Here is a 57,482-nt window from a genome sequence, read left to right on the forward strand (position 1 = left end):
AAAATATCGAGTTCGCACATCTTGTTGTCTGGTTATTGATTTTTGGCGAAACCATTTGATCATACGACAAGATGTGTATCTACCTTAACTTGATGATTTTTATCAAAATCATTAGGGGATTCCTCAGTGCTACGTATTACCATAGCCAGTGTTAAGTCAAAGGGATACCTTGGATTTGACGTTAACTCATTACTTTAAAATTCTCAGGGCGGGGCGAAATTCCCCACCGGTGGTATGCCTATTAGGGCCAGCCCACGAGCGCTCGATTCGTCGAGGTCAGCAGATCTGGTGAGAAGCCAGAGCCGACGGTTATAGTCCGGATGAGAGAGAATGACAAATACGCCAATAGTGTCTAGCGAGGATTTACTGAGCTTGCCATTATGGTGCCTTTCGTTTTGCCTCATAAAACTGCCCTGATTCTGGTCATTATTAGGAGTAAACCATGAATCAGTTGTCACTACTTGCCGAATTTGGCGATTCAATCACTCGAGTAGAAAATGCGTTACACGCTTTACGTGAAGGGCGTGGTGTTTTATTGCTTGATGATGAAGATCGTGAAAATGAAGGCGATATTATCTATTCTGCAGAAAAGTTGACCAGCCAACAAATGGCGTTGATGATCCGCGAATGCAGCGGGATTGTCTGTCTATGCTTAACCGATGAGCAGGCCAATAAACTCGAACTGCCGCCGATGGTCTCTGTCAATGACAGCAAAAACCAAACCGCGTTTACCGTATCGATAGAAGCACGTCATGGTGTGACGACGGGAGTGTCCGCTCAAGATCGTGTGACCACGATTAAAACGGCGATCAATCCACAAGCTAAACCGGATGATTTAGCTCGCCCAGGTCATGTTTTTCCTTTACGTGCTCGTAAAGGAGGCGTAATGACGCGACGTGGCCACACCGAAGGCACGGTAGATTTAATGCAAATGGCAGGATTATTACCCGCTGGCGTGTTATGTGAGGTAACCAATCCGGATGGCACGATGGCAAAAACCCCAGAGATTGTTGCTTTTGGCCGTTTACACAATATGCCCGTTTTAACCATTGAAGACATCGTTCAGTATCGTCTTATCGCACAGCAAAAACTGGCGTAATCGTACGATGTCATTTCAGGTTTAATAAGGGATGACGCAAGTGTAAAGCCTTTATACTGAGGCGCTGTTGAGAGTTTGAAACCGCTAGTCTCGAAATCTCAACAGCGCCTCATTGTTCATGTTAGAATGAACAATATTGTAGTACGTTTTGTTCTACATCATCTTATTTAGAGTCTGCTATGTCATTTACACAACTTGGGCTAAACGAAGCACTGATCAAATCAGTCGCTGAGCTTGGTTATCAAACTCCAACCACCATTCAAAAACAAGCCATTCCGGTTATTTTAAAAGGCCAAGATCTGATTGCCGCTGCGCAAACCGGGACCGGTAAAACGGCCAGTTTTGTGCTACCAATTTTAGATAGATTAATCCAAGGGCAGACTCAGCGTAAAAAACGTATTCGCGCGCTGATTTTAGTCCCGACTCGTGAGCTTGCCATCCAAGTTGCGGATAATGTCAAACAGTATGCTCAATACACGCCGTTAACCAGTTTGGCGATGTATGGTGGTGTTGATGAGCAGGCACAAAAACAGCAACTGATTGAAGGCGTAGATGTTCTGGTTGCTACCCCCGGACGACTGCTTGATATGTACGCTCAACGAGCGGTACATTTTGATGAAATTGAAGTGGTTGTGCTGGATGAAGCGGATCGAATGCTCGACATGGGCTTTATTGAAGCGATTAATAAAATCATTCAACGTTTACCAACTGAAGCACAATTTTTACTTTTTTCCGCAACCTTATCGAATAAGGTTCGTGAACTGGCTAAAACTGCGGTCGGTGAAGCTCATGAGATCAGCATTGCAGCGAACCAAGCGTCGAAGTCGAATATTACCCAGTGGCTTATTACGGTAGATAAAGATAAAAAGTCTGCATTATTGAGCCACTTAATTCATGAGTATCAATGGGATCAAGCGCTTATTTTTATCGAAACCAAACACGGCGCTGCCAAATTGGCTTCACAATTAGAAAAAAGAGGGATTGCCGCTGAAGCGTTTCATAGTGGTCGCAGCCAAGTGGTACGCGAGCAGCTGTTAGCAGATTTTAAAACTGGTAAGATCAAATATTTAATTGCGACCGGTGTTGCCGCGCGTGGTATCGATATCGATGAATTATCCCGAGTTATCAATTACGATTTACCTTTCCCTGCTGATGAATATGTTCATCGTATCGGACGTACTGGTCGAGCTGAGGCGAAAGGTGAGGCGATCTCTTTAGTATCGAAAGATAATTTTAAAAATTTATGCATGATAGAGAGCCGTTTAGGGCATTTGATTGAACGACGAGAAATTGCAGGATTTGAGCCTAAACATCCTGTGCCGATATCGATTCTAAATTACGTGCCGAAGCACAAACGCACTCAATAAAAAATGCGGCTGGTGGATTGTTTCTACCAGCCGCATTTTACTCATATCCGCTCTCTGTTTTTTTAATGCCTTAGACGCAGGTCCATAGACTGATTAATCGAGAGCGATCCCATACTTAAGCAGTATTTCGTTAAAAGTACCATTGGCTTTGATTTGTGCTAACCCTCGATTAAAGGCTTCGATGTACTCGAGAGCATTGGGATTGGCTAGCCCAGAGGTAACATGAAGTGAGTTAGCGGATAAACCACTCGTGGTAAATCGATAGTTATTGGCATCCAAACCATTGTCACTCATTAAAGAGCGAGCGACTAATTCATCTTCTAAAGTGACGTCGATCCGGCCTGCTTCTAAACGGCGTAAATTAGAAATTAAATCATTGGCTTCTGAGCGATTAAATAGCGTTGAATTTAAAAAATCGTCGCCATATCCATAACCTCGAACAGTACCTACGCGTTTACCTGCGAGACTATCAAGACCGCTATATTCAAAGGCATTCGTGGGTAGGGTAATAAACTTTATTTGGTTGTAGAGATAATGATCGCTATAAGCCAGAACGCTGGTTCGCTGTTCGGTAAACCACGTTGCTGGTAGCAAATCAATATTGCCTGCTTGAACCTCTGCCAGTGCCCTTGCCCAAGGCATAATTTGAAACTCCAGTTGATAGCCTTGCGTTTCTAGAGCGGCGCTGACTAATTCAATAGAAAGTCCATGAGGAGCCTCTGAGGTGACAAACGGTGGCCATGGATCTTGCGCTGCTGTGAGAGTTTTCGCCCAGCTTGTCCAGCTCAGAAAAGTAAGTAATACGGTTAAACAAAGTGATGTAACTTTCATACGAAGACCTCATTATCCTAATAAAACACTGGTGTCGTTTGAGTAGGGAAAACGCCACTTTGTATCCAAGGTGATCACTTGAAGAGATTGAAGAAGTATTCTCTTCAAGTGATGAAGTACGGATTGATAGTATTAACGATAACCGGCAATAATTTCATCGAGCTTACCGCTCTCTTTGATGAGATTAATTCCGTTTTGCAGTTTTTCGACATACTGATCATTGGTATTGTTATGGAACGCGAAGTAGGTTTGCGATTCATGTAATACGTAGACGATTTCGTAGAGACTGGGATCGATATTTTGTTCACGCATAATAAATACACCGACATTATCGCCATAAGCCCACAGATCGATGCGATTAGCATCCAATTGTCTGGCGACCATTTCTGGTGATGCGGAAGGTCTTAACGCATTAGGATTGACCTCTAGATTGCGTAGCAGTTGCTCACCGATATCTTCTCTGACTACACCCACGCGATAATTATTAAGATCGCTCGGTGTGGAAATTTTGATACCTTTGGCTTTTGGTGCCCAGAGCACGACTCGACTTTCAACAATCGGTCCAGCCCATTTAAAGAGGTTGTCTCGAGCTTCAGTACGTGTCATAGAAAAGAGAACGGTATTTGGCGTTTCTAGCGCTGCAGCGTAACCTCTCGCCCATGGTTGAAGTTGTACGCTTTCGCGCTTGACAGGGTCATTGACGGCTTCTGAGGCTGATTCAAGCACATCAATAGCGATTCCCGTTAATCTCCCTTGTTCTTCATAGTTAAAGGGAGGGTAGATTTCAGTAATAAAATTTAGATCGTTTAAGCTTGATGCAAAACTGTAAGAAGATACGGCCAATAAACTGGCGGTGATAATTGACTTCATGGTGTTCCCTCTTGATGACGATTGAAGTGGTATCCCTAGAGGAGGCAATGAACCATTACCTCCTCTCACCGGAAATTAATGGGTTTTAAATTTAGCAACTTGTTGTTTGATTTCTTCTCCAATATTGATCACCTCCACCGACATACTTAAGTTGGTTTGAGCACCATCAGCCACCGCTTTAGATGCGTCAACGACGTCAAGTAAGGAGCGACTAATTGAGGCAATCGATACATTTTGTCTTTCGGCAAGATCGGCCACGTGCTGGTTTTTTTCTTTGATGGTTTTTGCCATCAGGTTCATTTTTTCGATAACGGAGTGAGACTCACCAAAACGTTCAGAAGTTTTTTCCAGAGTTAGTGCGATGTCATGCAACTCTTTTTCAACCATTGAGGTGGCTTCATTGAGCGCATTAATATTGGTTTTAATTTGCTCAGTAGAATGGCTCGTTTTCACGGCTAGGTTACGGACCTCATCGGCGACCACCGCAAATCCTCGGCCTTGTTCACCAGCTCGAGCGGCTTCGATGGCAGCGTTGAGTGCCAGTAGGTTGGTTTGTTCTGAAATATCATTAATCACATTTAAAATGGTGTTAATTTTTTCACCTTCTTGAGAAAGCGTAGTCATTTTGCTGTTAAGCAGTAACATTTTCTCCTGCATTTTCTTCATTTCGTGCGAGGTGGTTTCAATTGTACTGTGCATTGAGTCTGTTAACGTACTAGATGAACTGGCGTGCTGGGCACTGTCTAACGCTGATTCATTAACTTGTTGAATCGAGTGTTGAATCTCAACCGCAGCATGTGAGATAGAATCTAACGTGTGTTGCTGTTGATTGAGTTTTACGGCATTGTCGCTCGCGATATCTTTACTGGCGAGTGAGGATTGATGCAGATGCTCCGTCGATTGGATGATTTTTTGAACAATGGTTTCTAAAGACTCGGTGAATCGATTGATCCCTAAGGTAATATCTTTAAATTCGTTGAGTTTGGCTGGCTCAATCCGTTGCGTGAGATCACCATCTCCAGAAGAAAGATCCATGACACGTTCTGTTAGATTAGATAATGGTTTTAAGACGGTCATCCTTAAAAGTAGGAAAGAGATTAGCGTGATTAATATATCCAGAGTTAGAATTTCAATAATGACCGTTTTCATTAATTCAGATAATTGTTCAGCAATGGAAAAGTCATTGTAATATAAGACAATCGAACCCACTTTTTTGATATTACCAAAATCATCAATAAAAAATTCCTGCTCTTTTTTCCCCATATACGATTTGGGGTCAATATTGGTGATCTCGGGGTATTCAGGATGATTGAGATAAAAGATTATCGATTTATCATTATTGTCTTTTATCTGTATCGCACTAATCGCAGGCTCATTGAGCTCTGATAATACAATCGCTTTCGCTGAGTCAAAATCGAAGTCCCAAATCGGTTTAGGTAGGCTGATCGATAAACGATGAGTGGCATGTTCAACATTTGCACTGAGGCTTTGATAAAGCTGTTTTTGAAAAACATTATATTTTACTGCGCCCATTCCCAACAGAATCAGAGTAATAGCCAATACAATTTGGCTAAAAAAGATCACTTTGATACTTTTAAACATAATTAATCCTCATCTACTCCGTTACCTATTGAGTATAGTCGGCGCTCAATTTAGTGCTAACTGAAGCGAAAAATTATGTTTTTTTACAGGGAAGAGAAATTAATTGGATGAAATTTCCTCATCTATCAGTTTGATTATATTGGATTTTTCAAGGAATGGTCATATCTAGATGATCCCATTGTGTACTGACAAAATCGATAAACTGCCGCACGAGTGGTGACTGATAGCTGCGCGATAAATACACCGCCCACAATGCGCTGGTTGCTAAGTGGTAGTCGGGTAATATCTGGATTAGAGCGCGATCTTTTAAGTAGCGATTGGCTAAATCACAAGGAAGCAGGGCAATGCCTTTACCATGTAATGTTGCTCGGCAGATTAGGCTCATATCGTTGGCTCGAATCGTACCATTGACATTAACACTGTAGGTTTGGTTATGGCGAAGAAACTCCCATTTATGATGTGAAAGATGGACAAAACAGTTGTGCTTAGCTAGGTCACTCGGCTGTACAATCGGTTGATGTTGAGCAAGATAAGTCGGTGCAGCACAAGCAACCGTATCGACTTGAAAAAGACGTCGAGCAATTAATTGTTCGTCAGGCTGATTAGTGAAACGCAGCGCAATATCTACTCGTTCATCAACCAGTTGAGCTAAGCGATCAGAAGCAAGAATATCAATCGTCACTTGTGGATGTAGATCAGTAAACGCTTCTACCGCATCAAGCAGAAGATAACGTGCCAAGCCAATCGGTACCGAAATTCGAATGCGTCCAGACAGTGACTGCGATTGCTCTAGGGCTCGCATTTCTAATTCTGCTGTTTGATGGAGGATTTTCTCACACTGTCTAAGCGCTTCTTCACCGGATGCTGTTAGGCTCACTTTACGTGTGGTTCGATGCAGCAAACGCTGTTTTAGCCAATCTTCAATTTCTTGTACATGACGGGAGACTTGTAAGCGGCTTAAGTTAAGATTTTCTGCCGCTTGAGTGAAACTGCCAATATTGGCAACTTCTACAAAGCTGCGCATCGCGGTCAATTTATCCATGGTTATCTCTCATTAGTATCTTAGTTAGATACAATCTACATCCTTTCTTACTATTTATCACTCGTTCAGGGGCGACTACACTAGCATCTGTTGATAAATTAAACATTAGGGTGTTAAAGAATGAAAGTTGCTATTGTTGGAGCTTCGGGTTGGATCGGTAGTCATTTAGTGCAAGAAGCACTATCTCGTGGGCATGATGTCGTCGCTATGGTGCGCGATCCTGCGAAAATGACCGATGCGAATGTTGAGGTGCGTCAGTTTGACGTGGATAACCAAGCCAATTTTGCTCAATTATTTGCCGATATTGATGTTGTCATGGTGTCGATTGGCGGTCGAGCAAACGGGGAACATGGTATTGTGGCTAAGACGGCAGAGCTATTATTAAGCCAATTACCTCAAGTAGGCGTCAAGCGTTTACTTTGGGTTGGGGGAGCCGGTTCGTTAGAAGTTTCACCGGGGGTTGCACTGGTCTCTTTACCGGACTTTCCAAGCGAATATAAACCAGAAGCATTAGCACAAGGCGAAGCCTTGGCGATTTTTAGAAGTAGCGATAGTTCACTGAATTGGACTTTCGTTAGTCCTGCGGCTGAGATTTTCCCGGGGGAAAAACAAGGGGCTTATCGAATCGGTGGCGATCAGCTGCTCGTGGATAGCGATGGAAATAGCCGTATTTCTGTCAATGACTATGCGTTGGCCATGTTAGATCTGTTAGATACAGAGTCGTTTGCCCAGCAACGAGTGGGGGTTGCTTACTAACGGATTGTTTATTCACTGATATCATGATCGTCGCTAAGCGAATAGACGCTGAGCGACGATCCATATCATCTACTGATGAAGCTTATTATTCTACTTTCACGCTATTTAAAATAAATTGGCTTTCATAAACCATCGGATAAGCATCTGAAGGTTGATGGAGCCCTTTACTGATTGCCATGATGGTCGTTTCACTGGTGATCTGTGTGGTTGAATACAACCACTTTTGCTTATTTTCAGCCTGTGAAATTTGGTTTTTAGCAACAGAATCAACATTGATTTCCTCATCTAAGAGGGTGAAGTAAGCATATCCAGCTTGATTCGCCAACTCCGCACTTTTGCGCAATATATACTTACGTGCAATGGCCCTGTCTGTGTAATCATTACCAATAAAACTGATTTGCCAAGTGTCTTGAGCAAGGGCCTGTACATCAAATCCTTTGCCAAAAGACCAAAAGTTTTTTTCTGTTTGATAAGGTGTTGCACAACCTGAAAGTAGTAATAACCCTGCTATGATCATCGCGATGTTTTTTTTCATTAATTTTTACTCTATAAACGTTGTTGATAAAGGTGTAAGACCTTGGTTAACTGAAGTTTACCTAAGATTGACATCGATGATTGTCTGGGAATGTCGTGCAATGTCTGTTGACGTCTTTTCTCTTTGAAAACTGATGATCCATTACTTACATTTATAGTAGGGATTAATGAGTAATTGATTTAGAAAAGAGTTGGATAACGATGATGCCAGTAACAATGAAAGTAATACCGATTAATGCCGGAATATCTAAACTTTGTTTATAAATAAAAAATGACATTATAGAAACCAGTAAAATACCCATTCCTGCCCATATTGAATAAGCAATACCGATGTTCATGGATTGTACAACCTGAGACAAACCATAAAATGAGATGCAATATCCGATAATTACAAAGCAACTCGGTAGGAAACGAGTAAAACCATAGGAGGCTTTCATCATGGTTGTTGCTATAGTTTCGGCGAGGATAGAAATCATTAATATAATATATACTTTTTGCATAAAATTGATGCCTGTCTAAATTAATAAATCGAATGAATAGAATCTATTTTGTGGATAAGTTTAAGTTTGGTTTTCTCATTTTCCACAAGATTCTTTTATACCATGGAACAGCGGTGACATGCACCATACGATGTAGTACACGAGAGTAATCCATAACTAAACCCGGAGTCCATGCCATCATTAATGCTCGTCTTCTTATTTGTGCTGCAATCCATAGTTCTGGAGTGCACATTATTTTTAATAAAGATAAAAAGTTATTATTTGGCCGAGAAAGAATACCCTCTAAGGCTGCTTCTAAAGCATAAGCTACAGTACTAGAACAATTCTGATGTGTTATATTATAAATTGGATATTGACGGTAACTTTGCCAAAAATGTAGTAAAGCATCTCTATTGTAATGTTCAAAGATAATTTTTTGATCAGATTCACACCAGTCAGCAGCTTCAGTTTGATAATCTGATAAAAATCGTCCAGGTACATTATTATCTGGGGTTGCTCGTAATAAACGGAAAAAATCCTCGGCTTGACGATCAATATCTTCTTCTGGGTATAAGCTTATATAGAGTTCAGAAGGTAACTCTAATGAGGCGTGACCCGTTGAAATAGTACCATCTTTATCGACTGCGGCAATATAACGATTAATAATTGGACGAGGCAACGTTGGTGCACTTGCTGAGCCTACAGGTGTCCATATATGAATAGTCAGAGGCTGTTGAATCGGTTGAGTTGGTTGATATGTGACATTGGATACACTTTTAGTCTGAATAGGGTCGAGAGATAATTTAGGGTTAATAATCTGAAATATAGTACTACCTTGTTTTATATAACGAGATCGAATCGCGATCGATAGAGAACTTACGCCTGTGCCAATCATAATTAGCCCTATGAAAAAGGACAATGTTGATTGATGATGAGTTAAAATAAAAAATGAAAACAACATCTGGAATACTCCCCAGACCAGAGTGATTTTCCAGCGATAAAATCTGACTATCCAAGCTGAAGCCATAGCAAAGGAGCCGGTAATAAAATAAGCGAAAACAAAAATCGCTGAGATAATTTCGTTACTGTATCCATTGTTCATTAAAAAAATATAAGAGAAAAATAAAAATAATATTCCTTTACATAATAGTAAATGGTTTTTATTTTTTATACTGCATAGGGCAATGCTTAATGTCATTAAACTTTCAAATAATAAAATAAGACCAAAGGTATTCTTAGGAAATAACAGTTGTTGATTCAGTCCATCAAAAAAAATAAATGCCCCAGTCGCCACCCATAAAATACCGAAAAACCAGAGGTGAAGTGAGTATTTTTTAACAAAATCAGAACCTAAAAGTAGTAAAGCAATCTGTAACATGTTGAGCCTATTCTTATTCTTTAACTACAGCGATGAAATTAAGATAAAAATATCTTATGAATGGAGTCTACCTAAAATCTGAACCAATGATTGTCTGCATATGTCGCCTTCTGTCTTGGTCATTTTGATTAACATGAGGATTAGGTCACTTTTCGTCTTTCTGATGAGTTTTTATTGAGTGATTTAATTTAAGTTGTTGATATATAATCGCTATTTTTCCATACAAACCCATACATTAGTCAACGAGTACTAAGTAATAAAACGCTGTATAATTGCTCTCTATGTCTATTTGCTCAGGTGAGATGATTCATCTCACCACTGACGAAGTGTGAGTAATTAATTCTATGTTGACTAATATCCAACACGATCTACCTGAATGGGCGGCAAAAATTTATCCAGAAAGTAAAGGCTGGGATCGTATTCGTAAAAACTGGCGTTTTCGTTGGTGGGCGTTGCTGCATCCCCAAGCTGTACGTCGGATGTTATCACTCGTTGAACAACCTATTCTCGCTAAGGTACTGAATGACAATCCACAGCTATTAGAACGACCTCTAAAACCTTACTTATGTGTTAATTTATCGTTAATGCAAAGAGTGGACTATCTTGAGCAGCATTTTTTATTTTTAGCTCAGCGATTTGGAGAGCATTGTACGGTGATCATGTCTGACCAAGGCGTCAGTTTATGGTGCATCGAAGATAAAAATGGCGAAGCCTATGATATTCGTTTAAACCGAGGAGCCAGTCGTGAGGGATCGATTGGGTTAAGCTTGGTGAATCAAGCTGGTGCTACTATCTATTCGATCAGTTTTCATTTTTCTGATCAGGGTAAAACGATGCATATCGGAGCTTTGCAAGGCCCAAGTGATAAAATTGAAAATCGTCAGCAAATCATTAAAGATTTAACACGTACAGTGCACGGCTTACGGACAAAAGCATTGATGGTCGAACTGGCCTTATTAGTCTCTCGTCAGTTGGGTGTTGAACGTTGTTATGCGATTTCTAATCGAGGTCATATTTATCAAGCGCTACGTTATATCGGTTCTAAGCGTAATAAAGTCAGTTTTGATTACGATGAGCTATGGACGGAATATGAGGCGGAAAAAATCGATCGTTATACATACCGTATTGCGATGATGCCGGTGCGAAAGGATATAGAGAGCTTAAATCGTAATAAACGTCGTTTGTATAGTAAACGCTATCAATGGTTAGATGAGTTAGAGTTAGCTATCGGTGAGCGACTCAAGCAATTGAGCTGCTAATTGTTGGCACATACCGACTATGTGATTGGGGTGAACGAAACGTAACCAACACCCCTATAGCTTCTATAGCCCTTTATTTGATTTATTATTTAATGAAAGGTCTCAATATAGAGATCTTCCACCTTACTTCTTGCCCATTCTGTGCGCCGTAAAAATTTCAAAGAAGATTTAATGGATGGATCGCTTTTAAAACAGTTGATGCTAATTCGTTGCGCTAATCCTTGCCAGCCATAATGTTCGACCAATCTAGTCAGAATTTTTTCTAACGTCAGGCCATGTAAAGGGTTATGCGGCTGCGCATGGGAATCGTTGGTTGGCATAAAAATAGAGTCAGTAATGATTGGGTTAGCCAGTATAGCGCGCTTGGCGATAAATGTGCACTAGCGCTGATCTTTACCTCATCAAGATGCTAAGTTGTTGGTTATTTGTTAGCTTATGGTTTGTTTTTATGGCTACTTTCCATTGATGCAAGTTGGCATCGGTTATATCGAACCATCATAGCTGACCGGTCAAATCAACTTATGAGTCTACCAATCGATGAGCAGAATAAACATGACATGGCTGAATGAGCATTAATATGCGATTAACAAATACCTTATTAGTATTGATGGTTGGCATGAGTTCGACGCTGATTGGCATCGGTTTATCTCGTTTTGCTTTTACCCCCTTAATTCCGATGTTATCAAGCGAGGGATGGTTTTCGGTAGCGCAAACCAGTTACCTCGGTAGTTTGAACTTACTGGGTTATTTGATTGGCGCTTTAAGTGCTCATTGCTTAGCGCAGCAGGTCGGTGATCGCTTACTCCTGATCATCGCCACTGTACTGGTCAGTGTCAGTTATCTTGCTTGTTTTTTGCCTATGCATTATTGGTGGGTGGCGGGATGGCGTGTCATCGCTGGCGCCGCGGGGGGGGTACTTAATGGTGATTGGCCCAGCCTTGGCTTTACAGCATAGTGATAAGCCTCATCGTAATACCGTCATGACGATGATCTTCATGGGGATTGGTTTAGGCGTGGTGTTTTCTGCTGTTATCATGCCACTCTTGCTGCAGTTCAGTCTTTCAGTCACTTGGTTGGCGATTGGTAGCCTATCTTTGGCGATCAGTGGGCTGATGATCATCGCTTTAAAACGACTGCCCGTTATTCCTCGTGCCATTGTATCTTCTGATGCTTCAGCGCCTGTTGCGACGGGCGCGGTTTGGTTAGTGATTTCCGCTTACGCCCTTGATGCCGCAGGTTTTATTCCGCACACTATTTTTTGGGTTGATTATCTGGTTCGTGAGCTGTATTTCACACCACCGCAAGCGTTATGGTTTTGGTTTGCCTTTGGCGGCGGCTGTCTTAGTGGACCATTAATGGCTAAATGGCTAGTATCACGATTCTCTTGGCACAGAGCACTTTGGGTTGCTTACGCACTAAAAGCGGCAGCGATTCTTTTACCTGTGCTGACCGCGCAGCCATTGTGGCTTTTTTGCTCCGCGTTTATCGTTGGGGCGATGACGCCTGGCATTGTCGCATTAACCGCTGGGCGAATTGCTGAATTGGTTGGCACCACGTTGCACTCCTATTATTGGGGAAAAGCAACCGCAGGCTTTGCATTATTACAAGCCATTGCGGGGGGAGTGATGGCTTATTATTATCAGCATGTCGCTGAGTACATACCGCTCTTTATCACGGCTACGCTATTGATGCTCTTCGCTTTGCTCTGTATTTCGCTAAGTCCATTCTTCCACTCAAAATCGGTGAAACAGTCATGTTAACGCTTTATTTAAATGCCACTTCGCCTTATGCGCGCTTAGTACGTATATGTGCACTAGAAAAACAAATCCCGTTAAATGTAGCCATGGTCGATCCGTGGGCGTCACCGGATGTACTTTTGCAGGTTAACCCAGCGGCAAAAGTTCCGGTGTTAATCACGGACGCAGGTGTTGCCTTGAGTGAAACCTTACTTATCCTACAATACTTGGATATTCACTCCCCTTGTGCGCCGAGAATGGATGACGACGAGCAAGTGATGCAATAGTTAGGTCTAGGTCAAGCATTAATGGATAGTGCTTTTCAGACGGTGATCGCCAATAAATATGGTGAGCCCGATAAGGGTGAATTGGCTTTACGTCGTCAGCATGCCATACAGAGAATCTTGACTCAGCTTGAAAGTGAATGCTTACTGTTTGCTAACAAACCATTCACCACTGCCCATTGTTCGATTGCGGTTGGATTAGCTTATCTCGATTTTCGTTTGAGTCAGCTAAATTGGCAACGCTCGTATCCACAGTTGGCAAGCTGGTATGCACAAATCACACAGCGCACCAGTTTTCAACAAACGCAATTTTCCCAGTGAGTATACCGATTTCTCCTCGCTATCTCAGTTAATGCTCAGTAGGATAACGCTTTGTTTTGTATCAAGGTGATATAGCCATGACTCGTACCCGAATTCTTATCTCTGAATCGACCAATCCTTGGTTCAACTTAGCGGTTGAAGATACGATTTTCCGTTCGATGCCCGCCAATCAGCGGATTTTGTTTTTATGGCGTAATGCCGATACCGTCGTTATTGGCCGAGCGCAAAATCCATGGCGAGAGTGTAGAACTGAGCGCATGGAACACGATGGGGTGAAACTGGCTCGCCGACAAACCGGTGGCGGCGCGGTTTTTCACGATTTGGGCAATACTAATTTTACTTTTATGGCTGGCAAACCTGAGTATGATAAACAGGTGTCGACACAGATTGTATTAGCTGGATTACAACAACTGGGTATTCACGGTGTGGCTAATGGACGTAATGATTTGGTGTTGCAAGATGAGGAGGGGGGGCGCAAGTTCTCTGGCTCAGCTTATCGAGAAACGCTTGATCGCGGCTTTCATCACGGCACTTTACTGTTGAGCGCGGATATGAGCCGCTTAGCGGATTACCTTAATCCTGATCCCAAAAAACTGCAGGCGAAAGGGATTACTTCGGTTAAATCTCGCGTGATTAACCTCAATAGCGTTAAAGCGGATATTGACCATCAGCAAGTATGCGATGCGATCATCCACGCTTATTTACAGCATTACCAACAAGATGCCCAAGTTGAGTACATTTCTCCTGAACAGTTTACCGATTTACCCGGTTTTGAAGACAAGTTTGCAAAACAAAGCAGCTGGGAATGGAACTTTGGCCAAACTCCACCTTTTACTCACCATTTGGATGAGCGTTTCACGTGGGGAGGAGTAGAAATTTTTCTCGATGTTGAGCAAGGAGTGATTCAGCAAGCGACGATTTTCAGTGATATGCTCGATCCTTATCCGATGGAGTTATTAGCGAAAAAACTGGCTCAGGTCCCTTATGATCGCTGTGCTATTGCTTTGTGCATTGAGCAATTAGCGCAGCAACACTCAGAGTATGCAAAGGAGCTGCAAGAGTTGTCAGCATGGATAGTGACCGCTTGTTGAGTATTGACTGAGTGAGCTATCCCCCCTTGTGCCAAAACCAAACATAGCCAAGCCACACTTACTGAGCGGCTTGTAGATAATAACCCATGCCGCGTTTGGTTTTGAGCAGCGGTGCGGTAAAAGGGTCATCAATTTTTTTGCGTAATCGGCGCATGTAAACATCGACCACATTGGTTAACGGATCTTGATGAATTCCCCAAACGTTAGCCAGAATGCGCTCGCGACTAAAAATATGCCCAGGCTTGTTCATCAATAATTCTAAAATGGACAGCTCTTTGGCGGTTAACTCAATGGATTGATTGGCACGGGTGACACGCATGGTCGATAAGCAGAGGACTAAATCTGCGACTTGTAGTGTGGCTAAGGGACTGGATTCAGAGTGACGCCGTTGTAGGGCATCTAAACGAGCCAGTAACTCTTCAAAATGGAATGGCTTAGCAAGATAATCGTCTGCGCCAGTGCGCAAGCCTTTGACTCGTTCATCAACATCACCTAACGCTGACAGCATCAAGATCCGGACATCAATGCCCGCTGAGCGGATTTGTTGACAAATGGTCAGTCCATCACAATGAGGCAGCATGCGATCTAAAATCAGCACATCAGGTTCATAGCTGATAACGGTTTCTAGTGCGTATTGGCCATCATTCAGGTGTTGGATCTGATGACCTTCAGCTTTTAAGCCTCGTTCGATAAAACTTGCGATTCTAGGATCATCTTCAATTAATAAAATGCGCATGCTAAACCTCTTCCAGTGGAAAGCTAAGGGTCACTTGGCTACCTTGATTAAGCTGGCTAGCGATCTTTATCTCGCCATTTAATTGTTTAGCCATGCTCTGAGCTAAGGTTAAGCCTATGCCGAGTCCGTCAGGACGATATTGTTTACCATTGTTAGCACGAAAATAGCGTTCAAAAATACGCTCAAGGTCATCGCTAGCGATTCCAATACCTTGATCATTAAGTTGAAACGATACTTGGTTGGGTTCGAGCGTTAACGTTAGTGTAAGTGGCTGTTTTTTCGGGTCATAACGTAATGCATTATCAACAATAATACGGATAATCATTAATAGTTTATCTAAGTCGGTATAGCAAATCAGAGCCTGCCAATTGGCTTGTGTTGGCTCTGTGGCTGCAACGGTGACTTGCTGAGAGCTGGCAAGCAGGTTGGTTTGTCGCACAATGGCTTGCCAAATCGCCTCAAGTGTCATCGCGGTGAGAGTCGGCTTAAATAGCTGTTCATCTTGGCGGATCAGCATTAATAGATCATCAATACGATAAGATAAGTGCATCGCTGACTCGTTAATACGTTGTAAGGTTTGTCGATACTCGTCATCACTATTGTGGCGGCTACGCAGGGTGATTTGCGCTTCGCCTAAAATGGCCGTTGCTGGGGTGCGTAGCTCGTGGCTAACGTTGGCAAAAAACTCTTTTTGTTGATGTTTGGCTTTTTCTAGGGTTTGCAAGGCTTGAGCGAGCTCTTGGGTGCGAGCCGTCACTTCGCGCTCAATCAACTGGCGGGAAACCATTTCTTGTTGCTGAGCTTGCTCTAAGCTTTGCGCCATATAGTTGAAATGGCGAGCGAGAGTTTTCAGCTCCAAGGGGCCACTAACGACAATTCGATGATCCAGTTGGCCTTGCTCTAATGCAGTAGTGCTTTTGACCAATTCCGCCAATGGTTTGGATAAGGTTCTCAGCAGCCAGCCACCGAGTAATCCACCTAAAATCACGCCAATCACCGCGAGACTGATGATCACGCTTCTCACATTCGATAGCGCGTTCATTGCTGCACTTTCATAACGAGTGGTACGTTGTTGTTGCACACTAATTGCTTGATTGAGTAACTGGCGCAGGTCAGTATTATCGACCTGATCAAACGACTGACTAAGCAGCAGCCAGCGCTCATCATCATCGGTAATTTTAGCGATTTCCCATGAGCGTAGTGCTTGTTTTAAACTGGCGAAGTTGGTTTCAAATAAAGAGATGACTTTAATTTGCTGAGTAATTTCCGCAAAGTCTTGCTGAGTTAAACTCTGTTGCTGGGCTTGTTCGGTGAGCTGGTTGAGCTTTTCTAGTAAATCTTCAATTTTGGCAAAGCGTAGGTCGCGTTTTAAAGTACTGCCATCTTTAACCAACAGATATTCGGCAAGCCAAATTTTCAACTGTTGTTTTTCGGTGCTCAGTTGCATGAAGTTTTGTAAAATTTGGTTAGACACTTGCCCACGCTGCAGGTGCTCATTGGCGACTTGATTCGACCAATAAGCCGCCCCCGCCTGAGCTAAAATCAGCGACAGTAAAAGTGCCAACACAAACGATAGTTGATAGCGAAACACAGCCATTTCCTCAGAGCATAGCGTTAATAACAGCAGAGTAAGCGATTTATGTACTGACGGTAAACCATGTTCATCTTAGGTTAATCTTCGCGCAGGGTTTAGGTTCATCAAAGCGCGCTACAGTAGTCACTCAAATCACTTAAATGAGTAAGGCAGGGACTATGCAACGCATCCATAAAACATTTTCTATTTCAGCACTATTATTATCCAGCGTGTTACCGTGGGCAGCTCAGGCTTCTTCGCCAGTTGTGAATAATAATATTACCCATCAAGAAGTGCTGAATGCTCAACAGGCTTGGGGTGAGGCATTAATCAATATCAGCCAAACGTATGAAAAGCAAGGCCACGCAGCGGCAAAAACGTTAGCCAGCCAAGTGTTGGAACAAGCTTATGGTTACCAACAAGGTACGGTGCTGTTTAAACCGACGCTCGCCAGTGGTCAGCAAACGTTTCGTACCGATGTGGCTGGAGCATTAGCCTATTTTGTCGGTGGTAATAGCCATTATGCACAAGACTCTGGCTTTGCTTTAAAAGGTTGGAAGGAATACCGCTTTGAGAATGCTGCGATTTACATTAATGGCGATTTAGCCTTGACCATGGGTAATGTCATATTAGTTGATAAGCAAGGGCAAACCACGATGGTTGATAAAAGCTGGGCCTTTAAGAAAGATGAGCAGGGGCAACTACGCATTGTCTTGCATCACTCTTCTTTACCTTATCAACCTTAAGGTTTAATACCGTTAAGCTTCGATACAGAGCCGGTGGCGATGCGACCGGCTCTTTTCTATTTGGGCCATTTAATACGCTATTATCGGTGTTTATCATGACTATGGTGCAGATGGTGTTTTTCCTTTAACTGCTGACGAAACCGAGCGAGATGAAATTGGGAGCGAGGTTGCTGACCGTGTTTTCTATGACTATGTTGATGCTGTGAATCTAGGCGCTGCTGTTGATTATCATCGACAAAGAAAGAGGCCACGCTCGCGGTTAATAAACCAAAAAGGGTAATGCCCGTTAACATGAGAAACACCGCAACGCCGCGGCCAAAAGCGGTCACTGGATACATATCGCCATAGCCTACGGTAGTAATGGTGGTCATTGCCCACCAGAGCGCATCACTATAATCTTCAATTGGACTGTCGCTGCCTCTCTCCACCAAATAGACAAACGCTGAACTTAACATCACGGTTAATAAGCTGGTTAAGCCAATAAAACTGAGGGTTTTTTGCCGTAAGACCGCTTTGGTTTGCCGCCAGGTTCTCGGTAAAATAAACAGAATACGTATAAAACGTAATGGTCTTAGGAATGGCATCGCAACAATCAAGACATCAGGCCAATTTTGCATTAAATAGCGGCCACGCTGTTGGCTGAGCAAAACTTTAATCGCCAATTCAGTAGCGAAAACGCCCCACACTAACCAAATCAATTGATTGATAAAGTGGCGTTCTTCTTGGTCTAGCTGAGCGACATCGGGTATTAAAGCCAATAGTACATAGATAAGCGATAAGATAAGCATTGGCACTTCGGTTTTGCTCTCGAAGGCGGCCAGTAATTTTGCGCGTTGTTTCGGGTTCATAATTCTAATGTCATTGTGCGTGGTTTGATAAAAGGTTGTCTGCGTTTAGATGCTATCGGTTAATTGAGTGATACGCACGCAGAGTGCTTCGGCTAATTGGTGGCTAGCGAGGTTGCGCTCAATGATTGAGTGGGCGAGCTTTCCTTGTTGTATCACCCTGAGCCATTCATCGATCATCGCGCTAAATCCTTTGTTGGTCAGCATCGGTGTCCAATCTGGTGAAGCCAGTAGTTGCTGCTGATTATTCTGCCAGTGTATGCCTTCAGAAAAAGAGTGAAACTGATAACTTTGATTAACGAACTGCGCACTGACAGATTCACTCGTAATACCAAATTGTCGATTCATTGAAGCATGCAACAAAGTGGCTCCATGTTGCCATTGAATATCGATACGCGCTAACTGTTTGCCGGCCATTTGATGGGTGATGTAAGCGTCTTGCAAATCGGCTTTAGCGTAGAGATTGATACTGTCTAATGGATGGATGAAGTCATCAAACAAGAAGGTACGAATATCACCAGGTAAAGCATGGCGATTTTTCTCCCAGCGTAAGCCGAGTAAGTCGTCTCGTAAGCCTTGCTGTACTCCGACCAAATGTTGATTTAATAGCGGAAGGTGGCGACGATTAAACCCGACATAAAGCGGTTGTTGGTACTGTTCAGCTAATGCGTACAATTGTTCGCAATCAGCCGTGCTGTTTGCTAATGGTTTATCGACAAATGTGGCGATGCCATGACGTAAGAAAAAAGCCGCAATCTCAGGATGAGCGGCCGTTGCCGCGTGGATCATCACGGCATCGACTTGGAATTTGAGCAGATCTTGATATTGGGTACAGGTTTCAGTGATCCGATATTGAGCGGCTAAATGCGCAAGAGTGTGCTGATTTCGAGTGCAAAAGACCAGTTCAACCTCGGGACGTTGGGTTATCACGGGTAAGTAAGCTTTTTGGGCGATATCCCCCAAGCCAATAATGCCTATTTTGATCATCGTTATCTAAACTGGTTCGCTTCACAATGAGGACAAGACTAACACTCGCTCTAAAAATCGGTAAGTGTATTGCCGAGAAATTGGGAAGACGATCTTTGTCATTTCTAATGATCAGTTCGAGAACGAGTCATACAATAGGCCATGATGATTTAAAACGGGCTCTCTTTATTGAGTTCATTACAAACCTCAATAATCGCTAAGGAAAGTCCAGAGCGGATCACTTGCTGTTGGCGCTGTAGTTGTAAGTGATAAAAGTCGAGATCGATGTCGCCATCTGGATCAACCATCGTCACAGGTAACAATCCTCTGTTTTGGACAAGATTTAATGCTTTTATGGCGTGAATTACTTTAGGATCGGTAAAGCTGTACTCCATAGCATCACTATTCAATTGATTACGCAGTTTGATGATGGCTTCGATATCGTGATAAGTGTCATCGGTCACCACGCCTAGACCATATAACAGTTTTAAGCGAACAGAAAGGTTACCAAGTGGTCCTGTATCGTCTAATAATGGTCCAACAACCGATTGCACCGCAAAATTATCTTTACGAAAAATACGCTGCATCAGTGCATCAACCGCCTGGGTCAATATGTCAACGGTTGTGATAAAAAAGCCACGCACAGAGGGGGCGTTGTTCAGTTGTTCTAAAATATCGATTTCGTCAATTTTCTGTGCCATATACTATCTAATTTAAGGTTGAGATAGGAAGGCGGTGGCCTTCCTATCTTAGTGTCACGTTAAAGCTGATGATAAATTGCTTCAATTTTTTGTACTTCGACACTGTTTTCTTTTAAGCCTGAATAATGTGCCAGCGTTTTTGAGATCCCGCGTTCTTTGAGTGAAGCTTGCAATTCAATGGATTGCGGATCGTTAAGGTTGGTATATTTTAGGGCGGCGGCAATCCCTTTCAGTAAGGTTGTATTGTCTGTGCCGTACTCTATTGTACCGAGTAATGGCTTGATTAATCTATCATTCGGCCCTAATTTTCGTAGAGGTTGACGTCCAACGCGATCCACTTCATCGACTAAGTAAGGATTTGCAAAACGCGATAAGATTTTTTCGATGTACGCATGATGCATTGTGCGATCAAACCCATAACGTTGGATGAGTACTTCGCCACTCTCTAGCATCGCTTGTTTGACCTCGGCGCGTATCTCTGGGTCTTCAATGGCTTGACGAATGGTATGGTGCCCTTTCAAACAGCCCAAGTAAGCAGTAATACAGTGTCCGGTATTGAGGGTAAACAGTTTTCTTTCGATAAAGGCCATCAGATTTTGGGTGGTTTCCATGCCCTTGATACAAGGAACTTCGCCTTTAAACTGCTGCTCATCGACAATCCATTCACTAAAGCTTTCTACTGTGACGTCAAGTGGATCGTCGTTGGCGGCTTCGACGGGAGGGACAATTCGATCGACGGCTGAGTCAACAAATCCAATGTATTGTTCTGCTTTGGCTTGGAGATCAGAGGATAAATACTTAAACACCTCAGTTTTTAAATGGCTAGTGCCTCGTACCATGTTTTCACAAGCGATAATATTGAGAGGTTGTTGATTACCGGCCGCAAAACGCGCTTCAATCCCTTTGGCGATGGTTTTTGCAATCATATCCAATACGGCGGGGCCGACAGCCGTGGTGACTAAATCGGTGTTAATCATTCGTTCAATGAGCTCGTGGCTGGCGGAGTTAACGGCGGTTACCTTAGTAACGGTATCGATCTGACAGTCATGACCGACAATCTTAACTTTATACTGTTGTTGATGACTAAGTTGATCCACTAAGGGGTCATTAACATCGGCGAATGTGACTTGAATGTGCGCATCGGCGAGTAGTTTTCCAATAAAACCACGGCCAATATTACCGGCACCAAAATGTACTGCATTTTTCATAATTCATTACCTACCAAATAGTGACTGACAAAAATTAGGGTGAGGTCAGCATAAATTTCGGGGGATGCTGACCTCGTTTGCCTCAAGAGCAAAGGCAATTAGGCCGCTTGGGCATTGTTCAAAATTGCCAATATCTCTTTGATGTTATTGGTCGAGGTCAGGGTGTTGATGGCCTCTGGATCATCAAGGGCATTGGTAATGGCAGTAATGACTTGAATATGGTCATCATTTTTGGCGGCAATACCGATCACTAATTTGGCGATATCGTTTTCATCGTCGCTAAATTGGACGCCGGATGGGTACTGACAAATGACAATACCCGTTTTGATGACTCGATCTTTGGCTTCAATTGTGCCGTGAGGAACCGCGATCGATTCACCTAAGTAGGTCGAGACTAATTGTTCTCTCGCAAGCATCGCATCAACATATTCCGGGTGCACGTAGCCAAGTTCTACGAGCTTATTACCAGCAAAGCGAATGGCTTCCTCTTTATGGCTGGCGGTTAAACCCAGGTAGATATTGTCTTTCTGTAAGCTAAAAATGGAAGGTTGCTGAGGGTCAAAATACTCATCATTAGCGGCGACTAACGGTGCTTTAATGAGACAACTGTCATTGGCTGCTTTGGGATGTGTGGCGGCCAGCAGTTGGATGACTAATTGATTATACATATCGCTATCAAGAAAATTGGTGAGTGATAGATGCTGGGCATTAGGAGCGTGTTTACGCGCTCTGTCGGTGAGATCTTTATGGGTGATCACAATATCCACATCTTGTGGCAAGTTATTGATCGCCAGATTTGTGATGGTGACGTTTAAGCCTGCTGCTTGCGCTTTCTTACGTAATAAACTGGCTCCCATAGCGCTTGATCCCATCCCCGCATCACAGGCCACAATGATGCTTTTGACATGGTTTAGTTTGAGATCATGCTTAGCTGGTGACGGTTTAGCCTGTTCTGCTGTTGTGGATTTTAACGTGTTCATTTGCGCAGTAGCTTTGGCGAGTGAACCTTGATCGCCCTCTTCATCGGTTGAATGCTGAGCTTTCATGAGAATGGCTGCAACAATGAAGGAGACGGCTGCGGCGGCAAAAATAGAACAGATCACACCAAGCATGGAGGCTTTATTGGTCATTAATAAAATGGCAAAAATAGAACCTGGTGAGGCAGGAGAGACAATGCCTGCATTGAATAGGGTTAAGGTAAAGATTCCAGTCATTCCGCCAGCAATCGCGGCTAAGATTAGGCGAGGATTCATCAGTATGTAAGGGAAGTAGATCTCATGAATACCACCGAAAAAGTGAATAATCGTTGCTCCACCAGCGGTTTGACGAGCGGTCCCTTTACCAAACACCATATAGGCTAATAAGATACCTAATCCCGGTCCTGGGTTAGCCTCAATCAGGAAGAAAATGGATTGCCCTGTTTCGCTGGCTTGTTGAATGCCAAGTGGGGAGAAAATACCGTGATTAATGGCATTGTTGAGAAATAGAATTTTCGCAGGTTCGACGAAAATGGATGTTAATGGAAGTAGGTGTGCTGCGACCAAAAAGTTTACGCCAGCCGCTAAAACATCCGAGAGTACTTTGACAAAAGGGCCGATTAAATAAAAGGCGATGACGGCGCAGATCATACCGATAATACCAGCAGAGAAATTGTTCACTAACATTTCGAAGCCGCTTTTAATCTTGCCATCAACACGTTTATCAAAGTATTTGATGGCCCAGCCGCCCATTGGTCCGACGATCATTGCGCCCATAAACATAGGAATATCCGTACCGACGATAACCCCCATGGTGGTTATTGCACCGACAACGGCACCTCGTTCACCACCGATTAACTTACCCCCGGTATAACCGATCAGTAGAGGCAGCAAGTAGGTGATCATCGGGCCAACTAAAGAAGCTAATGTTTCATTGGGTAACCAACCTGTAGGAATAAAAAGTGCGGTAATAAAGCCCCAAGCGATAAACGCACCAATATTGGGCATAACCATGTTTGATAAGAAACGGCCAAAATTTTGTATCTTGACCTTAGCATCTGGTGATAACATATCCGTTCCCCGTTCGATGTTCTAAAGAAGTAGTGTGATAACGGTTCGTCTAAAACCGTTGGTTGCTTAGTACCCAATCAATCTATCACACAATTTTACGTTAGAGCTGACAACGGGTTTTTTGTGATCTATCACGCGATAACTGTCTTTCAACTGCGCTCATTACGTGATTCTCTTCACCATTTTGCTGTGTAATTAATTTACATTTCATTTGTTTTAATTTTGTCAATTTATTTTAGTTGCGCTATGTATCAAATTTGGTAATTATCATTTATCTCATATGGTGATCAAGATCTCAATTAAGTGACAATGATTGATTCGTTTGAATAATTGTGTGATCTAAGTACCGTGCTAATTTTGCCTATTATTAAAAAACTAAATAATTGACGATGTTTAAATGATTTCTGTAATTTAAGTACAGTTCGACGAAATGGTGTGAGGATGCGTTATCAGAATATTCCTTCACCCATTGTTTTCTCATCTGATGTTACTGAGTGATGAAGAGGGGTAGTATGATCCGCCACCTTTGCACACAGTTACAACGACACTTATTGTCTCTTTATCTATGCTTATGGTGGATGGAATCGCTTGATGTTGATTGGCAATCTCAAGTTGTTTTGGGATATCAGTGTCAGGTAGAGAGGCTATTTATCGCAACTTATTATAAAAATAAAAAAGAGATCCATGTCAGAAGCTGCTTAACCTAGTGTAGTCCAATCAAGCAAAACGTTTAGTCATTGCGGGTTACCTGCTAGAATCAAATAATTCCACCTTAGTATTAATAGAATCAATGAAAGAAAAGGTTATCGTTTCTGTTTCATCTATCCACGGCACGCGACACTTTCATCTCGGCAAGTGGTATCGGCATGTTTTAAAAACAGTGGGTTATACTCTGCTAGTTGCATTACTGACCATTGGTGGGGTGATCTATTATTTGTCCAGCGAAGTGGATTTTGCCAAATTAAAGCAGCAAGAACTAGAGAGCCAATCCTCTTCATTACTGGGTGAGCTATCTTCACTGCAAGAACTAAAAAATAATTTAGAGCATGATTTACAAGAGCGTGAAGAAAAAATGCAGTTGGTTGCCGATCGACTAGGCGATCTCGAAAAAGTTTTAGGTATGGAAGACAGTGGTGCGGAATTAGAGTCTCGCTTGGATACAGCAGCGATAACTTCTTCGGTGAGAATGGTGATGTTAACCCAAATTCCCAGTGGCGCACCTGTGCATGAGGCAAGAATTTCGTCAGGATATGGTCAGCGAACTCATCCTGTAACAGGTAAGGTGCTTTTTCATCGCGGGCAAGACTTTGCGGTCAATATCGGTACTCCTGTCTACGCGCCAGCCGATGGCGTGGTGGAAGTCACTCGGGCGAGTAACCAAGGTTCAGGTAACTTTTTGCGCTTACAACATGCTTATGGTTTCTCAAGCTCTTATTCGCACTTACAAAAGTTTGCGGTTAAGAGTGGTGATTTTGTACAAAAGGGCGATCTGATTGCTTATTCGGGTAATACCGGTCTCTCTTCTGGGCCTCATCTACATTATGAAGTGCGTTTTGTTGGTCGACCATTAGATCCCAAACCTTTTGTCGATTGGGGCATTAATGATTTTGAAAGTTTATTTAGTCAAGTAAGAGGTATTCGATGGGAATCTTTAGTAAACAAAGTCGAACTCAGAGTCAGCGCGCAGCTACAACTCTCATCGCAAAAGGCTGTTCAATTAGCGGACAACTCCGGTTAGAAGACAATATTCAAATCGATGGTCTTGTCGATGGACAACTGCATGTTATTAAGACCATTGTGGTTAGTGAAAGTGGCGCGGTAAATGGTGATATTTTTGCGCAACATGTGATCATTAACGGCGCATTTGAAGGCACTTGTCACGCCGACAAAATCGAGATTTTAAGTAAAGGGGTGGTTAATGGCACTCTGTATACTGACGATCTGAGTATTGAACAAGGTGGACGTTTTAATGGCATGACTCACCCTGCTGCAGGTGAAAACGTTACTCAATTAGTCGACGCGGTTGACGCCAAGGAAACCAAGAACACTAAAATCCATAAAGAGATAAAACCCGCGACTAAAGGCTCAAGTCTGTAATTAAAAGTCTGCTGGCACTTCAAAGGTCATTTTTTGATGATGATAGGGGTGAGAAAAGCTTAACTTCTGAGCATGTAAACACAGTCTTTCAGCAGCTTGCCCATACAGATCATCGCCAACGATAGGAAAACCCAATCCATCAGGATGAGCGCAGTGGACGCGCAATTGGTGGGTTCGTCCCGTATGAGGATATAAATTCACTCGGGTTTTACCTTGTTCAATCGCTACCTTTTCCCACCGTGTCTGCGCCGATTTTCCTATCTCAAAGCAGACCTTTTGTCTTGGTCTATCGTCTAGGTCCGCGGCCAGAGGCAGCGTAATATCTCCGCTATCTTGTTCAAGTTCGCCGGATAATAAAGCCACATACTGTTTGTCAATTTGCCGAGTAATAAATTGTTTTTGTAGGGATTTATTCGCGCGGCGCGTTAAGGCGAACACTAACAGTCCTGATGTCGACATATCTAAGCGGTGCAAGACAAATGGACCTTCACAGTTAGGAAATTGCTCAGCTAAGCGGGTGAAAGCGGAATCTTTAATATTAACGCCTGGTACGGATAAAAACTCAGCAGGTTTGTTGATAACGACGATTGCCTCATCTTGGTAGATAATCTCAATTTGTTTACCCTCGGCAGGATTCACTAATAAGGGATTATCCTCTAACGGCATACCTTTGAGCATGTGCGCCAAAATCGGTTGACACTTACTTTGACAAGCGGGGTAAAACTTACCGTGCTGGCGGATCTCCGATTTCGGTGAACTGCCCCACCAAAATTCCGCTAACGCGATTGGGGTTAGTTGGTGCTGAAAAGCATAATGCAGTAATTTCGGTGCTGCGCATTCCCCAGCACCTGCTGGAGGGACTGGGTTTGGACACGGGGCAAAAATAGCATTGAGGTTTTTCTTCTCGCCGTACTTGTTAAGAAAGAAATAGTGTGAGAAGAGCTGATGCTGCAAGCGCGCTGAACGTTGCTTACGCTCTTGTTTTAGTTCAGCTATTTTATGATTGAGTTGCTTGAGCTGTTCATCTAACACCGCAGTTTTTTGTTGCCATTCAAGCTTAAGTTGTTTTAATTGCCATTTCTCTTGCACGCTTTGCTGGGCAAGTTGGTTGAACAGTTCTTGTTGCTCTGCTGTTGTTGCTTGGTTGGTCGCTGTGGCGCGCTGTTGTTTTCGCTGCGCTCGGCTGTCGATCATTGCTTTTTGTTGTGCACTAATGGCTTGACTTGCTTGTTCTTGGCAGACCTGTAAAGCTTCAATAAGAGCGCTGAGCTGTTCTGAGTGCATTAACTGGTTAATTTGCTGATTTATTTCGGCAATATGGTTGGCTTCTGCGCTAAAAAATTCCGTTTGTGTAAAACGGTCAAAGACTGGCGGTACAAAACCGGGGAGATGATCTTGTTCGGCGAGCTGGCCAGAAAATGCAGCGAGATACCCCAATTGGTTCTGAGCATTTTTCACCACTAAAACACCAAACATTTTTCCGTGACCGTCGTTTTGTTGTTCCATACCAAAAGGGTGGACCCAATCATTTTGTGTGGTTAGATGAGCTTGTAACTGTTTGGCGGCAATCAGCGCTAAAGGATGTGGCTGATAACAAAACGGATAAGTGAAGCGTTCAGGTAATGGGACATTAGTCATGTCAGTGACAAATGGGGTAAAGCAATCGGCAGGCATAGTGAAGACAACAGTGGTTAAAAACAAGGGAGAGTTTACTGCGCTCGGCGTAAAAAGTCAGTATTTCTCCCTAAGCTTGAGCAAAACAACCTATTTATAGCATCGGCAACACAGACAGCAGTAATAATCCCCCCATGGCGCCATTAAACCAACGGACATAGCGCGGATGATTCATCCACTGGCTTAACTGCTTACCCGCTACCGTCCAAACGCTTACCGATGGTATATTGACCATAGCAAATATCACCGCGATCACCATGAGTTGCATCCAACTTGCCTGTTGGTTAAACACACTCACCGCGGTGAGTGCCATGGACCAGCCTTTGGGATTTACCCACTGAAAAAGTGCTGCAGCAGTAAAGGTCATCGGTTGATAGTGCTGCGTTGTTTGTGAGGGGTTACTCAAGGCTATTTTTACGGCTAAATAGACTAAATAGGCGGTGCAGATGATTTGCAGTCCGTATTGTAGCATTGGATAACGATGAAACAGTTCGGTGAGTCCAATACCAACCAGCAGTACCATGATACTGAATCCTAAAGTAATGCCCAACATATGAGGAATGGTCCGTACAAATCCGACGTTGGCTCCTGAGGTCATGAGCATGATGTTATTTGGACCGGGTGAAAAAGTAGAAACAAACGCGAATGCGATGAGTGGTCCCCATTGTGTAATCCATGAGCGGCTCTTGTTAAGTAAATGATGAGAAAATAATAATGGTATTGTTGGGCAATATTGTGTTTATATTTGTTTTCAATGACCTTAATTAGCAATAAAAATGACTTATGGATAGATTTGACGAACGAATATTGCAAGAGCTTCAAGCGGATGGGCGGATCTCTAATGTTGAGCTTGCCGAGCGGGTAGGATTATCACCCTCAGCGACACTAAGGCGAGTGCAAGAGCTTGAGCGCAAGAAAGTCATTAAAGGCTATCGAGTGATCGTCGATAAAAGCCAACTTGATATTGGGTTTGTGGCGTATGTTGCGATTGGTTTGAATAGTCATACCAAAAAGGCACAACTCAGTTTTGAAGAGCACGTACGCTTTGCTAAAGAGGTGGTGGAGTGTCATAACATTACTGGAATGAATGAGTACTTACTTCGTTTTGAGACTAAAGATCTCAGTGCTTATAAGCGCTTTCATGCCGATGTGTTAGGTGAATGCCTAACGGTAAAATCCATTAGCACTATGGTCGTCATGGATTCTCCAAAAGATGCCCGCCAGTAGTGAGCATCTTTGCATCCTATTTTTAGGGGCTGTAGACCTTTCGAACAAAATTGAATCGCGAAAGGTCAACAGACCCTAGTGTCCGAGAAACTAAAAAATACAGTGTTTCGCGTATGAGGTCGCTTGATTGGCTGTCCAATCGCCTTTCGGTTTCTCTTGCATATCCTCACACCACTCTTGACTGCCCACTTCGGTTTGTAATACGCAGTGTTTAGCAAAATCCACGGCTCCTTGGGCACTCCATTCACCTTTAGGTTTTTCACGCATCTCTTGGCACCAAGAGCTAGTACCTACTTCGTTTTCACAAGCAGTGAGAGCCAAGGTACTGAGCAATAATAACGCTAATTTTTTCATTGTTGATCTACCGATAAAGAAAACGTAAGTCATGATACCTAAGTCGCTCTACAACAAGCTATGCTTTCTGGTTATTTTTCTGTTTTTCCTACTGCAATTGCGGATATGACTCAACGGATCATTGATTGGCTGATAAAAATCTCAGTGATCATTCTCACTGTTTATCGATCATCAAATATCGATAAAACGATCCAACTCACAGTCTGATTTTAATCTAGATGCAAAGCAAAAAAGTGGCGTTATTATGCTATCGAAACGTTTCGATGAGTATTTTGTCAATAATTAACTGTCGAGATGGGTCCTCGCTTCACCTCAACGTGCACTGAAATAAAGGTCAAATAATGAAAAAAAGTACGCTACTAAACGCCGAACTCTCTTATCTAGTGGCCACGTTAGGTCATGGCGATGAAATTACGATTGGCGATGCCGGCTTACCGATTGACGAGTCTGTACAGCGGATCGATTTAGCTTTAACGCAGGGTATTCCGAGTTTTTTGGATACGGTGCGAGTCATCCTCAGCGAAATGCAAGTGCAAGCGGTGCTATTGGCTCACGAGTTTGCTCAAGTCAGCCCTGATTTACATAGCGAATTACTCGCTGAGTTGCACCGCGAGCAACAGAAAACAGGCCAACCTATTGTGATTGAGTATCTTAGCCATGATGAGTTTAAAACTCGTACGGTTGCCAGCCGCGCGGTGGTAAGAACCGGTGAGTGTACACCCTATGCCAATGTGATTTTTCAATCGGGCGTGGTGTTTTAGCGTTCGATGTTGTGATTTAACGATAAGGAGGAGTGATGACTCAACCGATTTTAGCTCTCAGTCAGATTGATAAAGCTTTTCCTGGTGTGAAAGCGCTTGATCAAGCTTGTTTAAACGTCTATCCCGGTCGAGTCATGGCCTTGATGGGAGAAAATGGCGCTGGCAAATCGACCTTAATGAAAGTATTAACGGGGATCTACAGCAAAGATGCTGGCACCATAGAGTATCAAGGTCAACCAGCCAGTTTCAAAGGCCCTAGGGATTCTCAGCAAGCGGGGATCAGTATTATTCATCAGGAGTTAAACCTGATCCCGCAGCTGACAATTGCAGAAAACATTTTTCTTGGTCGAGAAAAAACCAGCGCTTTTGGCCGCATTTTGTGGCAAGAGATGTACGCGGAAGCCGATCAACTGTTAGCTCGTCTTAATGTAAAACACAGTGCCAAAACCTTGCTCGGTGAGCTGAGTCTTGGTGAACAGCAGATGGTGGAAATCGCCAAGGCGCTGTCCTTTGAGTCCAAAGTGATCATCATGGATGAGCCAACCGACGCATTAACCGATACCGAAACCGCCTCATTGTTTAACGTGATTAATGAATTGCGCGACCAAGGTTGTGGCATCGTTTATATCTCTCATCGCTTAAAAGAAATTTTTGAAATTTGCGATGATATTACTGTGTTGCGAGATGGTAAATTCATCGGTCAATGCCAAGTCAATGAGACAGATGAAGATGGTCTGATTGAAATGATGGTTGGGCGTAAATTAGAAGAGCAGTATCCACGTATTGACGTAGAGCCAGAAAATAAAGTTTGTCTCGAAGTGATAGGTTTGACCGGATCGGGGATTCATGATGTCAGCTTTACCCTGCGTCGAGGAGAGATTTTAGGTATCTCTGGCTTGATGGGAGCGGGACGTAGCGAATTAATGAAGGTGATTTATGGCGCGCTGCCTTCTGAGCGAGGTGTGATTAATCTTAATGGCCGCACTATTAACCCCGTTAGCCCGCAAGATGGTTTAGCCAATGGTATTGCCTACATCTCAGAAGATCGCAAAGGCGATGGTCTGGTACTCGGTTTATCAGTCAAAGAAAATATGTCGCTGTGTGCCCTCGATAAACTGACCAAGGGCATACAAATTCAGCATGGCGCAGAAGCGACTGCGGTAGAAGATTTCATTCAACTGTTCAATATAAAAACCCCTTCTCGCAACCAGATCATTGGTCATCTTTCTGGTGGGAATCAGCAAAAAGTGGCGATCGCCAAAGGCTTAATGACGAAACCTAAGGTACTGATTTTAGATGAACCGACACGTGGCGTTGATGTAGGTGCGAAAAAAGAAATCTATCAATTAATCAATAAGTTTAAAGCGCAAGGGATGAGTATCATTTTAGTTTCATCGGAAATGCCAGAGGTACTTGGTATGAGCGATCGAATTTTAGTTATGCATGAAGGGCGGATCAGTGGCGAATTTGATGCCAAGCAAGCCAATCAAGAAAATCTTTTAGCGTGTGCCGTTGGCAAAACCTTGAACGAGGAAGCAGCATGAATAGTAAAACCCTAAGTAATCAGACGCCCAACGGTGGTAAAAAGTGGTTTAGTAAAGCGTGGTTGATTGAACAAAAGTCACTGATTGCTCTGCTATTTTTAGTCGTTGTGGTGTCATTTTTAAATCCCAACTTTTTTACCGTCGACAACATACTGAATATTTTACGTCAGACATCAGTGAACGCGATCATTGCGGTTGGTATGACTTTAGTTATTTTAACCGCGGGCATTGATCTCAGTGTTGGCTCAGTGTTGGCCCTATGTGGAGCGTTTGCTGCCAGTCTGATTGCCCTTGAAGTTCCGGTTCTAGTAGCAGTACCCACGGCTTTACTTGCCGGTGCCGTACTAGGAGGTATCAGTGGCATCATCATCGCCAAAGGTAAGGTACAAGCTTTCATTGCTACTCTCGTTACTATGACGCTGCTGCGTGGCGTCACCATGGTTTATACCGATGGGCGTCCTATTTCAACCGGATTTACCGATACCGCTGATGCATTTGCTTGGTTTGGTACGGGTTACGCATTAGGCATTCCTGTACCCGTTTGGATGATGGTGGTGGTATTTGCGGCAGCGTGGTACTTGCTCAATCACACACGTTTTGGTCGTTATATCTATGCCATGGGCGGTAATGAGTCAGCAGCGCGTTTATCCGGTATCAATGTTGATCGCGTTAAAATCGGTGTGTACGCCATTTGTGGTCTGTTATCGGCTTTGGCGGGCATCATTGTTACTTCTCGGCTCTCTTCTGCGCAACCTACGGCAGGCATGGGCTATGAGCTGGATGCGATTGCGGCGGTTGTATTAGGCGGCACCAGCTTAATGGGCGGGAAAGGTCGGATCATGGGCACCTTAATTGGCGCACTGATCATCGGCTTTTTAAATAACGCATTGAACTTACTCGATGTGACCTCTTACTACCAGATGATAGCGAAAGCGGTCGTTATATTGCTTGCTGTGCTGGTGGACAATAAAAATAAGTAAAACGTGAACCTACCAGATGTAAGCGTGCTTTTATCTGGTTCCCCCTACCAAAAAAAGGATAATTAACATGAAAAAACTTGCGACGTTAATTTCTGCTGCGCTGCTATCGGCATCGGTATCGGTCTCCGCTTCGGCGAAAGACACGATTGCTATTGTCGTTTCAACCCTGAACAATCCATTCTTTGTCACCATGAAAGATGGTGCGGAAGCGAAAGCCAAAGACTTAGGCTATAACCTGATCATTTTGGACTCGCAAAACGATCCGAGTAAAGAGCTGTCGAACGTAGAAGATCTGACGGTTCGAGGTGTAAAAGCGATTTTAATTAACCCAACCGATTCTGATGCCGTATCAAACGCTATCCGCCGAGCTAATCGCGCAAAAATCCCTGTGGTAACCTTGGATCGTGGTGCGAGCCGTGGTGAGGTCGTCAGTCATATCGCTTCGGATAACGTAATGGGCGGAGAGATGGCTGGGCAATTTATCGTTGAAAAAGTTGGCGAAAAAGCCAAAGTCATTCAGCTCGAAGGGATCGCCGGCACCTCCGCGGCTCGTGAACGCGGACAAGGTTTTATGAACGCAGTTAAAGAGCATGATATGGTTTTACTTGCCAGCCAACCTGCTGACTTTGATCGCACCAAAGGATTAAACGTCATGGAAAATTTACTGGCATCAAACCCAAGCGTGCAAGCTGTTTTTGCGCAAAATGATGAAATGGCATTGGGCGCGCTGCGCGCAGTGCAAGCGTCTGGTAAAAACATTTTGATTGTTGGTTTTGATGGTACTGACGACGGCATTGCCGCAGTAAAACGTGGTCAGTTAGGGGCAACGGTCGCTCAACAACCAGACATGATTGGCGCTTTAGGGGTTGAAACCGCTGATAAGATCCTCAAAGGTCAGACGGTCGAGGCTTATCTTCCTGTGCCGCTGAAAATTATCAGTCAATAACTCACCTATCGTATACCTCGCTCTGAGTATAGAGCGAGGTTTTCTATCTTATAGAAGGATAATTCTTATGAACCAATTGGTGGTATTAGGTAGTGTCAATGCTGACCATGTTCTACAAGTCCCTACTTTTCCTCGTCCTGGAGAAACGCTTCATGGCCGAAATTATCAAGTCATCCCTGGTGGTAAAGGTGCAAACCAAGCGGTTGCCGCCGCGCGCTTAAAAGCGGATATTGGCTTTATTGCCTGTGTTGGTGATGATGCCTTTGGTATCGAAAGTTGTGAACGATTTAAGCTGGATGGAATGGATATTCGTGGTGTGAAAGTACAAGCGGATTGCCCAACAGGCATTGCGATGATCCAAGTGTCTGATCGTGGAGAAAACAGTATTTGTCTTTCAGCTGAGGCGAATGACCGATTAACCGCAGAAGCGATCGAAGATGACCTACCAAGCATTCGTGCCGCCAGCTACTTGTTAATGCAACTTGAAACACCGATTGACGGCATCATTAAAGCGGCGCAAGTCGCTAAACAAGCGAAAACGAATGTGGTGCTCAACCCAGCGCCAGCCCGTGAGTTGCCATTGAGTTTGCTCAGTTGTGTTGATGTGATCACTCCTAATGAAACAGAAGCGCAAGTGCTCACCGGCATTACCGTCACCGATGATGCTTCAGCCCAGCAAGCGGCAACAGTGTTACATCAGCAAGGCATTGAAATTGTTATTATTACCCTTGGCGCAAAAGGGGTTTGGTTGAGTGAAAATGGGCATGGACAACTGATCCCCGGTTTTCGAGTCTCGGCCACCGACACCACCGCCGCGGGCGATACATTTAATGGTGCGTTTGTGACTGGCTTGTTAGAGAATATGCCTTTAGAATCCGCGATTAAGTTTGCTCATGCCGCAGCAGCGATTTCAGTTACTCGTTTTGGCGCACAAACGTCGATTCCGACTCGCCAAGAAGTGGATGAATTTTTAGCTCAGCATCAATAAGGGATAAGATGATATGGCAACCATGAAAGATATTGCGCGCGTTGCAGGGGTTTCGACTTCCACGGTTAGCCATGTGATCAATAAGACTCGCTATGTTAGTGATGATATTGCCGAGCGAGTCAATAAAGCCGCGAAAGATCTCAATTACGCGCCTTCTGCTTTGGCGCGTAGTTTAAAAATGAATCGTACCCGTACCATTGGTATGTTAGTGACTACCTCAACCAATCCATTTTTTGGAGAAGTTGTTAAAGGGGTTGAGCGCAGTTGCTATCAACAAGGTTATAGCCTGATCTTATGTAATACCGAAGGGGATAATCAACGCATGAAAGCGTCGATCAATACCCTATTACAAAAACGAGTCGATGGCTTAATTTTAATGTGCTCGACCTTAGAAGGCGAACGGATTGAAGTCTTTGAGCGCTATCCTGATATTCCAGTGGTGGTTATGGATTGGGGGCCAATGCTATTTGCCAGTGATAAAATCCAAGATAACTCACTGCGTGGTGGCTACATGGCGACCCAGTACTTAATTGAATGTGGTCATCAATCCATCGGCTGTATTACTGGACCACTGAGTCGTCATCAAGCGCAAATGCGCTATGAAGGTTATAAACGAGCCATGTTTGAAGCGGGCTTAACCATCAATCCTGACTGGATTACTGAGTCTGATTTTGAATGTGGAGGAGGCGCGCAAGCCCTGTATCGATTGCAAAAAAAAGGACCATTACCCAGCGCACTTTTTGTTAGTAATGACATGATGGCCATGGGGGTGATTCATGCCGCCAGTGACCTTGATATTGCTATTCCAGATCAGCTTTCGATCATCGGTTATGATGATATTCATATCGCAAATTTTATGACGCCTTCCCTGACGACTATTCATCAGCCTAAATACCGTTTAGGTCAGGCTGCCATCGAAACACTATTAAATAAGCTTGAAAATCAGAGCCGCGAACCTCAAATGGTTCAGCTAGAACCAACGCTGGTTGTCCGTCAGAGTGTGAAAGTGTTGAAGTAAAATAGAAAGTGAACCGTGCGGTTCACTTTTTGCGCCATGACTTATCGGCCTAAAAATTTCACCGCTTTATCTGGGAAGTCCGTAAATAAACCGTCGACTTTAACCTGATGGTAGAATACCTCTAGCATATCATCAAAGCTTTCGGCCCAAGGAGCGATACGTCCAGGATCGGCTCGAAAAGTATATGGATGCACTTCCAAGCCTGCGTCTCTAGCATAGTGCATTAACGGATTAATCACGATGTTGCTTTTAGTCGAGCTATTGTCTACTAGCATAGGCATCCATGGACCAATACCATCAGCATATTGAGCAACCTTTTTCATTCCATCTTCACTAAACATCCATTGATAGTCATATGATGTGGCAGTTTGACCTTGATAGACCATGGTTTCATTCCAATCAGTGTGGGCGATCAGCTGGACTAAACGAATGTCCATACCCATATTGGGTAGTAATTGGTCATGGATACGTTTGAGCTCAATGGGATCAAAAGATTGTAAATAAACCTTATCTTTTTTAGTTTGATAGCCATACTTTTTTAGCGTGTTTAAGACAGTTTTAGAAATATCTTTTCCTTCATGACGATGAAACCAAGGTGCTTTAATTTCGGGATAGACACCGATATCGTAACCTAACGTATGGTTGAGTCCTTGTATTAACTCAATTTCTTCCGCTAAAGTGGGGACGGTAAAATCTGCATGCCACATTGGAAAGCGAGACGGAAATACGGCGACAGCTTGCCCTTGTTCATCTAGATTAAATCCTTCTGTAACGCGTAAAGTTTTTATTTCCGCAAGGGTGAAATCAATAGCGTAAAAACGACCATCTTGTCGAGCGCGATCGGGAAATCGTTCTGCTACATCAGTAACGCGATCTAAATAGTGATCGTGGAGTACGACTAAATGATCATCTTTTGTCATTACCACATCTTGTTCGATATAGTCGGGTTTCATTGCATAGGCTAGCGCTTTAGCTGCAAGAGTATGTTCGGGTAAATAGCCAGATGCTCCTCGATGAGCAATTACTAGCTGTTCAGCATGTAGAGAGGTTGAGGTGAGTAATGTCAGTAGAGCAATATGGAGTAATTTCTTCATTATTTTTTTCCTATATTCCCTTCTTTTATGAAGCTGAAGGGTTTTTTGGTTACCTTCGTTCTCCCTAATCACATCATCATCGATGACCATGAAGGGTACCCACCTATCGCTATATTTAGCTGCAAGTAGTTTGGGTATAGTTAAAGATGGAATGTTATTGCTCGCAGAGTTAAAGCCGCTTTTAAAGGACAACATGAACGGCTAATGATAGCGATTGAACATTCGTAAAACATAAGCCCGAGGTATTTTCGGGCTTATGTGGATTTTAAACAGAAGGTTCAGTAAGCGTTTATTGTGCGGCTTCCGCTGCTTCTCTCGCATCTTTTTCTTTGTGGAATGCTCGTTCACCGATAAAGGCGTAGAGTAAACAAACAATAGATAAAATGCACGATGCAACCAGGATAAAGAATCCACCATCCCAACCAAAATGGTCAACCGTGTAACCTAAGATAGCGTTCGCGGCGACCGCACCACCGAGATAACCAAACAGACCCGTTAAACCTGCTGCAGTGCCTGCGGCTTTTTTCGGCGCTAATTCAAGCGCATACAGACCAATCAGCATCACGGGGCCATAAATTAAGAAACCGATAGCGATTAATGCCATCATATCAACCATGGGGTTACCCGCTGGATTAAACCAGTAAACCAATACGGCTAGGGTTACTAACACCATAAACAGAATGCCGGCAGGGGCGCGACGACCTTTAAAGACTTTATCTGAGATCCAGCCGCAGAGTAGGGTTCCGGGAATACCCGCCCACTCATAGAGGAAATAAGCCCATGAAGATTTATTCACCGTAAAGGCTTTAGCTTCTTGCAAGTAAACTGGAGCCCAGTCTAATACACCATAACGAATGAGGTAGACAAACGCGTTAGCAATCGCAATCGCCCATAACAGTTTGTTATTAAAAACGTATTTAAAGAAAATTTCTTTCGCTGTCATCTCTTTTTCATGAGATTTATCGTAATTTTCTGGGTAGTCATTTTTATACTCTTCAATCGGTGGTAAGCCGCAAGATTGTGGAGTATCGCGCATGGTTAACCAAGTAAATAGCGCCACCAGCAAGGCAAAGAAAGCCGGAACGTAAAAAGCCGCTTTCCAGTCACCACTGAAGGCCCATAAGCCTAGGATAAAAATAGGACCAATCAGCCCGCCACCCACGTTATGGGCAACATTCCATACCGAAACAATTTCTCCGCGCTCTTTACGTGACCACCAATGCACCATAGTTCGACCACAGGCAGGCCAGCCCATCCCTTGGAACCAACCATTTAAGAATAGTAAAATGAACATCGCGGTAATGCTGCCCGTTGCCCAAGGCATAAAACCAAAACAGAACATCACTAAGGCGGATAAAACCAAGCCTGCCGTTAAAAAGTAACGAGGGTTGGAGCGGTCAGACACGTTGCCCATTAAGAACTTGGACAGTCCATAAGCGATAGAAACCGCAGCCAGTGCGACCCCCAGATCACCACGGCTAAAACCTTGTTCAATCAAATAAGGCATCGCTAAGCTAAAGTTTTTACGGACTAAATAGTAACCCGCATAGCCGACAAAAATACCGATAAAAAGTTGCCAACGCAGACGTGAATAGGCGCTATCCACTCGTTCTGCAGACAGTCGCTCAATGTGAGCGTGTGGTTTAAAGATCCCAAACATAATGGCCTCGTAATGTAATTAGGTTGCTGGGGGAATAGAACATTCAAAATGGAGCGAACGAATAATGTTTTATTTTCGTTCGAAACTTTTCGAGAATTGTAGGTATGTTGCAAATTATTTCTGTGATGAATGAAGTGTTACAATTAATTTACTCATAAAAACAAATAATTAATTGGTTTTTATGAGTGATAAATAATCGAAATGATGGCATTTTGATCTTTAGTTTTTGCTAATAAAGCTTTGTTTTTATTAGATTGGTTTAATGTGACGCCATACCTGCTCGTTCGAGAGTTCTTTCTTTGCAACGAATCAATGACCAATTTAGTTTGATGATCTGGCGGGAGGATAAAATTTGATGTCCCTCGTAGGAAAATGAGCGTTCAAAGTATGAGCAGTATAGATTTGGAAGGTAGGTTGTATTTTGGAGCATCGATAGTGGTACTGGACTTGGGTTATCAGTGAATCTTGCTAGCTTTAGGACGTATTGGGTTTGAAAAGATAGCCCATTTTTATGGTGATGGTTGAGTTGGTTAATCATCGTAAAACATCGCCCTAGTTCATCTGTGATTATTAACATCGTCAGTGGAAGGAACCTAACAATGAAACATCGATTAGTCCTGAGTACCTTGTGTATCAGTTTATCTATTCCCTCATTAGCTTTTGCACATGGCTGGGTTGAGTTTCCCAGTGCGCGGCAAAATACGTGCTATTTAGATGGTGGTTTTTGGAGTAACACTATTCCCAATGCGGCTTGCCAAGCGGTTTATGATCAATCGGGAGCGTATCCCTTTGTTCAACGCAATGAAGTGGCTGCGAATGTGGCTCGTTATCGAGATCTCGAGCAGGTGAAAGCAGTGATACCGGATGGTCAGCTTTGTTCTGCCGGTCATGCAGCTAAAGCTGGGTTAAATATTGTCTCTCCTCATTGGCAGAAAACACCGATTCAGCTAAATGAACATCATCAATTGGACTTAGTTTTTCATGCTGCAGTGCCACATAATCCTTCTTATTGGGAGTTTTACTTAACGAAACCAGAGTACGATCCAAGTCTACCTTTGACATGGGACGATTTAGAGTTAATTGATGAGGCGGGGAATGTCGCAGTAGGGGCTGATCGAAAATATCGATTCACGGTCAATTTCCCTGAGGGGCGCAGTGGTGATGCGATTTTGTATACCCGCTGGCAGCGAATTGATCCGGCGGGCGAAGGGTTTTATAACTGTAGTGATATCACCTTTGTGGGCGGAGAGGCCCCAACGCCGCCTACTGAACCGAGTGAACCTGAGCAACCGACAGATTTAATGGCATTAGGTTATTTTGTGCCAACAGGGTTTGGACCAGTGGACAGCGGCGATAGTGTGCGTTTTCGTACCTTTAGCCAACAAGGGCAAGAGTTGACGGATATTCATCTCGAGATTTCTGCCAATAATAGACACACTTGGCCTGTTGAACTGGCCGGTCAGTTTAATCAGCAGCAAGCGGGACATTGGTATATTGGTATTTGGCACCAAGAAATGAACCACTATATGTTTGATAGCCGAACTATCCATGTTAACCAAGTGTTTGCGCCACATGGTCAGTTTAGCTACCAATTATCATTACAAAAACAAACACCGCCACCAGTGATCCCTGATAACGCTTGGCAAGAGAGCAAAACATACACCGCTGGTGACATTGTTGTTCACCAAGGGCGTGAATGGACGGCGCAATGGTGGACGAAAGGAGAAGAGCCGGGAACCACAGGAGAGTGGGGTGTTTGGCGCTAAGATGAGTCAAATTCTTAGTATGACTTCTGTTAATTGCTTTAATTCAAATAGGCAGCGATATTGCTGCCTATTTGAAGAAGACAAATCATCAAAATACAGCCAAGTTAAAGAGCGGTAACTCCTTAACCTAGCTTGATATCTCGATTAATAGTGTACTTCCACACCAAGGGTAATGGTTCTGCCTGGATCGGGCATGCTGATCACCGCTCCCGGTTGTACTTGATAACGGTCAGTGAGGTTATTAATGGCTAAAAACAGCTGTGTGTTAGGGTTTAAGGCATATTGAGAGTAGAGATCAATTTTATAATCCGCAGGAATATCGATAATCGCACTAGCACCCGTGCCCGCTAACCAATTGCTTGGATTAGACTTACCTGAGTGATAAGAGACCTTGATACCAGTATCAAGGGTATTATTAAAAAATTGCGTGCCAAGATTGAGGTATATGTTTTCTTTGGGTGGAATACGCGTTGGGGTCAATCCCCAAGCAAAGCCCATAGAATTACAGCGTTCGCTTTCTGCATATGCCGCTTGGTCTGTGGAGCAAATTTTGGTCTCACTGTATAAGGTAGCGGCAAGGTGAGCGTATAACCAGGCATAGTGATATTTGGCGCTCAGCTCCCAACCAGAGAGTTGCATTTTATCGTAATTGGTAAAGGTGAAGTTAGATCGCCATTCAGGCATTCCCGGCGTTTTGGGTAATACGCCGCCAGAAATATAATTTTTAATGCTGTTGTTGAAATAAGACGCTGATAGATGAAGATTATCTCCACGCGCCATGGTATCCATGCTATGCCATTGCACGCCGACCTCATTATTGAATGATTGCTCAGGTTTGATTGGGTTGAAAGGGTTATAGCTGAACACCTCATTCGATAGTGTCGTTTCATATAAGCTAGGCATCCGATAAGTACGTGAAGATTTCAAAAATAGCTGAGTACTTGGGGTGAGTTGATAAGTCAGCTCACTCAGTAGATCCACTTTTTCTTTGTAATCGAGATGTTGCTTGGTTTGGTGGTCAGTGGACTTGGCATTGTGGACATTTAGCCCCAGTTTTATTTTCAGCGGTGCGTAATTTATATCGGCATTAGCAAAAATATTTTGTGTACGACGTTTACCATCACGTGACGTCACGGTTTGGGTAAAACGAATTTGTCCATCTTCTTCAGGCGATAAGCGCTCTTGCTGCTGCGCAAAACCATAAGTTAAACGCACCGGCCAGTCGGTCAGTAAGCTCTCATTACTGACGCTAAAGCCGGAACGATCGTTACTGTAGCCATGGAAATACTGCTCGGCGTTAGTGCCGTGGGCCCAAAGCCCATTATATTGAGCGAGCTTCGCATCGGTGTACCACACATTGGCATGCAGATTTAGCCAAGGCTGATTTGGTTGATAGTAGTAGTTGGCGACATAGGTACTGACTTTTGCTGTGCCTAATCCCCATTGCGGCATCATCTCTTGACCATCGGGTAGTGGGTTCCAATTTTGGTCATAATCAAATTTGTACCAATAAGCGGCCAAAACCTCACCGGCTTTTTGTTCGTGGTAACGATAGGTGAGATCGGCATTATGTGCGGTGCGATTGTTGGTCGCTAATTTTAAGAGCCACGAATCACTTTCAAAACTGGTGTTAACCACTTCTTGAGCCGGACCGACGACGGGTTCGTGATAATCGTTATAGCCATTTTTACCGGAAAAATGGTTACCTTTTGAACGTTTACTATAAGCCAGTACGGTACTGAATAACTCATGTTGATAACCAAGGCCAATCATAGCTGAGCCGTGTTTAAACTTGTATTCAGAGTCACGGTTCGCTAACAAATAGTCACCTTGTTGACGGTAATCGCCGCTGACTTCTGGGGTACGGTTATGGTTATTGGCTCGAGCTTTAAAGATGACACCAAAGGTACTGTCATCTTTAATTACATCGTTAATGGTTAGCGTGGTGGCGTTAACCACGCCGCCAACAGCCCCGCTGGCGTAAGGTGAGCTATCCATGGTCGCACCTTGATGAACCGTCAAGGTGCTGAGTAAGTCGGTATCAATATAGGTTCGGTCACTGACGCCTTGGTAACCTCGGGAGGTGTGAGTCGATTGCAAGCTACCATCAATAAAAATCGGCACCCGACCTTCGCCTTGCAAGCCGCGAATGCCAATATCCAATGCACCAGCTTCATTATGCATATTATTACTTTGTACGCTGGTGATCCCAGAAAAGATATCCGCATTGGCGATACCACGCATTTTGTCTAAATCATTGCGTAATCGTTGATGAGTAGGAATGGGTTGACCATGCACTGTGATGGTTTCGTCGGTTTCTGAGGAAGCGGCTGTTTCTGCTTGAGTTACACTGGTCAACAGAAGAGGAATAAGAGCCAACAAAGGTTTCAACTGCATAATTTGATCCTTGTCAAAATGAGAGCAAGGATACTGATGTAATTGATAATTATTATCAATACGTTTTGTTTAAATAGTTTGTGACTTGAATCACGTTTTGGTGCTGGTGTTTAATCATTAAGCTAGTGGTTGCGATTTTTGGATTTCTTCATCGACCCAGATCAGTAATTGCTTAATCGCTCTTGAGAGCAATTGGTTTTGGCGCACGATATAACCCAAGCTGGTGGAAGAAAAATCAGGCAGTGGGGTAAGCGTTGTGTGTAATGCCCTTTGCGGATTGACTGAAAACGTAGGGACAATCGCGACTCCGAACCCCGCTTCTGCCCAGTCAATTTGTGCATCCACACTACCGACTTCCATAATGCGATAGTTAGACAGGTTCAGTTTCGGCAGGCTGAGATCGATTAAATCTCGAGTACGAGTATCATGACCAAGCAGAATAAGCGTTGGCTCATCCGCGGTCAGAGGAGCTTGTGAATGCTCGCTCACCGCTAGGCTTTGATTCGTGGCCTGCGCTTGCCACTGCGCCAGTCCATTGCCAATTGCGCACCACTGCACTTCACGTAGCTCGGTAAAACTCAGTGGTGCCTCTTCTTTCTGCGCGATCACAAATCCTAAGTCGGCTTTGGCCGTTTTCACCAGCTCTGCCGCTTGTGAAGAGGTAGTATTAAATAATGATAGGTCGATACCCGGATAGGTTTTGCGAAACAGCTGAAAAGGGCCAATCAATAGTAAGCGAGAGATGATATCGCTGGCGGCAATGGTTAAAGTGCCCTGATGAAGATGGTTAATGGCATTGAGATCGGCTTGGCAGACTTGTAATTCAAGTAAGGTTTTCTCTGCACTTTGCAATAATCGCTCACCCGCTTGAGTCAGTTGAAACGGGTTACGTTCAATCAATTTGACACGCGTTGCTTGCTCTAATTGTTTTAAATGCAAGCTAACGTTGGGCTGTGTCATGTGTAAGGCTGCTGCGGTTTTACCAAAATGTTGATATTTCGCTAAAGTGACAAAGGTATTGAGCCAGTGAATATCAAGCATGATGGATCCTTATACGAGAGAACATTCAGTGAGGGTGATATGGATTTCTTATCAAAGTTATAATAATAATTAATTTTTCATATTTCAATCTTAGGCATAGGATGGTGGCACTTGCTTTTAAGGAGAGTAACTCATGTCGTCGATTGTTGTTGTTGGTGCTAACTGGGGTGATGAAGGTAAAGGTCGGATTGTTGATTATCTTGCCGATCAAGCTTCAGCCAGTGTTCGTTTTCAAGGCGGAAATAACGCCGGTCACACCGTAGTTAATGAATTCGGAACCTTTAAATTACACCAATTGCCGAGTGGCGTGTTTAATCCAGATTGTTTGGCGGTACTTGGCCCTGGCATGGTAATAAGCCCTGAGTTATTGTCAAAAGAGATGGCGGAAGTTGAGCAATCAGGCGTATCGCTACGCATGGCGATTTCCGATCGTGCGACCTTATGTTTGCCTCTCCATGCTTTAGAAGACAGCTTAGAAGAAGCGCGTTTAGGCGATCGCGCCTACGGCTCTACTCGTCAAGGCATTGCTCCGGCTTATGGTGACCGAGTGATGAAAAAAGGCATCTTAGTCGGCTGGCTAAAGCAACCTGAAGTATTACAAGAACGCATTCAATTTTGGTTAGATTGGAAATTGCCTCAACTCAAAGCCCTTTACCCAAGTTTTGAGTTTACGCAAAGCGCGGCGGAAATGGCAGCATGGTTACTAGAGGTTGCTCAGCCATGGTTAGCATCCGTGTGTAATGTCACTGTACCGCTAAAAGCGATTCAAGCTCAGGGCGGAAATTTGTTGTTTGAAGCCCAGTTGGGTGCTGGCCGTGATTTGGTGTACGGAGAATATCCTTGGACAACGTCCTCTCATGTCACTTCCGCTTACGCAGGTTTGGGCGGTGGTTTACCCGCATTGCGTCCAGAGCGAGTCATTGCCGTGGCGAAAGCCTTTAGCTCGTCGGTTGGCACTGGCACCTTGATCACCGCGATGGAAGAGCAAGATGCGTTTCGTGAAAAAGCCAACGAGTTTGGCGCGACCACTGGTCGTCCACGTGATATGGGCTATTTTGATGCCGTAGCAACCCGTAATGGGGTTGAGCTACAAGCGGCCACCGAAGTCGCTTTGACCAAAATTGACTGCTTAACGGGCTTATCTGATCTGAAAATTTGTGTCGGCTATCAAGGTAATCACAGTGAAAACCCGATTTGGCCACAAACGGCAGCCCTTGCGCCTATTTATGAGCAAATGGAAAGCTGGCAAGAAGACATTACCGGTTGTCGCACTTTTGAAAGCCTGCCGCTTGCGGCTCAAAAATACGTGCTGCGGATTGAAGAGCTATTGCAAGTGCCGGTATCGATGATTTCGGTGGGGCCGGAACGTGAGCAAATGATCTTACGTGGTTAAGGACCACTATACCCAAACGACTTAGAGTTGCAGCTAGGCGGCAAGTGAGTTCATTCCCATGAGTATAGGCTGGGGCTAATGAACGTAATCAACACCGCTACAGCTTCAAGTAGGAAGGGTATACCTCTGCAACAATAAATAAAGGTATCAGTCTCCCGGCACTTGCTCTGCTCGGGAGACTTTTTGTATGCTGTGCCTCTCATTACCCACCGAGTCTAAGTGACATCATGTTAGAAAAAGAAAACCTACTCAAACTCGCCAGAATGCCCATGCCTTTTGGCAAATACGCTGGTAGGGTTTTGATCGATTTACCTGAAGAGTACCTACTGTGGTTTGCCAACAAAGGCTTTCCCGAAGGTGAGTTAGGTCAACTGCTTCAGTTGTGTCTAGCATTAAAAATCGAAGGGTTAGATTCAGTGGTAAAGCCGCTTCAGTACTAAGATCTGTTAATATGGATTTTAACCAATAAGGTTCTATATTGGTACGTTATGTGTAAATAAAGAAATCAACAGATGGTATTTTAGATACTAAGAAAAGAGATCAAAAAATGAGGTATAGCGGGAGTTAAATATGAACTAACGTTAATGCCCCCCTTTCAGGGGGCTATAAATCTACAGCATCATCTAAGGTTTCGGGTTTTAATTTTTAATTACTCCAATTTATTTTATTAGATATTTCTAATGTTTTGTTATATGCGTGATTAACCGCATTATTATGATATGAAGAGATCTCAGAAAATAAATTATAGCTCATCGGAACATATGGTTCTAAAGCAGAATTAAAAATGTTATAGGCTTCATTAAATGAATGCCCACCGCTAAAAGTAAGAAAAGCAGCGGCTTGCAGTCTAGCTGTACTAATTTGAAAATCTTTATTTTCTTTCATAATGATTTGAAATAGCGGTTCTAATAAATTACTACTACCAGACATCCCAATACCGATAGCCCTTCCTTTTTTTATTGCATTTATATTGTGTATAGAATCTTCATTATAGGTAGAAGGACTTATGTACCTATCTATTGGACGAACACCAAGGCCTAGGCCATGTACATTTTCAAAAAGCCCATCGTACTGATAATCTAGTAATATTCCAGAACGATGATTTTCTTGGTGTTGCATGCTTTTATTTTCAATCAATACTCGTTGTTTTTTTATTTTTGATATGTACTTTTCCGTTGCTTTTTTGCACTCATCTCTTAATGAAGGATATACGAGCATTGCTTTAACACCTATGCTTGATAACAAAAAGCTAGAATATTTATTCTCAGACTTAAGCATGGAAATGTAATTGTTTTTTGTTGGATTATCAAAAAAATCATATACTTCTGGTATGTTGACTCTCCAAGGTTGCGGATCATTTATCATCATATCTTTTATTCTTTCAAAATGTTCAAACCCACGTTCAGGTAATTTTTTTATCAAAAAATCAACAATATACTGATGATTTTTATTTTGGTTTGTATCTGTTTCTTCCAAAATAAATTCTGCAAGATTTGAATCAAATAACCTACCGTAAAGGTTATCATTAGCAAGTGTTTTTGGTACTTGATTTGGAACAGTGTCTATTATCTCTTTTACATGATGGATAATATTGGAAAACGAAGGTTTATCACTCAATTCATCATAAATAAATTTTAAATTATCACGAGAGCAAGAACCATCTAAAAAAATAAATTTTAATTTGTTTAATATACTATTTTTTTCTGAAAGTTTTATGTCAGAAAAATTTATTAAAGAAGCAATATCTATATATGCACTATGAGGGGTTCTAACTGAAGACAAGTTTTCTTGAGATCTGTTTAGTGGTTTTATTATATACTTTAATAGAATATTGTATTCAGAAATGGACAGTTCCTTTTTTATACCACTAATCTTCCCATAGCCATCTACTATTAATTTTTCTTCAAAAACTCTAGATGATTTAAAAATATTAGGGTTAATTGACTTCCCTATGATTCTTTTAGTTATTTGATTATCATCTATTTTAATAAAGTTAGTTTCGTTTTTTTTTTTTTTTTATAGCCTAAGAAAACTAACATTCTATGTATATTAGAATGTTTTTTTTGAACATTTTTTATAGAAACAATTTTATTTTCTATATCATTAGGTTTTATTGATGATAGTTTATGATAAATACTATTTGTTACAATATTAGATGTCTTCATTTTTTGTCCAATAAATATGACACACTTAAATATAGGATTTTAAGTGTGTGGATATATTAAATTTATTATATTGTTAAGAGATGCCTATTTTTTCTGAAACCCAGCTATCAATTGATCTTTTAGTTAAAATAGTAGTGCCACCATAATTATTTTCAGCATAGTTAGATAAATGTTCATTTGTTTTATTTTCAACGAGTTTGTTAATCTGAGTGGTCACATTTACTCTTAAATTAACACTTACTTGACCTTGATCTAGCTTCGCTTTATCTACCGCACTTCTTAGTGTTGCTTGAAGTCCAGATCTACCAACACACGCCTTATCTACTCCTATCCATTTTAGGAACGATTTTATGTAAATTTTTGCTTGTTGTGAGTTTATTTCTTCTCGTATCAGTTTTGTTTCTATTAAACCTACGCCATAACATGCAAAGTGTTGTTTAATTTCTTCTTTAGTAGGTGATGTTAAAGGGTTATTTTTATCTTTCATTATCGAACTAAAAGCATTATCAACTACTTGATTAACTCTTAAATCAATGATCTTATCTGATTGGTATTTGGATAAAATATGTTTCCCGCACTCATTATACTGTCCTATTTGATTCATGATTGATATCACTCTCTCTTGTTGTTTTAATTCTTTTCTAGTTTTAGACTTTCTAGAGAATGAATTTCTCATTCTATTTATATCCGTGTTACGGATTGATTTTATATCCATGTTCTCTATTTTTTTTAATTCACTCTCAGATAAAGAGCTAGTCGGTAAAAAACAGGAAAAAAGAGAAGAGATTGCCATGATATTACCTATCTAAAGATTAATGGTTAACTAAGTTGTAAGTTAATTAATAACTCGATAATTTGAGTAGTTAATATTACTCATTGGGATGGTTTTATATCACGATATTTCTTATGAAAATTTATTACTGCCATTGAAATTAGTGTTTACGTTCCCCGATTTTTGATGCTATCTATGTTATTATATCACATTGTTGATGATTAAAATAAATTGTTAAATCATGTGGTTGACAAAAAAGTACTTTTCTATTAGTTCTATTAGTGACAGTGTTATTGATTTTTTTGAAGATGAGTAGAACGCGGTAAATTATTATCAGGATAAAAACGTAACCAGGGTAGGGTGTAATATTTTCCTATTTTATATGGATTTATGTTTACTTTACCATATTAGTTAATTTATAGATGAATTAAAATTCAAATTTGGAAGCTACCATAGTTTTTATGTGCAATTAAAATTAGGCTGGACATAGTGGAACAGTTTAGCTTTTCCATTAATCTTCTTTTATAAGTACTCACTGTTTTTTCACTAATATTTAGTATATTAGCGATTTGGTAGTTTCGATAACCTTGATATAAATATTTAAAAACGGTCAATTCACGTGATGATAAATGTGAGAATGAAATTTCTTCGTTCTGCATGCTTCTGCTCTTTTTCAAATTTAAAAATAATTCATATGGAGTGATTGTGAGAATCTTAATTTTAATTATGAAGTGTAATATAAGGTTGTGGTAGAGATTTTTAATGATTTTTTATGATGATAATTGATTTTTTATGTTCAGAAATAATCACAATTAATCATTTTTGATCCCACGCTCTCGTTGGTACTATTCTTGCTCATTTTTCTTCCTTTTAGAGTTTTTGGGAAGAGGGAAGTTAACAATCACGAGGAAAAATTTAATGCCAACGATAAATCCTGCTTCTACTAGTGGTGAAGTAAGTGGAAACCTGACAACAACATACATTAATGATACTTTTAATGGATTAATTTCAAAAGCTGATGAGGCAATCGAGAAATTTTTGACTGAGAAAAGCGCTGAAGACGGTACACTAAATTTATCTGCTTCTGATTCTTTACAACTTCAGAAGTTGATGGCTGAGCAAAGTATTGCAGCACAAACAGCAACGACAACCTTGAAATCGGTAAAAGACTCAATTATTGCTGCGGCAAGAAATATCTAGATTTATTAAGGCAAGGGGGATCGCCTGAGCCTTATATTTTAAAATATGGTGAGAATATGCTCCAGTTACTCAGTCCTGATAACGCTTACTCGGGCGCAAACTTACTATTACTATTAGTTTTGGTATTGTTATCAACGGTATTTTTTATCTGCTTTTCTGGCTTTGTAAAATACAACATTGTATTAAATATCATCAAAAATGCAGTCGGTACACAACAGATACCTCCAGCGATAGTTGTGAATTTATTGGCAGCCTTAATGGCGTTGAATAGTATATGGCCTGATATAAAACCAGGAATTGAGCGTATAAAGCCCTATTTTTCTGAACAGTTTGAAAGTGAACAAGTTTTTGATATTTTTTATGAGCCTAGTATTGAAGAAGAAAGTCACCCTAAAAAGATAACAATGTACTATTTAGCCAGTCATGTTTTTGAGTTTTTCCCTGAATTATTAGAACGCTCCACAATAAAGACAAATAAGTTGCTTTCTATGATTGATATCCCGATTAACTTTGATGAAAGCACCGATACATTTAAATATTTTTTTGGTAGTTTGGTTTTGGATCTCTATGAAGGATTTGAATTAGGATTGAAGTTGTATCTGGTATTTGTAAGTATCGACTTTTTGATTGCTGTGATACTCAGTGGAGTAGGGATGACGATGTTGTCACCGACGGTAATATCAACACCAGTTAAGCTAGCAGTTTTTTATTTTTCAGATAGCTGGACTCTTTTATTCCGAGTGTTATCTTGATATGGAGACATTATTTTTTCCAAATTGGTTTTTATTTGCTGGGTTATTTTTATTTCTCAAAATTTATAATCCTACTCGGCTTTATTTGGATAATACCACATGTTTAGCGATTGCCATCGTCCTTGCGATTGGGCTGAGTTCCAGTGAAAAAATACAAGTACCAACGTTTTGGTGGATCTTGAGTGTAGTGTTTTTTGCACTAATTGCTTCTATTCCATATTGGTTAAGCGGAATAGTGGGCAGTGTTATTCAGCAGTTGTTATTGCTTAATGAACAGTCAGTTCAGGATCGACGTTTTACCGATGAATCAGAAGCACTTGCGAAAATAAGTAGCCTTATTTTTATGATGTATGCTCTTGAGGCTGGAACTCTGTTTCGACCTATTTTCGATGTGTTCATGCATACTCATGATGAATACATTAGTCATCCTTTTGAAACACTTTATTTTATGATTGTTGATAGTTTATCGATGATGATGGTGGTATCGGGTAAATACTTGATTTTAATGATAGTGATAACGGTAGGCTGCGGTTATATCGACCTGTTTTTTAAAAAGGCGTCACTCTCTATGTTTGTTACGATAAATGTTAAAGCGATCGTAATTGTTATTATTCTTAATCTTTGGTTGTTGAGTGACCAATTTTATGTGTTTAAACAAATGATGCAAAAGGTAGGTTATGAATAGAGTAGAAATGATAAATAGGCATGCTGTTTTACAAGTGCATAATAGTATGAATGATTTTGAAACGGTTGCCCAAGAAATTTCGCGATCTGCAAAAGTACAAAATGAAGTGACCACTCACATTAAGGACGGAGAAATCACCGAAGATGATGAGATGCTGAGTCAAGATGAAACGGTAGATATGATATTAAAACAGTCTGTTATGAATCAAACTCTACGTGAAATGAAGCAAAATCAGGAACGCATAAAAGAGATACTCAATGAAGATTAAATTGTTAGGATTAATTTTATTTTTTTGTGCCACGATAACGCATGCGAGTATCTTGATAAAACAAGAAGATATTGACTTAAGAGCTGCGTTGTCAGCTATTGCCAAAGATATGCAAGTCAAGCTAGTTAATGATCTTGACGATCAAACACAGCGCCATACCCTCACTCAAACGCTTTCTGGCGAGGGTCCTGTTTTATTAAAGCAGTTGTCTGAGATTTATGATTTTGACTGGTATGTATACGGTGGAATGCTGACGGTTGAAGCAGGAAAGACTTACGTCAACTATGCCTATAAACCACGTAATATTTCTTCTCAAGCGTTATTAAAAGAGTTAAAACAGACTTTTAACACAAATGCTACCACTAAGCTAAAATTAACTGAGCGAGGTAATTCAATTCTATTTTCCGGCACACGTAGGTTCGTTAATGATGCTGTCAGCTATGCTAATATGGTAGACAAGAACCAGTTTTTAGAGAAAGGGAACAACTTAGAATTAGCCAGAATCGAATTTCATTTTATTTCTGTCATTGATCGTAGTGTCAGTTCTTTTGATAGTACAGTTATCTTCCCTGGTGCTCAAACATTGATTGCTGCCGCTATAACTAACATGGGGCAATTTCAGAATGTCAGTGATGGAGAAATAGTACAGCGTGCATATAAAGTGAAGTTGAGTGAAGCTGAAAAGCAGCAGCTTGATGAGGAAGAAAAAACCTCGAAGGTACAAGCTATACCGGCAGCTAATGCTCTTTTAGTCCGTGGTACTCCAGAAGAAATTAAGCTCGCAAAGCGTATTGCAGCTTTGATCGATATTAAGCGGCAACAATTGCTTTTTTCATTAAAAGTATATGATGTTGCTGTAGATCGTAATGAAAATTTTGGTATTGATAGTTCTTGGTTAAATGGTACCAAAGGTATTTACGATATTATAGTTCCACCATTCACTCAAACAGCTGATTTTATGAGAAACTTTCAGGCATTATCTTCAAATGGTATTGCTCGTAGTGTTTATCAAACTAATCTTTTAGTACTCGAAAACCAAAAAGGCCATTTTGGTAAAAAAGAAACGGCAACCATTACCTTGATTTCTGAGCGGCAAGTTGAAGTCCAAAAAATAGAGGCTGATAACAGTCTATATGTCACTGGACGTTTATTGCCATCGGGTAATGTACAAGCGAAGGTGGAATATATAGAGGAGTCATTAGGTGACAAGGATAGTGAAGGTAAGAAAAATGAGCCTCCAAGAGTAAGTTCACAATCAATAGAAACAGAAGTATACATTAAGCCAAATCAAACGGTTATCCTCGGAGGATTTGATAATACCGTCACTCAATCAACAACTAGTAATGTCCCCGTACTGTCAAGTATTCCTTTATTGGGAGAATTATTTAAAAATACTTCACAAAAAAAGTATAAAGTCAGACGTTATGTCTCGGTATCATTCGAGGTTATTGATTGATGTTAAAATACTTCTTTAAGGTAAAAGAGTTATACCAAGATACTGTAATTTGCCATGTATCGATCGATACTTTTGTTGGTCAAGAGTGTTTTATATATACGGCAACAGGAGAAAAAATTCGTGGTGAGGTAATGAAAGTCTCTCAACCGAGGGTAGAGATAAAGTTACTTCAGCCGGGCGCAGTACAACGTGGTGGGCGGATAGAAATCACACCTCGCCGATTTTGCTTTCCTCTCAATGAACATGCGCTCGTTGGTAAAGTGATCAACTGTTATGGCGAGTCGCTTTATGGTGATGATTATTTAACTCAACCTGGTGAATTTGTTGATTTACCAATCCTTATTGAGCCTATCTCACTACAGATGCGAGCGCCTATTGAAACGGTTTTTCCGACTAAGATTAAAATTATTGATGGTTTATTTACTATTGGAGAGGGGCAACGTGTTGGTTTGTTTGCGCCAGCTGGAGCTGGCAAAACGACTACAGTATCTATTATGGCGAATAACATGGAGGCTGACGTTATTATTTTTGCCATGATTGGTGAGCGAGCTCGTGAAGTTATTGAGTTTTTAGAGGGAGAGATTGGCCCAGAAGTTATTCGTAAATCAATCACTATAGTTTCTACATCAGAAGCAAATCCTTTAGAGAAAGTACGTTCTGGTTTGGTTGCTGTATCTATAGCTCGCCATTTTATGGCTCAGGGAAAAAAAGTTGTGATCTATTTTGACTCATTGACTCGTTTTGCTCGCGCCCAGGCGATGTTAGATGGCACGCCAATTAAAGATGGCATTCCAATAGGTGTATCGCTTGCTTTATCTCGATTAGTTGAAAGTTGTGGCAACTCAGTGCACGGTTCGGTAACTGGTATTTTCACGGTCTTGATAGAAAAAGAGATTGATGATGATCCGATTGCTCATGAAGTGAAATCATTAATTGATGGTCATCTTGTGTATTCCACGATCATCGCGTCCACAGGACGTTACCCAGCGATCGATGTATTAAAGAGTAAAAGTCGCCTACAAAATAAGGTTCAAGATAAAAGATACGTTCAATTATCGGAGAAAATCAAAGATATGGTGTATCGCTATTTCAATGTTGAGCTATTGATTCGAGTTGGAGAATACGAAAAGGGCAATGATTTAGAAACTGATAAAGCAATTGATCTTTACCCAGTGATTATGGAGTTTTTAAAACAAGATTTTAAAGGTGTTGAATATGAAGAAACACTCGAAGCTATGGAAAGAATTTGGTCAGATTATTGATATTATCGATATTCGAATTAATAAACAACAGAGAATATTGGTTAAGTTAAAAAAAATTAGCCAAGAACTGCAAAAAAATATAGACGAATATTGGCAGCGTATTAATATATTACAGCTAGAGCTAAAAGATTTGGCTGTAGTAAAAGAAACTAATGCGTTGAGTCGTCTATTTATGCGTCGAGAGAGTATAAAAACGAGCATTGAATCGGTTTTTTTTGACGTATCGGTCACACGACAAAAAGCAGAGGATTTAGCCTCTGAAATAAAACATGTGGAAGCAAAAAAAAGACATCTTGAAAAACGAAAAGATGCTCTTAGTGAGATCAGAGAAAAATTGAGGTTTGGAAAAGAATGCTAAATAAAATAAACCAGAACTCATTGAATTCTTTGATAACTGAAGATAGTCATTTTGAGAACATACTGAATGAATGTTCAGATGATGTTAAATTAGTTTTTGCTAGTGAAACTACAGTAAGAAAAAATAAAAAAAAGAAAAAAAACACTTTAAAAACGCCTCATGATGAGGTAGAAAACAAACCAGCTATCGAATTAATGAGGAATATAATTTTAGTGAAGCAAGGTGATGCATCTCTAAAGCCGAAAATATGTTCTAATCTTAGTCCTAGCATTGCTCTGAACGCTAGGATAATAGGAGCGAATGTAAGTCGAGGGGAGGGAGTATCCCTTACAAAAAAAGAAGCATCACTATTGGTACCTAATGAAACGAAGGTAAACACACGTGGCGAAAATCTATTTTTTCAAACTAAGCCTAAAGCTACGTTATTTCATAAGGATATAGCACCAGTATCTCCTTCTCTAACCATAAAAGATATACCAACATCGACACTAGACGATACTAAACAATATGGCCATGGAATAGAGCATCTAATTCCTAAAGAAAAAACGTTAATGGTATTGAATAGAGTGAGCGTCGAATCACAAGGAGTAAGATTTGCTTCTGAATCTTCTAGCTTTATCTTGCCTTGCGTTAACTCACTCTATGTTTCCCAGAACCAGAAATGGCCGATAGTATTTGCTACGAATAAAGAGGTTGTATCTTCTTCAATCTCTATAGAAGATACCAGTTTTTTGAAGAACGGACATAAAAACATAGTTGGAGTAGAGCTAAATTCTTTATATTTAGACAATATTAATTTAAATCATGGTGTTTTTAACAAAACTTCCTTGGTGAACTTAAACCATCTTAATTATTCATTATCACCAACGCTGTTTTGGCAATATCCTCAGGTGAATAGTTACCGAGTTTTTTTTGCTAGAAAATACTACTTGTTTACATTTGAAAATAACAAAGTAACCAGTTTTTTAGAGGAATACTATGACCGTACTTGATGTTACAGCTGCATGCCTAGATATTGTAAAAAATGCGATTATTATTTTTTCTTTAAGCTTTGTTGTTACTGGTGTTGTTGTCGGTTTGTTACAAACAATATTTAGTGTTCAAGACCCTGGTTTACCAATGGCTGCGAAATTAGTAGTATTTATTATTTTACTAACACAAGTAGGAGGAAATATTTATGAACAGTTCCACTTACTATTCCATCTATTATAGGTTTTAAAATGAAAAAATTAAGAGAAGTTGTGTATAAGGCATTAGTAATTAATTTGGGTGTGCCATCTCACTTTCTTTCAAGAATTGAGGATAATTTACCGATCTGCATTGAACTCACTGGCGGAGAAGAAATTTATATTCACTTGCAAAATGAAACCTTACAAATTTTTCTAGAAAAAAACATACCTGATCAAAGAGTAGTTATTGCTAAAGCTAACAAGATTCTAGATACATTATATCGAGATGGTGATGTATTTTTATGCCTTAAAAAAGAAAGGATTATTTTTGTATCTGAATTATCTATTTGTGAGTATAATGTTGAAAATATATTAACCCAGCGATTGAAATTATTCAACAATTTAATTAATCAGTTGAAAAGTTAAATTTAATTGAACTATCATGTAATTAATAATATATTCTAAAATAGAATCTTTCGATATTATTTTGGCGGTTTCCTAATCAACGGTAGTGCTCTACTAAATAATCTGATTACTTTTTTATTTTTGCGCAATCCAAGTTTATAAAAAGAAACCGCCCCAGCTCGGTTGATTATTGATTAAAACGACAAGTTTTAGACATACTTAGCATCAGAGCTTTGATCATATTATGTTCCTATAAGGCTGTGCTACTTCTTGGAAGAACGAAAGCTACTGTTCGCAGAATGGATAAGTATTGTAACAAGATCCCTTTTGCCATAAATGTCATTACTTCATATCTCAATGACGACTCTAAGTATTTGCTTGAGTAAGTTTGACAGTACTTAATTGTCAATTTTAGTCGAGAAACTTAACTTTGTCGCAATAATTTCGCGACTATCAGTATCAAGATGGAATATTTGCCAAACTCTGCGTTTGTCGTTTGTGCCGTATTTTTGACTCCTCATTTACTTATTACTAATGACTAAGTGGTATTCACTCCTCTCGTTTTCATTTTGAATGAGATGTCAACATCTTTAGCGCGACAACCTATACAAGTGTAATATAATTACTGTAACTGAACATGCCTTTGTTGCATTAAACAATAATCATTCATCAAGCGGTGACAAGCTTATTAAAGCCTTATTGGTTGGTAGACGCTAAAGAAATCGAAGAGTTTTATTCTGAATTTAGGCATATACTCCTCGCTTATTCACTATTACGAAACAAAGCCACGGAGCATGTGCAGCTCCAATATAGAGTTAATCATCCTTTGCAGCGTAAGCAATGGCATTGAGAAGAGTCGCTTAATAGTCAGTACCGTCGCAATCGGTCGATCACTGAAACGGTGTGTTCTCTCACGTTTGTTTTGTTTGTCTTGTTTCCAATCCCGTATCACATCTTCACCAATCCAGAAACTAAGAGAGCTATGATTGATTGAGGCTTTACTATTTACAGCTGTTCGTTTTTTAACCCAGCTGAGGCATGTAGAGTGGCAGATCAGATCGTAGAGCCTTGCTTTAGTTCGTCTGACTTGCGCGGCAAGATCTCGCCAATGAAAGTTTGGTCTGAACAGAAAGGGTGTATGTTCAGTCACCATAGCAAATATAAGATTCATGGTATATTATCAATTATAACCCTAATCATAGTCTAGATGGATAACTATGTCATATAAGCTTTGTTTTATATTAATTTTTATTTTTTATGCGGGAAAAATAACTGCAGGAAATTTAGTTTATGAGTTATACCCTAGTGATATGGTGAAAAGGGAAATGAACTGTGAATTTGATTATAAAAATATAAGTGTAGGTCTTGTAAGAAATATAGGTGAGCCATTTTTAATTAATTTTAGTAGTTATCTTTCAGGGATAGAAGTGGACCATGTTAATTTACTTATTCCATGTGCAAAAGACAAAATAAAGTATGTTTTTTATGATTCAGTTAATGATGCTAAATCATCGATGGAGAAAGGTGAGATTCAATTTTTTATTTCAAGGAATAATACGGATTTTTCTGGCGACGAGTATAAAAAAATAAAGTTTCGTGATGATAAATATATAGGTTTAAATTTCAATAATAAATCTTTTAAGCATGAGGAAGTTAAAATTGGTTATGTGGACGAATGTTTTTATGAAGAGTTGTATAGCTATGGTTATAAAAATGTGGTTTGTATTAGCTATAGCAGTGAAAAAGATGCTTTTATAGATTTGATAAACAATAATATTGACATTTTAGTAATAAAAAAAATATCAGAATCCTATTTTAGGAATAAATTTAGATTTAAAGATCAATATGATGTGATTTATTTTAAAAATGAGTTAAGTAATTATTTAATTTATCAGGATAAGGATAATGAAAGTTTTTTAGACCAAGAACGTTTAAAGTATAAATGGCAGCTTGTAAAAACCATATGGTCTAGAGATGTAAGTAATAATGAATTGACTACATTATCTGAAGATGAAAAAAAGTGGGTAGCTGAAGAATCTCCTATTATTAAAGTTTCATTTAATCATTCCTTTCCTCCTTACACTTTTTATGATTATTATGGTAATGAGTCGGGTATAATACCAGAGCTTCTTACATCTATAGGTATTAAAACAGGTTTAAGATTTCAGTGGGTAAAAATGAATGATTTACCAGATATTGTTAAGAGTATAAAAGATGGTATCGTGGATATTGTACCTTTAGCTGCCTATAATGATGATTTTAAATCCAAGGTGTTATTCTCAATTCCATTTTCATTTACAGATATATCTTCAGTAAGGCGGATTAAAGATGAAAAAGATGAAATAATAGCAATATCCAGTACGTATAGTTTACAATCTTATATTTCAAATAAGTTTCAAGATAAAAAAATTATTATTGCTAAAAATACATTATCCGCAGTTGAAATGGTTGCAAATGGGAAAGCAGATGTAGCGTATGGATATAGTCATGTTATGGAGTTTTTAGTTGATATTTACTTTCCTGGTAGTCTAGTAAGTCAAGTAATGCAATTTTCATATCAAGGAGACCTAAGATTTGC

59 protein-coding genes and 1 riboswitch (1 of these 60 running past the window's edge) are annotated in these 57,482 nt (G+C 41.3%); of the genes, 33 read left to right on the plus strand and 26 right to left on the minus strand.

Annotated features, from left to right (window positions below; all coding sequences use genetic code 11):
* The first annotated feature begins 195 nt into the window (after positions 1-195).
* Positions 196-336, plus strand: a riboswitch (FMN riboswitch).
* Between the two features lie 106 nt (positions 337-442).
* Together ribB and AACS00_RS07985 are read left to right on the plus strand one after the other, a co-directional pair.
* Positions 443-1,099: a 3,4-dihydroxy-2-butanone-4-phosphate synthase gene (gene ribB / locus AACS00_RS07980; protein WP_072670845.1), complete on the plus strand. Its 657-nt coding sequence runs from the start codon at positions 443-445 to the stop codon at positions 1,097-1,099.
* A gap of 179 nt (positions 1,100-1,278) precedes the next feature.
* Positions 1,279-2,466: a DEAD/DEAH box helicase gene (locus AACS00_RS07985; protein WP_072670846.1), complete on the plus strand. Its 1,188-nt coding sequence runs from the start codon at positions 1,279-1,281 to the stop codon at positions 2,464-2,466.
* A gap of 93 nt (positions 2,467-2,559) precedes the next feature.
* Here the strand turns inward: AACS00_RS07985 and AACS00_RS07990 are convergent, their stop codons facing one another.
* From AACS00_RS07990 to AACS00_RS08005, 4 genes are all read right to left on the minus strand, one after another.
* Positions 2,560-3,297, minus strand: coding sequence for a transporter substrate-binding domain-containing protein (locus tag AACS00_RS07990; RefSeq protein ID WP_072670847.1), 738 nt, complete (start codon positions 3,295-3,297; stop codon positions 2,560-2,562).
* 132 nt (positions 3,298-3,429) lie between these two features.
* Entirely contained in the window at positions 3,430-4,167 is a 738-nt protein-coding gene (locus AACS00_RS07995; RefSeq protein ID WP_072670848.1) for a substrate-binding periplasmic protein, read from the minus strand.
* Between the two features lie 75 nt (positions 4,168-4,242).
* Positions 4,243-5,769, minus strand: coding sequence for a methyl-accepting chemotaxis protein (locus AACS00_RS08000; RefSeq protein WP_110167052.1), 1,527 nt, complete (start codon positions 5,767-5,769; stop codon positions 4,243-4,245).
* Positions 5,770-5,917: 148 nt separating this feature from the next.
* Complete coding sequence (locus AACS00_RS08005; RefSeq protein WP_072670850.1) at positions 5,918-6,811, minus strand: LysR family transcriptional regulator; 894 nt, start codon at positions 6,809-6,811, stop codon at positions 5,918-5,920.
* Between the two features lie 120 nt (positions 6,812-6,931).
* Here AACS00_RS08005 and AACS00_RS08010 point away from each other — a divergent pair, with 120 nt between their 5' ends.
* Positions 6,932-7,567, plus strand: coding sequence for an NAD(P)-dependent oxidoreductase (locus AACS00_RS08010; RefSeq protein ID WP_110167053.1), 636 nt, complete (start codon positions 6,932-6,934; stop codon positions 7,565-7,567).
* A gap of 85 nt (positions 7,568-7,652) precedes the next feature.
* Here AACS00_RS08010 and AACS00_RS08015 read toward each other — a convergent pair whose 3' ends face one another.
* The 3 genes from AACS00_RS08015 to AACS00_RS08025 form a co-directional block, all read right to left on the minus strand.
* Positions 7,653-8,102, minus strand: coding sequence for a CC0125/CC1285 family lipoprotein (locus AACS00_RS08015; protein ID WP_072670852.1), 450 nt, complete (start codon positions 8,100-8,102; stop codon positions 7,653-7,655).
* Positions 8,103-8,265: 163 nt separating this feature from the next.
* Positions 8,266-8,601: a DMT family transporter gene (locus AACS00_RS08020; RefSeq protein ID WP_072670853.1), complete on the minus strand. Its 336-nt coding sequence runs from the start codon at positions 8,599-8,601 to the stop codon at positions 8,266-8,268.
* A 43-nt stretch (positions 8,602-8,644) separates the two neighbouring features.
* A complete protein-coding gene (locus AACS00_RS08025) occupies positions 8,645-9,958 on the minus strand; it encodes an HdeD family acid-resistance protein (RefSeq protein ID WP_110167054.1) in 1,314 nt (437 codons plus the stop codon).
* Between the two features lie 344 nt (positions 9,959-10,302).
* On the opposite strand from AACS00_RS08025, the gene AACS00_RS08030 reads away from it, so the two are divergent.
* Positions 10,303-11,217, plus strand: coding sequence for a VirK/YbjX family protein (locus AACS00_RS08030; RefSeq protein WP_146205767.1), 915 nt, complete (start codon positions 10,303-10,305; stop codon positions 11,215-11,217).
* 89 nt (positions 11,218-11,306) lie between these two features.
* Here the strand turns inward: AACS00_RS08030 and AACS00_RS08035 are convergent, their stop codons facing one another.
* Positions 11,307-11,537: a VF530 family protein gene (locus AACS00_RS08035; RefSeq protein ID WP_072670855.1), complete on the minus strand. Its 231-nt coding sequence runs from the start codon at positions 11,535-11,537 to the stop codon at positions 11,307-11,309.
* Positions 11,538-11,794: 257 nt separating this feature from the next.
* Between AACS00_RS08035 and AACS00_RS08040 the strand changes: the two genes are divergently transcribed.
* The 5 genes from AACS00_RS08040 (at position 11,795) to AACS00_RS08060 (ending at position 14,649) form a co-directional block, all read left to right on the plus strand.
* Positions 11,795-12,172, plus strand: coding sequence for a YbfB/YjiJ family MFS transporter (locus AACS00_RS08040; RefSeq protein ID WP_181397517.1), 378 nt, complete (start codon positions 11,795-11,797; stop codon positions 12,170-12,172).
* Positions 12,138-12,977 (plus strand): YbfB/YjiJ family MFS transporter, encoded by an 840-nt coding sequence (locus AACS00_RS08045; RefSeq protein WP_110167056.1) that lies wholly within the window; start codon positions 12,138-12,140, stop codon positions 12,975-12,977. Before AACS00_RS08040 ends, AACS00_RS08045 begins: the two co-directional genes overlap by 35 nt.
* Positions 12,971-13,240 carry a glutathione S-transferase N-terminal domain-containing protein gene (locus tag AACS00_RS08050; protein WP_219968410.1) on the plus strand — a complete coding sequence of 90 codons (270 nt, stop codon included), beginning with the start codon at positions 12,971-12,973 and terminating at the stop codon, positions 13,238-13,240. Before AACS00_RS08045 ends, AACS00_RS08050 begins: the two co-directional genes overlap by 7 nt.
* Before the next feature lie 21 nt (positions 13,241-13,261).
* Positions 13,262-13,558, plus strand: coding sequence for a hypothetical protein (locus AACS00_RS08055; RefSeq protein ID WP_219968411.1), 297 nt, complete (start codon positions 13,262-13,264; stop codon positions 13,556-13,558).
* 77 nt (positions 13,559-13,635) lie between these two features.
* A complete protein-coding gene (locus AACS00_RS08060) occupies positions 13,636-14,649 on the plus strand; it encodes a lipoate--protein ligase (protein WP_110167057.1) in 1,014 nt (337 codons plus the stop codon).
* 58 nt (positions 14,650-14,707) lie between these two features.
* Here AACS00_RS08060 and AACS00_RS08065 read toward each other — a convergent pair whose 3' ends face one another.
* Both AACS00_RS08065 and AACS00_RS08070 read right to left on the minus strand, forming a co-directional pair.
* On the minus strand, positions 14,708-15,385 hold the full coding sequence (locus AACS00_RS08065) for a response regulator transcription factor (RefSeq protein WP_110167058.1): 678 nt from the start codon (positions 15,383-15,385) through the stop codon (positions 14,708-14,710).
* A gap of 1 nt (position 15,386) precedes the next feature.
* Positions 15,387-16,976: a HAMP domain-containing sensor histidine kinase gene (locus AACS00_RS08070; protein WP_181397520.1), complete on the minus strand. Its 1,590-nt coding sequence runs from the start codon at positions 16,974-16,976 to the stop codon at positions 15,387-15,389.
* Between the two features lie 161 nt (positions 16,977-17,137).
* Here AACS00_RS08070 and AACS00_RS08075 point away from each other — a divergent pair, with 161 nt between their 5' ends.
* Positions 17,138-17,704 (plus strand): phosphoribosyl-AMP cyclohydrolase, encoded by a 567-nt coding sequence (locus tag AACS00_RS08075; protein WP_110167060.1) that lies wholly within the window; start codon positions 17,138-17,140, stop codon positions 17,702-17,704.
* 80 nt (positions 17,705-17,784) lie between these two features.
* On the opposite strand, the gene AACS00_RS08080 is transcribed toward AACS00_RS08075, so the two are convergent.
* The 5 genes from AACS00_RS08080 to AACS00_RS08100 all read right to left on the minus strand — a co-directional run bounded on the left by AACS00_RS08080 (position 17,785) and on the right by AACS00_RS08100 (position 23,472).
* Entirely contained in the window at positions 17,785-18,552 is a 768-nt protein-coding gene (locus tag AACS00_RS08080) for a potassium channel family protein (protein ID WP_110167061.1), read from the minus strand.
* 45 nt (positions 18,553-18,597) lie between these two features.
* Positions 18,598-19,533 carry a Gfo/Idh/MocA family protein gene (locus AACS00_RS08085; protein ID WP_110167275.1) on the minus strand — a complete coding sequence of 312 codons (936 nt, stop codon included), beginning with the start codon at positions 19,531-19,533 and terminating at the stop codon, positions 18,598-18,600.
* A gap of 152 nt (positions 19,534-19,685) precedes the next feature.
* Complete coding sequence (locus AACS00_RS08090; protein WP_004396869.1) at positions 19,686-20,216, minus strand: MltR family transcriptional regulator; 531 nt, start codon at positions 20,214-20,216, stop codon at positions 19,686-19,688.
* Between the two features lie 59 nt (positions 20,217-20,275).
* A complete protein-coding gene (locus tag AACS00_RS08095; RefSeq protein ID WP_110167062.1) occupies positions 20,276-21,424 on the minus strand; it encodes a mannitol-1-phosphate 5-dehydrogenase in 1,149 nt (382 codons plus the stop codon).
* 98 nt (positions 21,425-21,522) lie between these two features.
* Positions 21,523-23,472, minus strand: coding sequence for a PTS mannitol transporter subunit IICBA (locus AACS00_RS08100; RefSeq protein WP_110167063.1), 1,950 nt, complete (start codon positions 23,470-23,472; stop codon positions 21,523-21,525).
* A gap of 790 nt (positions 23,473-24,262) precedes the next feature.
* On the opposite strand from AACS00_RS08100, the gene AACS00_RS08105 reads away from it, so the two are divergent.
* Both AACS00_RS08105 and AACS00_RS08110 read left to right on the plus strand, forming a co-directional pair.
* On the plus strand, positions 24,263-25,210 hold the full coding sequence (locus AACS00_RS08105) for a M23 family metallopeptidase (RefSeq protein WP_072670864.1): 948 nt from the start codon (positions 24,263-24,265) through the stop codon (positions 25,208-25,210).
* Positions 25,114-25,569 (plus strand): bactofilin family protein, encoded by a 456-nt coding sequence (locus AACS00_RS08110; RefSeq protein WP_072670865.1) that lies wholly within the window; start codon positions 25,114-25,116, stop codon positions 25,567-25,569. The genes AACS00_RS08105 and AACS00_RS08110 overlap by 97 nt, the downstream gene beginning before the upstream one ends.
* On the opposite strand, the gene AACS00_RS08115 is transcribed toward AACS00_RS08110, so the two are convergent.
* Positions 25,570-27,243, minus strand: a complete 1,674-nt coding sequence (locus tag AACS00_RS08115; protein ID WP_110167064.1) for an RluA family pseudouridine synthase — start codon at positions 27,241-27,243, stop codon at positions 25,570-25,572. It abuts the gene before it with no gap.
* 94 nt (positions 27,244-27,337) lie between these two features.
* Positions 27,338-27,916 (minus strand): LysE family translocator, encoded by a 579-nt coding sequence (locus AACS00_RS08120; RefSeq protein ID WP_110167065.1) that lies wholly within the window; start codon positions 27,914-27,916, stop codon positions 27,338-27,340.
* Positions 27,917-28,026: 110 nt separating this feature from the next.
* On the opposite strand from AACS00_RS08120, the gene AACS00_RS08125 reads away from it, so the two are divergent.
* A complete protein-coding gene (locus tag AACS00_RS08125) occupies positions 28,027-28,470 on the plus strand; it encodes an Lrp/AsnC family transcriptional regulator (RefSeq protein ID WP_110167066.1) in 444 nt (147 codons plus the stop codon).
* Positions 28,471-28,560: 90 nt separating this feature from the next.
* On the opposite strand, the gene AACS00_RS08130 is transcribed toward AACS00_RS08125, so the two are convergent.
* Positions 28,561-28,824: a DUF3012 domain-containing protein gene (locus tag AACS00_RS08130; protein WP_072670869.1), complete on the minus strand. Its 264-nt coding sequence runs from the start codon at positions 28,822-28,824 to the stop codon at positions 28,561-28,563.
* A 341-nt stretch (positions 28,825-29,165) separates the two neighbouring features.
* Here AACS00_RS08130 and rbsD point away from each other — a divergent pair, with 341 nt between their 5' ends.
* From rbsD to AACS00_RS08160, 6 genes are all read left to right on the plus strand, one after another.
* Positions 29,166-29,585: a D-ribose pyranase gene (gene rbsD, locus AACS00_RS08135; protein WP_110167067.1), complete on the plus strand. Its 420-nt coding sequence runs from the start codon at positions 29,166-29,168 to the stop codon at positions 29,583-29,585.
* Between the two features lie 35 nt (positions 29,586-29,620).
* A complete protein-coding gene (gene rbsA / locus AACS00_RS08140; protein WP_110167068.1) occupies positions 29,621-31,129 on the plus strand; it encodes a ribose ABC transporter ATP-binding protein RbsA in 1,509 nt (502 codons plus the stop codon).
* Positions 31,126-32,109: a ribose ABC transporter permease gene (rbsC, locus tag AACS00_RS08145; protein ID WP_110167069.1), complete on the plus strand. Its 984-nt coding sequence runs from the start codon at positions 31,126-31,128 to the stop codon at positions 32,107-32,109. The genes rbsA and rbsC overlap by 4 nt, the downstream gene beginning before the upstream one ends.
* Positions 32,110-32,176: 67 nt before the next feature.
* The gene (rbsB, locus tag AACS00_RS08150; RefSeq protein WP_110167070.1) at positions 32,177-33,055 is read left to right on the plus strand and encodes a ribose ABC transporter substrate-binding protein RbsB; all 879 of its coding nucleotides are present in this window, start codon (positions 32,177-32,179) and stop codon (positions 33,053-33,055) included.
* A 67-nt stretch (positions 33,056-33,122) separates the two neighbouring features.
* A complete protein-coding gene (rbsK, locus tag AACS00_RS08155) occupies positions 33,123-34,043 on the plus strand; it encodes a ribokinase (protein ID WP_110167071.1) in 921 nt (306 codons plus the stop codon).
* A gap of 13 nt (positions 34,044-34,056) precedes the next feature.
* On the plus strand, positions 34,057-35,061 hold the full coding sequence (locus AACS00_RS08160; protein WP_110167072.1) for a substrate-binding domain-containing protein: 1,005 nt from the start codon (positions 34,057-34,059) through the stop codon (positions 35,059-35,061).
* A 41-nt stretch (positions 35,062-35,102) separates the two neighbouring features.
* On the opposite strand, the gene glpQ is transcribed toward AACS00_RS08160, so the two are convergent.
* Together glpQ and glpT are read right to left on the minus strand one after the other, a co-directional pair.
* Complete coding sequence (gene glpQ, locus AACS00_RS08165) at positions 35,103-36,155, minus strand: glycerophosphodiester phosphodiesterase (RefSeq protein ID WP_110167073.1); 1,053 nt, start codon at positions 36,153-36,155, stop codon at positions 35,103-35,105.
* Between the two features lie 289 nt (positions 36,156-36,444).
* Positions 36,445-37,815 carry a glycerol-3-phosphate transporter gene (glpT, locus tag AACS00_RS08170; protein ID WP_072670885.1) on the minus strand — a complete coding sequence of 457 codons (1,371 nt, stop codon included), beginning with the start codon at positions 37,813-37,815 and terminating at the stop codon, positions 36,445-36,447.
* 599 nt (positions 37,816-38,414) lie between these two features.
* On the opposite strand from glpT, the gene AACS00_RS08175 reads away from it, so the two are divergent.
* A complete protein-coding gene (locus tag AACS00_RS08175) occupies positions 38,415-39,581 on the plus strand; it encodes a lytic polysaccharide monooxygenase (protein WP_110167074.1) in 1,167 nt (388 codons plus the stop codon).
* 144 nt (positions 39,582-39,725) lie between these two features.
* Here AACS00_RS08175 and AACS00_RS08180 read toward each other — a convergent pair whose 3' ends face one another.
* Positions 39,726-41,978 (minus strand): TonB-dependent receptor domain-containing protein, encoded by a 2,253-nt coding sequence (locus AACS00_RS08180; RefSeq protein WP_181397522.1) that lies wholly within the window; start codon positions 41,976-41,978, stop codon positions 39,726-39,728.
* Positions 41,979-42,095: 117 nt separating this feature from the next.
* Entirely contained in the window at positions 42,096-43,019 is a 924-nt protein-coding gene (locus AACS00_RS08185) for a LysR family transcriptional regulator (protein WP_072670888.1), read from the minus strand.
* Positions 43,020-43,152: 133 nt separating this feature from the next.
* Between AACS00_RS08185 and AACS00_RS08190 the strand changes: the two genes are divergently transcribed.
* Positions 43,153-44,412, plus strand: coding sequence for an adenylosuccinate synthetase (locus tag AACS00_RS08190; protein ID WP_072670889.1), 1,260 nt, complete (start codon positions 43,153-43,155; stop codon positions 44,410-44,412).
* A 227-nt stretch (positions 44,413-44,639) separates the two neighbouring features.
* Entirely contained in the window at positions 44,640-44,852 is a 213-nt protein-coding gene (locus tag AACS00_RS08195; protein WP_072670890.1) for a DUF3820 family protein, read from the plus strand.
* 205 nt (positions 44,853-45,057) lie between these two features.
* Here AACS00_RS08195 and AACS00_RS08200 read toward each other — a convergent pair whose 3' ends face one another.
* The 3 genes from AACS00_RS08200 to AACS00_RS08210 form a co-directional block, all read right to left on the minus strand.
* Complete coding sequence (locus AACS00_RS08200; RefSeq protein WP_110167076.1) at positions 45,058-46,194, minus strand: hypothetical protein; 1,137 nt, start codon at positions 46,192-46,194, stop codon at positions 45,058-45,060.
* A gap of 456 nt (positions 46,195-46,650) precedes the next feature.
* Complete coding sequence (locus tag AACS00_RS08205; RefSeq protein WP_072670892.1) at positions 46,651-47,370, minus strand: hypothetical protein; 720 nt, start codon at positions 47,368-47,370, stop codon at positions 46,651-46,653.
* 413 nt (positions 47,371-47,783) lie between these two features.
* Entirely contained in the window at positions 47,784-48,008 is a 225-nt protein-coding gene (locus AACS00_RS08210) for a response regulator transcription factor (protein ID WP_072670893.1), read from the minus strand.
* A gap of 259 nt (positions 48,009-48,267) precedes the next feature.
* On the opposite strand from AACS00_RS08210, the gene AACS00_RS08215 reads away from it, so the two are divergent.
* Genes AACS00_RS08215 through AACS00_RS08260 form a run of 10 tightly spaced genes read left to right on the plus strand, consistent with a single transcriptional unit; the run spans position 48,268 to position 54,925 of the window.
* The gene (locus AACS00_RS08215) at positions 48,268-48,549 is read left to right on the plus strand and encodes a hypothetical protein (RefSeq protein WP_072670894.1); all 282 of its coding nucleotides are present in this window, start codon (positions 48,268-48,270) and stop codon (positions 48,547-48,549) included.
* A 56-nt stretch (positions 48,550-48,605) separates the two neighbouring features.
* Complete coding sequence (locus AACS00_RS08220) at positions 48,606-49,301, plus strand: flagellar type III secretion system pore protein FliP (protein WP_072670895.1); 696 nt, start codon at positions 48,606-48,608, stop codon at positions 49,299-49,301.
* Position 49,302: 1 nt separating this feature from the next.
* The gene (locus tag AACS00_RS08225) at positions 49,303-49,986 is read left to right on the plus strand and encodes a type III secretion system apparatus protein VscT2 (RefSeq protein ID WP_072670896.1); all 684 of its coding nucleotides are present in this window, start codon (positions 49,303-49,305) and stop codon (positions 49,984-49,986) included.
* The gene (locus AACS00_RS08230; RefSeq protein WP_240004071.1) at positions 49,979-50,254 is read left to right on the plus strand and encodes a hypothetical protein; all 276 of its coding nucleotides are present in this window, start codon (positions 49,979-49,981) and stop codon (positions 50,252-50,254) included. The genes AACS00_RS08225 and AACS00_RS08230 overlap by 8 nt, the downstream gene beginning before the upstream one ends.
* Positions 50,244-51,710, plus strand: coding sequence for a secretin N-terminal domain-containing protein (locus AACS00_RS08235; protein WP_072670897.1), 1,467 nt, complete (start codon positions 50,244-50,246; stop codon positions 51,708-51,710). Before AACS00_RS08230 ends, AACS00_RS08235 begins: the two co-directional genes overlap by 11 nt.
* The gene (gene vscN2, locus AACS00_RS08240; RefSeq protein WP_072670898.1) at positions 51,710-52,972 is read left to right on the plus strand and encodes a type III secretion system ATPase VscN2; all 1,263 of its coding nucleotides are present in this window, start codon (positions 51,710-51,712) and stop codon (positions 52,970-52,972) included. Before AACS00_RS08235 ends, vscN2 begins: the two co-directional genes overlap by 1 nt.
* Positions 52,926-53,330, plus strand: coding sequence for a hypothetical protein (locus AACS00_RS08245; RefSeq protein WP_072670899.1), 405 nt, complete (start codon positions 52,926-52,928; stop codon positions 53,328-53,330). The genes vscN2 and AACS00_RS08245 overlap by 47 nt, the downstream gene beginning before the upstream one ends.
* Positions 53,324-54,322 (plus strand): hypothetical protein, encoded by a 999-nt coding sequence (locus AACS00_RS08250; protein ID WP_110167078.1) that lies wholly within the window; start codon positions 53,324-53,326, stop codon positions 54,320-54,322. The genes AACS00_RS08245 and AACS00_RS08250 overlap by 7 nt, the downstream gene beginning before the upstream one ends.
* On the plus strand, positions 54,309-54,542 hold the full coding sequence (locus AACS00_RS08255; protein ID WP_072670901.1) for a flagellar biosynthetic protein FliQ: 234 nt from the start codon (positions 54,309-54,311) through the stop codon (positions 54,540-54,542). Before AACS00_RS08250 ends, AACS00_RS08255 begins: the two co-directional genes overlap by 14 nt.
* Before the next feature lie 8 nt (positions 54,543-54,550).
* On the plus strand, positions 54,551-54,925 hold the full coding sequence (locus AACS00_RS08260) for a hypothetical protein (protein WP_110167079.1): 375 nt from the start codon (positions 54,551-54,553) through the stop codon (positions 54,923-54,925).
* Between the two features lie 751 nt (positions 54,926-55,676).
* On the opposite strand, the gene AACS00_RS16745 is transcribed toward AACS00_RS08260, so the two are convergent.
* Positions 55,677-56,075 carry a transposase gene (locus tag AACS00_RS16745; RefSeq protein WP_110167080.1) on the minus strand — a complete coding sequence of 133 codons (399 nt, stop codon included), beginning with the start codon at positions 56,073-56,075 and terminating at the stop codon, positions 55,677-55,679.
* 46 nt (positions 56,076-56,121) lie between these two features.
* Here AACS00_RS16745 and AACS00_RS08265 point away from each other — a divergent pair, with 46 nt between their 5' ends.
* Positions 56,122-57,482, plus strand: the 5' end (the start) of a protein-coding gene (locus AACS00_RS08265; RefSeq protein WP_110167081.1) for a response regulator. It continues 2,059 nt past the right edge of the window; the window shows 1,361 of its 3,420 coding nt (coding positions 1-1,361); it begins with the start codon at positions 56,122-56,124; the stop codon falls past the right edge of the window.

It is taken from the genome of Vibrio sp. 11986-1-5 (genome assembly GCF_963878025.1).
GTDB lineage: Bacteria > Pseudomonadota > Gammaproteobacteria > Enterobacterales > Vibrionaceae > Vibrio > Vibrio injensis.

Bases quoted from the DNA above. Each gene is read 5' to 3' on its own strand.
- ribB (WP_072670845.1), top strand. From the start codon at position 443: ATGAATCAGTTGTCACTACTTGCCGAATTTGGCGATTCAATCACTCGA.
- AACS00_RS07985 (WP_072670846.1), top strand. From the start codon at position 1,279: ATGTCATTTACACAACTTGGGCTAAACGAAGCACTGATCAAATCAGTC.
- AACS00_RS07990 (WP_072670847.1), bottom strand. From the start codon at position 3,297: ATGAAAGTTACATCACTTTGTTTAACCGTATTACTTACTTTTCTGAGC.
- AACS00_RS07995 (WP_072670848.1), bottom strand. From the start codon at position 4,167: ATGAAGTCAATTATCACCGCCAGTTTATTGGCCGTATCTTCTTACAGT.
- AACS00_RS08000 (WP_110167052.1), bottom strand. From the start codon at position 5,769: ATGTTTAAAAGTATCAAAGTGATCTTTTTTAGCCAAATTGTATTGGCT.
- AACS00_RS08005 (WP_072670850.1), bottom strand. From the start codon at position 6,811: ATGGATAAATTGACCGCGATGCGCAGCTTTGTAGAAGTTGCCAATATT.
- AACS00_RS08010 (WP_110167053.1), top strand. From the start codon at position 6,932: ATGAAAGTTGCTATTGTTGGAGCTTCGGGTTGGATCGGTAGTCATTTA.
- AACS00_RS08015 (WP_072670852.1), bottom strand. From the start codon at position 8,102: ATGAAAAAAAACATCGCGATGATCATAGCAGGGTTATTACTACTTTCA.
- AACS00_RS08020 (WP_072670853.1), bottom strand. From the start codon at position 8,601: ATGCAAAAAGTATATATTATATTAATGATTTCTATCCTCGCCGAAACT.
- AACS00_RS08025 (WP_110167054.1), bottom strand. From the start codon at position 9,958: ATGTTACAGATTGCTTTACTACTTTTAGGTTCTGATTTTGTTAAAAAA.
- AACS00_RS08030 (WP_146205767.1), top strand. From the start codon at position 10,303: ATGTTGACTAATATCCAACACGATCTACCTGAATGGGCGGCAAAAATT.
- AACS00_RS08035 (WP_072670855.1), bottom strand. From the start codon at position 11,537: ATGCCAACCAACGATTCCCATGCGCAGCCGCATAACCCTTTACATGGC.
- AACS00_RS08040 (WP_181397517.1), top strand. From the start codon at position 11,795: ATGCGATTAACAAATACCTTATTAGTATTGATGGTTGGCATGAGTTCG.
- AACS00_RS08045 (WP_110167056.1), top strand. From the start codon at position 12,138: ATGGTGATTGGCCCAGCCTTGGCTTTACAGCATAGTGATAAGCCTCAT.
- AACS00_RS08050 (WP_219968410.1), top strand. From the start codon at position 12,971: ATGTTAACGCTTTATTTAAATGCCACTTCGCCTTATGCGCGCTTAGTA.
- AACS00_RS08055 (WP_219968411.1), top strand. From the start codon at position 13,262: ATGGATAGTGCTTTTCAGACGGTGATCGCCAATAAATATGGTGAGCCC.
- AACS00_RS08060 (WP_110167057.1), top strand. From the start codon at position 13,636: ATGACTCGTACCCGAATTCTTATCTCTGAATCGACCAATCCTTGGTTC.
- AACS00_RS08065 (WP_110167058.1), bottom strand. From the start codon at position 15,385: ATGCGCATTTTATTAATTGAAGATGATCCTAGAATCGCAAGTTTTATC.
- AACS00_RS08075 (WP_110167060.1), top strand. From the start codon at position 17,138: ATGCAACGCATCCATAAAACATTTTCTATTTCAGCACTATTATTATCC.
- AACS00_RS08080 (WP_110167061.1), bottom strand. From the start codon at position 18,552: ATGAACCCGAAACAACGCGCAAAATTACTGGCCGCCTTCGAGAGCAAA.
- AACS00_RS08090 (WP_004396869.1), bottom strand. From the start codon at position 20,216: ATGGCACAGAAAATTGACGAAATCGATATTTTAGAACAACTGAACAAC.
- AACS00_RS08095 (WP_110167062.1), bottom strand. From the start codon at position 21,424: ATGAAAAATGCAGTACATTTTGGTGCCGGTAATATTGGCCGTGGTTTT.
- AACS00_RS08100 (WP_110167063.1), bottom strand. From the start codon at position 23,472: ATGTTATCACCAGATGCTAAGGTCAAGATACAAAATTTTGGCCGTTTC.
- AACS00_RS08105 (WP_072670864.1), top strand. From the start codon at position 24,263: ATGAAAGAAAAGGTTATCGTTTCTGTTTCATCTATCCACGGCACGCGA.
- AACS00_RS08110 (WP_072670865.1), top strand. From the start codon at position 25,114: ATGGGAATCTTTAGTAAACAAAGTCGAACTCAGAGTCAGCGCGCAGCT.
- AACS00_RS08115 (WP_110167064.1), bottom strand. From the start codon at position 27,243: ATGCCTGCCGATTGCTTTACCCCATTTGTCACTGACATGACTAATGTC.
- AACS00_RS08125 (WP_110167066.1), top strand. From the start codon at position 28,027: ATGGATAGATTTGACGAACGAATATTGCAAGAGCTTCAAGCGGATGGG.
- AACS00_RS08130 (WP_072670869.1), bottom strand. From the start codon at position 28,824: ATGAAAAAATTAGCGTTATTATTGCTCAGTACCTTGGCTCTCACTGCT.
- rbsD (WP_110167067.1), top strand. From the start codon at position 29,166: ATGAAAAAAAGTACGCTACTAAACGCCGAACTCTCTTATCTAGTGGCC.
- rbsA (WP_110167068.1), top strand. From the start codon at position 29,621: ATGACTCAACCGATTTTAGCTCTCAGTCAGATTGATAAAGCTTTTCCT.
- rbsC (WP_110167069.1), top strand. From the start codon at position 31,126: ATGAATAGTAAAACCCTAAGTAATCAGACGCCCAACGGTGGTAAAAAG.
- rbsB (WP_110167070.1), top strand. From the start codon at position 32,177: ATGAAAAAACTTGCGACGTTAATTTCTGCTGCGCTGCTATCGGCATCG.
- rbsK (WP_110167071.1), top strand. From the start codon at position 33,123: ATGAACCAATTGGTGGTATTAGGTAGTGTCAATGCTGACCATGTTCTA.
- AACS00_RS08160 (WP_110167072.1), top strand. From the start codon at position 34,057: ATGGCAACCATGAAAGATATTGCGCGCGTTGCAGGGGTTTCGACTTCC.
- glpQ (WP_110167073.1), bottom strand. From the start codon at position 36,155: ATGAAGAAATTACTCCATATTGCTCTACTGACATTACTCACCTCAACC.
- glpT (WP_072670885.1), bottom strand. From the start codon at position 37,815: ATGTTTGGGATCTTTAAACCACACGCTCACATTGAGCGACTGTCTGCA.
- AACS00_RS08175 (WP_110167074.1), top strand. From the start codon at position 38,415: ATGAAACATCGATTAGTCCTGAGTACCTTGTGTATCAGTTTATCTATT.
- AACS00_RS08180 (WP_181397522.1), bottom strand. From the start codon at position 41,978: ATGCAGTTGAAACCTTTGTTGGCTCTTATTCCTCTTCTGTTGACCAGT.
- AACS00_RS08185 (WP_072670888.1), bottom strand. From the start codon at position 43,019: ATGCTTGATATTCACTGGCTCAATACCTTTGTCACTTTAGCGAAATAT.
- AACS00_RS08190 (WP_072670889.1), top strand. From the start codon at position 43,153: ATGTCGTCGATTGTTGTTGTTGGTGCTAACTGGGGTGATGAAGGTAAA.
- AACS00_RS08195 (WP_072670890.1), top strand. From the start codon at position 44,640: ATGTTAGAAAAAGAAAACCTACTCAAACTCGCCAGAATGCCCATGCCT.
- AACS00_RS08205 (WP_072670892.1), bottom strand. From the start codon at position 47,370: ATGGCAATCTCTTCTCTTTTTTCCTGTTTTTTACCGACTAGCTCTTTA.
- AACS00_RS08210 (WP_072670893.1), bottom strand. From the start codon at position 48,008: ATGCAGAACGAAGAAATTTCATTCTCACATTTATCATCACGTGAATTG.
- AACS00_RS08215 (WP_072670894.1), top strand. From the start codon at position 48,268: ATGCCAACGATAAATCCTGCTTCTACTAGTGGTGAAGTAAGTGGAAAC.
- AACS00_RS08220 (WP_072670895.1), top strand. From the start codon at position 48,606: ATGCTCCAGTTACTCAGTCCTGATAACGCTTACTCGGGCGCAAACTTA.
- AACS00_RS08225 (WP_072670896.1), top strand. From the start codon at position 49,303: ATGGAGACATTATTTTTTCCAAATTGGTTTTTATTTGCTGGGTTATTT.
- AACS00_RS08230 (WP_240004071.1), top strand. From the start codon at position 49,979: ATGAATAGAGTAGAAATGATAAATAGGCATGCTGTTTTACAAGTGCAT.
- AACS00_RS08235 (WP_072670897.1), top strand. From the start codon at position 50,244: ATGAAGATTAAATTGTTAGGATTAATTTTATTTTTTTGTGCCACGATA.
- vscN2 (WP_072670898.1), top strand. From the start codon at position 51,710: ATGTTAAAATACTTCTTTAAGGTAAAAGAGTTATACCAAGATACTGTA.
- AACS00_RS08245 (WP_072670899.1), top strand. From the start codon at position 52,926: ATGAAGAAACACTCGAAGCTATGGAAAGAATTTGGTCAGATTATTGAT.
- AACS00_RS08250 (WP_110167078.1), top strand. From the start codon at position 53,324: ATGCTAAATAAAATAAACCAGAACTCATTGAATTCTTTGATAACTGAA.
- AACS00_RS08255 (WP_072670901.1), top strand. From the start codon at position 54,309: ATGACCGTACTTGATGTTACAGCTGCATGCCTAGATATTGTAAAAAAT.
- AACS00_RS08260 (WP_110167079.1), top strand. From the start codon at position 54,551: ATGAAAAAATTAAGAGAAGTTGTGTATAAGGCATTAGTAATTAATTTG.
- AACS00_RS16745 (WP_110167080.1), bottom strand. From the start codon at position 56,075: ATGAATCTTATATTTGCTATGGTGACTGAACATACACCCTTTCTGTTC.